The following is a 56,354-nucleotide window of genomic DNA, read 5'->3' as shown; positions in this document are numbered from 1 at the left end:
ATCAGCGTGTCGCGAATCGCACGGGCGTCGCCACGCTGCATCAACTGCTTCATCAGCGGCCGCGGCACCGCGCACCGGTACCACGCGGCGTTGACGAGCCCGGCCGCGTGCGCGCGCTCGCCCGCGCCGCCGATCATTCGGTATTCCTGACGGCGCGCCGCGTTGCGCTTGCGTGCCGGGTCGTCGGTAGGGGCCACGTCTGTCTCCTGGGGTTCTTGTGCGATGCAAGCGCGACACGCGCTGCCATGGAATCAAAATTAGGCGCCCGGCTTCCGCTGCTCAATCGAAACGTTGACGAAATTTCGCCATCGCTTTAGCGTTCGGCAACGCCACGCGATCGATGGCGCCTATCACGATGGAGACGACCATGGCAGGAGAATCCGGGCCGCGCTGGCGCAAGCGCACCGCGCGCTTCGACGAGATCGCGGCGCTCGCCGGCGTCAGCACGACGACCGTCGACCGCGTGCTGAACGAGCGCGGCAGCGTCTCCGCGCAGGCGCGCGAACGCGTGGTGGCGGCCGCGCGGGAGCTCGGCGTGCCGCGGCAGCTGCCCGACACGCGGCACGGGCTGATCCACGTCGACGTACTGCTGCCGGACACCGACGCGCCGTTCTTCCGGCGGTTGCAGCAAGCGCTGCAGCGCTCGCTGCAGATGCTCGACCGGCACGTGGTCGTGCACCGGACGATCGTGCCCGCCGCGGACGACGCGCGCGCCGCCGCGCTGATCGAACGGCCCGCGTACCGGCGCGCGGCGCTGATCGTCACCGCGCACGACACGGCCCGCATGCGCGGCGCGCTGGCCGCCGCGATCGCGCGGGGCGAGACCGTCGTCACGATGGTCACCGACATCGGCGGCATCGACCGCGCGCACTTCGCCGGCATCGACAACTATCGCGCCGGGCGCACGGCCGGCTACTACATCGGCCGTCTCGCGGCGCGCCCGGGCCGCGTGCTGCTGCTCGGCGGCCGCATGGGCTACCGTGCGCACGCCGACCGGATGGCCGGCTGCCGCGACCAGCTCGCCGACGCGTTCGCCGCCGTGCGCTGCGACGACGCGCCGGTCGAGACGCTCGACCAGGACGACCGCTGCTACCGCGCGGTGTCGAAGGCGCTGCAGGCGCACGACGACGTGGTCGCGATCTACAACAGCGGCGCCGGTTCGGCCGGCATCGAAGCGGCGCTGCGCAAGGCCGGCGCGATCGGGCGCGTCGTATGGATCGGCCACGAGATGATCGATCTGCACCGCACCTTCATCGAAGCCGGTGCGATGGATCTCGCGATCGACCAGGATCCGGACGGGCAGGCGATTTCCGCGCTGCAGCACGTGCTGCATGCATGCGGCATCGTCGAACAGCCGCCGCCGGACGACCCCGTCGAATTCCGTGTGTTCTGTCCGGCGAACGTGAGGACGAGCGCGTACCTGCAGCCGTGAACCCGCCGCACGGCATGCGGCATGCGGCGTGCGGCCCGGCGCGTGCATGCGTCGAAAAAATCGATCGCCGCATTGGCGATTTTTCGTCAACGTTTGTCATGCAGCCCGCGCCGCGCGTCCGTACATTGGCAGCCATCCACGAACAACGACGGACAGGAGACGATGGCTGAACCGATCCTCATCGGCGTGAATTTCGACGGCGTGCTCGAACACGACGGGCTGCCGCCGCCCACGCCCGCCGAGCGCTTCCGGATGGTCGCCGCCGCCGGCGTGTTCGACTACGTCGAAAAGAACCCGGTGCGCGGCGTGGACCTGTCGCCATATTTCGCGCTGGTCGAGCGCCACGCGCTGCCGATTCGCGTGATCGGCGGCATCTGGTGCGCGGGCCGCGACGAAGCGCATGTCGCCGAGATCGTCGCGGCGGGCGCGCGGTTCGGCAGCACGGTGCTCAACTGTCAGCTGTTCGCGCATCACGCGGACGGCCATCCGCTGTCGGATCGCGAAGTCGCCGATTTCTACCTGCGCGCCTATGCATGGGGCGAACCGTCCGGCTGCCTGCCGAGCCTCGAAGTGCACGTCGACATGTGGAGCGAGGATTTCGCGCGGGTTGCACGCGTCGCGCGGCATGTCGAGCAGGCCGGCGCGCCGTTCCGGATCACGCTCGATCATTCGCACCTGCTGTTCAAGATCGGCAATCGCGCCGAACTCGACGCATCGGGCCTGCACGAATCGGCCGACGGCGGCCGCGCGATGCTCGACCCCGCATCGCCCGCCGCGATCTACGCCGACTGGATCGCGCGCGGCTGGGTCCGGCATGCGCATGCGCGCAGCGTCGCGCCGAACAACCCGGACAATCGCTGGATGCGCCGCGCGGACGGCCGGCCCGGACGCGGCATCCAGTACCCGTTCGTCGCGCCGCCGCCGGGCGCGTACCACGGCGAATGGCGTGCCGAGTCGCTCGATCCATGGAAAGCCGCGCTGCGTCAGTTGCTGCAGGCGCGGGTGCAGGCCCATGCGCAAGCGACACCGCTCGAGCAGATCAGTTGCGAATTCATCCCGTTTCCCGACTACGGCGGCGGCGCGCGCTATTCGATCTTCGACAACAACGTCGCGTGCGCGCACTGGCTGCGCGACACGTGGCACGCACTCGCCGCGCGCGCCGGCGCCTGATCCGAACCCGCCCCACTCAAGCCCCAAGGACAGAACGATGACGCAAGCCTTGCACTTTTCGCTGAACCGGATGAGCGCGCCGCGCTTGCCGCTCGACCGCTACGTCGCGCTGTGCCGGCGCCTCGGCGTCGACACGATCGAGATCCGCAACGATCTCGACGGCGTCGAACTCGCCGACGGCACGCCGGCCGCCGCCGTCCGCGCGACGGTCGAAGCCGGCGGCGTAACGATCCTGACGATCAACGCACTGCAGCGCTTCGAGCAGTGGAATGCCGAGCGCGCCGACGAGGCGACCGTGCTGGCCGACTACGCGGCGCAATGCGGCGCGCAGGCGCTGGTGCTGTGCCCGACCAACAGCCGCACCGACACGCGCGACGGGCACGCCCGCCACGCGGATCTCGTCACGGCGCTGAAGGCATTGAAGCCGATCCTCGAAGCCCGCGGCCTGCTCGGCTTCATCGAGCCGCTCGGTTTCGAGGAATGCGCGCTGCGCCGCAAGTCGGACGCGGTGAAGGGCATCTACGCGGCGGCGGGCGAACCGGTGTTCCGGCTCGTGCACGACACGTTCCACCATCACCTCGCCGGCGAGGACGTCTTCTTCCCGAACCTCACGGGCCTCGTGCACCTCTCGGGCGTCGAGGAAGACGACCTGCCGGTCGAGCGGATGCGCGACGGCCACCGCGTGCTGGTCGGCCGCGCCGACCGGCTCGGCAACGTCCGCCAACTGCGCGAGCTGCTCGCGCGCGGCTACCGCGGTGCGTTGTCGTTCGAGCCGTTCGCGAACGAGATCGCCGAAGCCGACGACATCGAGGAGCGGCTGCGGGCAAGCCTCGACTACGTGCGCGGCGAGCTGGCGGATCGCTGAGCGAACCGTCGCGACGGCGTGCGGCCCACGCCGGTCGCGCATCGGCAAGACAAGAAAATCCACGGGAGAACGGAATGATCGAATTCGCCTTGTTCGGCGCGGGCAGGATCGGCAAGATCCACGCGGCGAATCTCGCGCGCCATCCCGGCGCGACACTGAAGTACGTGATCGACCGGCACGCGCCGTCGGCGGACGCACTCGCTCGCGCGCACGGCGCGCAGGCAACCGACGTCGAACGCGCGCTGGGCGACGCGTCGGTGCGGGCCGTCGTGATCGCATCGAGCACCGATACGCACGCGGACCTGATCGTCGCGGCCGCGAACGCGGGCAAGGCCGTGTTTTGCGAAAAGCCGGTCGACCTCGCCGTCGAACGCTCGCGTGCATGCGCGGACGTCGTGCGGCGCACCGGCGTGACCTGCATGATCGGCTTCCAGCGCCGCTTCGACCCGACCTTCGCGGCGCTGAAGGCGCGCGTCGAGCGCGGCGAGATCGGCGCGCCTGAAATGCTGGTCGTCACGAGCCGCGACCCGGGCGCGCCGCCGGCCGACTACCTCCGCAGCTCGGGCGGCATTTTCAAGGACATGCTGATCCACGACTTCGACGTGTTCCGCTGGATCCTCGGCGACGAAGCGCACACGCTGCATGCGACGGGCAGTTGCCTGACCGATCCGGCCGTGCGCGACGCCGGCGACATCGATTCGACCGCCGTGACGATCCGCACGCGGCGCGGGCTGCTGTGCCAGATCAACACGTCGCGCCGCGCGGCGTACGGCTACGACCAGCGCTTCGAACTGCTCGGCAGCCGCGGGATGCTGCAGGCCGGCAACGTGCGGCCGACCGAGGTGAGCGCGTGGCTTGCCGGCGGCATCGCGACGGACGTGCCGGAGCCGTTCTTCCTGGAACGCTACCGGCATGCGTACGCGGCCGAGATCGCGCACTTCGTCGACGCGTTGCGCGACGGCACGCCGGTCAGGACGACGATCGACGACGGGCTCGCCGCGCTCGAACTGGCCGAAGCCGCGATGACGTCGTGGAAAACGGGGCGGGTGATCGAGCTGTGACGCCGCGAACGGCGGCTGCGATCCGGGCAAGCGGACCGCGGCCGCCGCGCGAACGGCGGCCGTCCGGCACAACCTGCCGCACGGCACGGCCGCATCGGGCAAATTTGCCGCCACGTCGCGCGGCGTGCGCGTGAAAGCACGTATGATGGCGAATCGATCGGCTTCGCCGATATCCCGCGTTTTCATCACCATGCTCGATCACCTCATCTGCGACTGCGACGGCGTGCTCGTCGACAGCGAAGTCATCGCCGACCGCGTGCTGCTCGACACGCTGTCCGCCACGTTCCCGAACCTCGATTTCGAAGCCGCCGCGAAGTCGGCATTCGGCCAGCAGACGTCCCGCTTCCTCACCGGCATCGAAGCCCGCTTCGGGGTCGAGATGCCCGCCAACTTCATCGAGACCGTCGAGCACAACATCGAAGTCGCGCTCGCGCAATCGCTCGCGCCGATCAGCGGCGTGCGCGACGCACTGCTGAAGATCACGCTGCCGGCCGCCGTCGTGTCGAACAGCCGGCTCGCGCGCGTGCGCAGCTCGCTGAAGCGCGCCGCGCTCACCGAGATCTTCGGCGAACGCGTGTTCAGCGCCGAACAGGTCGCGCGGCCGAAGCCCTACCCCGACGTGTACCTGCACGCAGCGCACACGCTCGGCGTCGCGCCGGCGCGCTGCGTCGTCGTCGAGGACAGCATCTCGGGGCTGAATGCCGCGCGGGCGGCCGGGATGAAGACGATCGCGTTCGTCGGCGCGAGCCACATCCCCGACAACTACGCGGACGCGCTGCGCGCGATGGGCATCACGCGGATCATGCGCAGGATGGACGAACTGCCGGCGCTCGTCGAAGCCGGCATGCGCGGCGAATTCGGCGACGTGCAGTCCTGATCGTCATTCGGGCCGGTTCGGGTCGATCCGGCCGCGCCACGGGCGCGCGAACGCGCCCGCGTTTCCTTCCGCTCAGGCCGGCTCGCAGCAGCGTTCGCGCGCGGCGGCCAGCGCCTCGCGGAACGCGACGAGTTCCGCGATCGTCAGCATCGGCAGCCCGTGCCGTTGCGCGAAGCGCTCGACATCGTCGCCGCGCGTCATCGTGCCGTCCGGATTCATCAGCTCGCACAGCACGCCGGCCGGCTTCAGGCCCGCGAGGATCGACAGGTCGACCGTGCCTTCGGTGTGACCGCGGCGCGCGAGCACGCCGCCCGGTTGCGCACGCAACGGAAACACGTGGCCGGGGCGCACGATGTCGTGCGGCTTCGCGCCGTCGGCGATCGCCGCGCGGATCGTCGTCACGCGGTCGGCCGCCGACACGCCGGTGTGCACGCCTTCGCGCGCCTCGATCGACACGGTGAACGCGGTGCCGTTGCGGCTTTCGTTGGTCTGCACCATCGGCGGCAGCTCCAGCGCACGCACCGTGTCGTCGGTCAGGCACAGGCACACGATGCCGCTGCACTCGCGGATCAGCAGCGCCATCGTCTCGGGCGTGATGCGCTCGGCGGCGACGATCAGGTCAGCCTCGTTCTCGCGGTCGTGGTCGTCCTGCAGCACGACCGCGCGGCCCGCGCGCATCGCGTCGAGCGCGGCGGCGATACGCGGCGGCACCGGTTCGGAATCCAGCAACGGGAGATCGGCAAAGGCGTCGGCAGGCGCCGACGAAACGGACATCAAGGACATGTGAAACGCTCCTCGCAAAGACGATTTGGGCGAAAAACGTTTCAGGGCATTGCAAACAGACAGAACGACAACCCGCTTCGCACGCACGGCGAAGCGGCCCTGACGGACATGACTATCTGCACATCTTCTCTCATCCGGACTGTGACCGTCGGCTCTGGCATTCGACCAGATCTGCTGACCCCGCGCGAAATGCGCGGGCGCTCGCGGGCTCGCCGGCTTACGCCAGCCTACCGCCGGTGGGGAATTTCGCCCCGCCCTGAAGACGCACTGATTGCCGGACGGGAACGCCCCGTGACCGGCGGGCCAAGCATACAACAGCCGCACACGACGCGCAGCGAATGACCGGTAAAACCTTACTGACGACCCCGTCTAACGGCATCGTCCGAACGGCCGACGCGCGCACGCAACGCCTCCCGCGAAAACCGGGAACCGCAGCGCTCGCGCCGCGCGGCCCGCGCGATCAGTTGGCGGCCGCGTGCGCCGCGTCGGGCACGAGCCAGCGCGGCGGCACCTCCGGGCTCACCGTCACGCGGAACGCACGCGCTTCGCTGTCGCCCGGGTTGCGCAGGCTGTACGGCTGATCGGCGTCGAACACGATCGCGTCGCCGGTCGCGAGCAACTGGCGGCGATCATGCACGCTGACTTCGAGCGTGCCCTCGCTGACGACGAGATTGACCGTCGTGCCCGGTGCGCGGCGTGCGCCGGGCTCCGTATGCAGCGGCGCGATCCGCAGCTCGTGGAATTCGGCCGCGGCCGGCTCGCCTTCCGGATACAGCGCACGTGCCGAGAAGCGGCCGTTCGAGCTGACGACGCGCGACGCGCGCTCGGCCGCCAGGTGCTCGAAACCGTTCACCGCATGGCGCCGCAGGAACGCGGCGACCGACACTTTCAGCGCCGCGGCGATCTTGCAGAGCACCTTGATCGACGGCACGCTGCGCGCCGATTCGATCTGCGCGAGCATCGCCCGCGACACGCCGGACAGCCGCGCGAGCGCATCGAGCGACAGTTGCCGCTCGGCGCGCAAGCGCGCGAGGTTCACGCCGACGACCTGCTCGAGCGCGTCGAGCGATGCGGACGCGCGCAAGTCGGCGCCATTGCCGGACTCGAAGGAAGACACGTCGCGCACGAGCGCCAGGGATGAAGACATAGCATTGCCTCCGGGCCGCCGCGCGGCCCTGCGTAGGGGGTAAGCCGGAATCGGAATCGGGTTGCGCCGGTCGTGGCGCGTATCGAAACGCTATCACCCGGCCTTGCACGGGCAAACGAAGTTATCTTCACACCGTTATCAGCATCGCGGAGGAATGCGTTTCTCGCGAACCTTTTCCTGCCGCTATGGCGTCGCGCTCGGCGCGCCGTGGCGGCGTTCACTGCGCCGCCGGCGCCGCGCCGCGCGCCGGGCCGCGCGCGTCGAGCCGCATCGCGAGCCACGTGACGACCAGCGCCGCGAACGTCACCGCGACCGCGACCCACGGCAGCGCATCGAGCGCGAAGCCGTGCTCCAGCGCGAGGCCGCCGAGCCACGCGCCGCCCGCATTGCCGACGTTGAACGCGCCGATGTTCAGCGTCGACGCGAGATGCGGCGCGCTCGCGGCCTTTTCGACCACGCGCGCCTGCAGCGGCGGCACCGTCGCGAACGCGGCGATCCCCCAGACGAACACGGTGACGGCGGCCGCGACCGGCAGGTGGCTCGTCTTCGCGAATACGGCCATCACGGCCATCAGCGCGACGAGGATCGCGATCAGCGACGGCATCAGCGCGCGATCGGCCAGCTTGCCGCCGATCGTATTGCCGATCGTCAGCCCCGCGCCGAACAGCACGAGGATCAGCGCGACCGCGCGCGGCGAGTAGCCCGACACGGCCTCGAGGATCGGCGCGATGTACGTGAACACGACGAACACGCCGCCGAAGCCGAGCACGGTCATCAGCAGCGCGAGCCACACCTGCGGCTCCTTCAGCACGCGCACTTCATGGCCGAGGCCGACCGGCCCGCTGTCGTGACGGTTCGGCACCAGCGCGGCCACGCCGCCGAGCGCGAGCACGCCGAGCGCGGCGACGATCCAGAACGACGCGCGCCAGCCGAGCACCTGGCCGACGAACGTGCCGAACGGCACGCCGAGCACGTTCGACAGCGTGAGCCCGGTGAACATCAGCGCGATCGCGCTCGCGCGCTTGTCGGCCGGCACGAGCGACGCGGCGACCACCGCGCCGATCCCGAAGAACGACCCGTGCGCGAACGACGTGACGACGCGCGCGACCATCAGCATCGCGTAGCCGGACGCCGTCGCGCACAGCACGTTGCCGACGATGAAGATCGCCATCAGCAACTGCAGCGCGGCCTTGCGCGGCATGCGGCTCGTCAGCACCGCGAGCAGCGGCGCGCCGACCGCGACGCCGAGCGCGTAGCCGGTGACGAGCAGGCCGGCCGACGGCAGCGACACGGCGAGGTCGTGCGCGACTTCGGGTAGCAGGCCCATGATGATGAATTCGGTGGTGCCGATGGCGAAGGCGCTGATCGCGAGCGCCAGGAGCGGAATGGGCATGACGTTCTCCGGTAGGCGGCGGCCGCGGCGCCGGTTCGGTGCCGCACCGCACAAGAAAGCGGGATGTGCGCGCATTGTCCCGAAGACGCCTATATTTGATAATTGGCGTGGCATTTGAACCATTTTCAAATATTTCTGGAAAATCGCATGGACCGACTGGGCGACATCCGGCTGTTCGTCGAGGCGGCGGAGCTGGGCAGCCTGTCCGCCGCCGGGCGCAAGCTGAACCTCACGCCGGCCGCCGCGAGCGCGCGGCTCGCGAAGCTCGAGGCGAAGATCGCGACGCGGCTGTTCGAACGCTCGACGCGGCAATTGCGGCTCACCGACGAAGGCAAGCTGTATCTGAACTGCTGCCGCCAGGCGCTGCAGGCGCTCGACGACGCGGACGCGATGCTGCAGGAAGGCCGCAACGTCGTGAGCGGCAAGGTGCGGCTGTCGTCGACGTCCGATTTCGGCCGCAATCAGTTGCTCGACTGGCTCGACGAATTCACGACGCAACATCCCGACGTCACGTTCTCGCTGACGGCGTCCGATTCGTCGTCGAACCTGTGGCAGGACGAGATCGATCTCGCGATCCGCTTCGCCGCGCCGCCCGACGGCGCGCTGATCGCCCGCCGGCTCGCGACCAACCGGCGGGTGCTGTGCGCGGCGCCGTCGTTCATCGAACGCCACGGCGTCCCGGCCGATCCGCACGATCTGGCCCGCTTTCCGTGCAACGTGATCACGATCGCGTCGGGCCCGATGAACACCTGGCACTTCACGCGCGGCGACGAAGTGCAGGTTCACACGGTGCCCGTGTCGACCGCGTTCGAGACCAACGACGGCGGGCTCACGCGCGAATGGACGCTGCGCGGCCACGGCATCGCGCTGAAATCGCTGTGGGACATCGCCGACGACGTCCGCGCGGGCCGGCTGCGCGTGCTGCTCCCCGACTGGCGGCACCAGGACGCACCGCTGCACGCGATCTACCACAGCAAGCGCTACATGGCGCCGCGCGTGCGCGTGCTGCTCGACTTTCTCGCCGAACGCTTCGCGCGCGAGGAAGCCGCGCTCGACGACCTGCTGAACGCGTGCCGCTGACGGTCGGCTGACCGTCGTCGCCGTCATCGAGGGGTCGGAACCCGGAAGCCGACGTCGCCTGCCCGCAACCGGCGGCCCATCCGCCGCGGCATGAAAAGCTATAATGGAAGGCTTTCCCGACGGCCTTTCCTCCCGGCTACGCGCGATTCGCGTGCCGCGCACCGCCGTCCCGACTCACCCTTGACGACGCCCCCAGGTCAACCACTGCGAACGGCGAATCCCCATGACCAAGAAAGTTTACGTAAAGACCTTCGGCTGCCAGATGAACGAGTACGACTCGGACAAGATGGTGGACGTGCTCAACGCGGCCGAAGGCCTCGAAAAGACCGACACGCCGGAAGACGCGGACATCATCCTGTTCAACACGTGCTCGGTGCGCGAGAAGGCGCAGGAAAAAGTGTTCTCCGATCTCGGCCGCGTGCGCGAGCTGAAGGAAGCGAAGCCGGGCCTGCTGATCGGCGTCGGCGGCTGCGTCGCGAGCCAGGAAGGCGCGTCGATCGTGTCGCGCGCGCCGTACGTCGACCTCGTGTTCGGCCCGCAGACCCTGCACCGCCTGCCGCAGATGATCGACGCGCGCCGCGAGAGCGGCCGCGCGCAGGTCGACATCACGTTCCCCGAAATCGAGAAGTTCGACCACCTGCCGCCCGCGCGCGTCGAGGGGCCGAGCGCGTTCGTGTCGATCATGGAAGGCTGCTCGAAGTACTGCAGCTACTGCGTGGTGCCGTACACGCGCGGCGATGAAGTGTCGCGCCCGCTCGACGACGTGCTGACCGAAGTGGCCGGCCTCGCCGACCAGGGCGTGCGCGAAGTCACGCTGCTCGGCCAGAACGTGAACGCCTATCGCGGTGCACTGACGGCCGGCTCGTCGGAAATCGCCGATTTCGCGACGCTGATCGAATACGTCGCCGACATCCCCGGCATCGAGCGGATCCGCTACACGACGTCGCATCCGAAGGAATTCACGCAGCGCCTGATCGACACGTACGCGAAGGTGCCGAAGCTCGTGAGCCACCTGCACCTGCCGGTCCAGCACGGTTCCGACCGCATCCTGATGGCGATGAAGCGCGGCTACACGGTGCTCGAATACAAGTCGGTGATCCGCAAGCTGCGCGCGATCCGCCCCGACCTGTCGCTGTCGACCGACATGATCGTCGGCTTCCCCGGCGAGACCGAGGAGGATTTCGACAAGATGATGGCGCTCGTGCACGACATGCGCTACGACACGAGCTTCTCGTTCATCTACAGCCCGCGCCCCGGCACGCCGGCCGCGAACCTCGCCGACGACACGCCGCGCGAGGTCAAGCTCAAACGCCTGCAACACCTGCAGGCGACGATCGAGGAAAACGTCGCGCGCATCAGCCAGTCGATGGTCGGGAAGGTCGAGCGGATCCTCGTCGAGGGCCCGTCGCGCAAGGACCCGAACGAGCTCGCGGGCCGCACCGAGAACAATCGGGTCGTGAATTTCCCGGCGCCGCTCGCGTCGCACCCGCGCCTGATCGGCCAGATGATCGACGTAAAGATCAACCATGCGTACCCGCACTCGCTGCGCGGCGAGCTCGTGCTCGTCAGCGACGACGCGAGCACGGCCACCCACTGACCGACCGACGCCCGACAGGAGCCCGACGCTACTTTGAAGACCGTCCAAGCACTGGAATTCACCGCCCCGCGCGACGACAACGCGCGCCTCGCCAACCTCTGCGGCCCGCTCGACGAAAACCTGCGGCAGATCGAACAGGCGCTCGACGTGACGCTCGCGCGGCGCGGCCACCGGATCACGATTCGCGGGCGCGGCGCCAAGCTCGCGCTCGCCGCGCTCGAAAACTTCTACAACCGCGCGCGCGATCCGCTGTCGGTCGACGACATCCAGCTCGCGCTGGTCGAAGTGCGCCACACGGCCGGCAACGGCCGCCAGGACACGCTCGACGTGCGCTTTCGCGGCGATCCCGACCATCCGTTCGACGAACCGGTCGTGCAGCTCGACGCCAGCGAGCCGGACGAAGAGCCGGGGCCGAAGCTCTACACGCGGCGCGCCGACCTGCGCGGCCGCACGCCGGCCCAGCGCGAATACCTGAAGCAGATCCTGCAACACGACGTGACGTTCGGCATCGGGCCGGCCGGCACCGGCAAGACCTACCTCGCGGTCGCATGCGCGGTCGACGCGCTCGAGCGCGACCAGGTCAAGCGGATCGTGCTGACGCGCCCGGCCGTCGAGGCCGGCGAGCGGCTCGGCTTCCTGCCCGGCGATCTCGCGCAGAAGGTCGACCCGTACCTGCGGCCGCTGTACGACGCGCTGTACGACCTGCTCGGCTTCGACAAGACGGCCAAGATGTTCGAGCGCCAGATGATCGAGATCGCGCCGCTCGCGTACATGCGCGGCCGCACGCTGAACCACGCGTTCATCATCCTCGACGAGGCGCAGAACACGACGCCCGAGCAGATGAAGATGTTCCTCACGCGGATCGGCTTCGGCTCCAAGGCGGTCGTGACCGGCGACACGAGCCAGGTCGACCTGCCGCGCGGCCACAAGAGCGGCCTCGTCGAGGCGCAGCAGGTGCTCGGCGGCGTGCGCGGCATCGCGCTCACGCGCTTCACGAGCGCCGACGTGGTGCGCCACCCGCTCGTCGCGCGCATCGTCGAGGCGTACGACGAATTCCACGCGCAGCATCAGGACGGCTGAGCGGCGGCCGCCGCGTGCCGCCCCCGGCCTCCCGGCCCGGCCCGCCCGACGGCGCGCCGGGTTTTTTTGCCCGTGCGCGGCCCGGCCGAATTCGGGCGCGATCGGCCATTTGGTGTATCCTCGACGCGTCCCAATCGCCTCACGCGTCATGAAATCCTCCCGTTCCCGCAAGTCCGGCCGCGCCCAGTCCGTCGCGTCCGAATCCCCCCGCCTTTCGCTGTTCGACGCGAAGGGCAAGGCCCGGACCGTCAACGCGCAAGGGCTGCGGATCGACTTCCCGGACGGCCGCAGCCTGATGTTCGACCTGTCGGGCAGCTCGGGCGACGCGGCTGTCGCGATCGTCGCGCAGCACAACGACCCGGCGATGCGCGCGAAGCTCGCGCTGCAGCCCGAGCACTACGACAGCGTGACGCTGCACGTCGGCGCCGAATTCGCGCCGCGCGAGGACGACCCCGAAGACGAACCGCGCGCGCTGGAACTCGACTTGTCCGTCCAGTACGGCGACGAGATCACGAGCGACGTGCGCAAGGCGCTGCCCAAGCGCAAGCTGATCGCCGAATGGCTCGAGCCGGCGCTGTTCGCGAGCGCGCAGCTCACCGTGCGCTTCGTCGGCGAAAACGAAGGCCGTACGCTGAACGCCGGCTACCGCCACAAGGACTATCCGACCAACGTGCTGACCTTCGCGTACGACCCGGCGCCCGACGGCACCGTGATCGGCGACCTCGTGCTGTGCTGCCCGGTCGTCGAGAAGGAAGCGCACGATCAAGACAAGCCGCTCGCGGCCCATTACGCGCACCTGCTGGTGCACGGCGCGCTGCACGCGCAGGGCTACGACCACGAGACGAGCGACGAGGACGCGGCCGAAATGGAAGCGCTCGAAGTCGACATCCTCGCGAAACTGGGTTTCCCGAACCCGTACCGGTAAGCCGTCCGCACGATGCGTCACGCCGCGATGCTGCCGCCCGCCTACCCGCCGTCGATCGGCGAAGGCCGTCTGCTGACCGAAGACGAGCTCGCGGCATCGCTCGCACACACGATGCGCGACTGGGACGGCCGGCAGGATCTCTGGCTGTTCGGCTATGGCTCGCTGATCTGGAACCCCGGGCTGCCGACCGTCGCCGCCGTGCGCGGCAAGGTGCACGGCTACCATCGCGGGCTCTACCTGTGGTCGCGCGTGAACCGCGGCACGCCCGAACGGCCGGGCCTCGTGCTCGCGCTCGATCGCGGCGGCTCGTGCTCGGGCATCGCGTTCCGGCTTTCCGGCCCGACCGCGCAGCCGCATCTCGAGACATTGTGGAAACGCGAGATGCCGATGGGCTCGTACCGGCCCGCGTGGCTGCCGTGCTCGCTCGAGACCGGCGAACGCGTGAACGCGCTCGCGTTCGTGATGCGCCGCGACGCACCGACCTATACGGGCAAGCTGACCGACGCCGTCGTGAAGGAAGTGTTCGGCTGCGCGGCCGGCCGCTACGGCACGACGCTCGACTACGTGAGCCGCACGGTCGACGCGCTGCGCGCGAGCGGCATCCCCGACCGCGCGCTGGAAGGGTTGCTGGCGCGATGCCGGTGATCCGACACCGCGCCGCCCGCGCACCCGCACGAGGACACCGCCAATGAAACCGTCACACTGGTCGCGTTGCAGGATCGCCGTGCTGCTCGTCGCCGCGAGCGTCGCGCTGTCCGGCTGCGGGATACTCGGCTGCGGCGGCGCCGCGACCAACGGCGCGGCCGCCGGCGGCTGCTCGGCCGGCATGCGGTTCTGAGCGGCGCGCCGGCGGCGCCCGCCTGCGGCAGAATGCCGCCGTCCGGCCGCGCCGCCGGTCCCGCCACCGTTTTTTGGCCGCCGCGCCCCGCCGCTCCTTTCTGCGATAGGATGGACCCGACGACGACGTCGCGCCCGGCGCGGCCGTCCGCGAGCGGGGCCCGCGCGAGCCGCCCGCCCTGGCCGTGCGGCCGGGGTGACACGGTCGCGTCGTGCCCTTGGTGTATCCTTGCCTACTCCGTGACCGCGCGCCCCGGCATGACCCGGGCGCACCACCATGAACGATTCGTATCCCAGTCGTAAGCCAACCGACAAACCGCAAGAAAAGCGCTCGCTGCTCGAGCGCCTGACCGACTTCATCTCGCCCGAGCCCGAATCCCGCGGCGAGCTGCTGGAAATCCTCCAGGACGCCCACGAACGCAACCTGATCGACGCCGATTCGCTGTCGATGATCGAAGGCGTGTTCCAGGTGTCCGATCTGTGCGCGCGCGACATCATGGTGCCGCGCGCGCAGATGGACGCGATCAACATCGCCGACAAGCCCGAGGATTTCATCCCGTTCGTCCTGGAAAAGGCGCACTCGCGCTACCCCGTGTACGAGGAGAACCGCGACAACGTGATCGGCGTGCTGCTCGCGAAGGATCTGCTGCGCTTCTACGCCGAGGAGGAGTTCGACGTGCGCGGGATGCTGCGCCCGGCCGTGTTCATTCCGGAATCGAAGCGCCTGAACGTGCTGCTGCACGACTTCCGCGTGAACCGCAACCACCTGGCGATCGTCGTCGACGAATACGGCGGCGTCGCGGGCCTGATCACGATCGAGGACGTGCTCGAACAGATCGTCGGCGACATCGAGGACGAATACGACTTCGACGAGGAAGCCGGCAACATCATCGCGGGGCCGGACGGCCGCTACCGCGTGCGCGCGCTGACCGAGATCGAACAGTTCAACGAGACGTTCGGCACCGATTTTCCCGACGACGAGGTCGACACGATCGGCGGGCTGATCACCCATCATTTCGGACGCGTGCCGCACCGCGGCGAGAAGCTGCAGCTCGGCAACCTCGTGTTCGAGATCCAGCGCGGCGATGCGCGCCAGGTTCATGTGCTGCTGGTGCGCCGCAACCCGCTCGCCAGCCGTCGCGCCGAAACCTCGCACGAAGACTGACCGCTCCGCGCCAGCCGCGCTTCCTTCAACCGCTCGCCCACTTCCGCTTCACATGGACGATCCGATCCCGTCCCGCCCGGCTGGCGGCCTTCTCGCGCCGGCCCCCGGCCGCGCGCTGCCGCGCTGGCACTATCCGGCCGCGCTGCTCGCCGGCGCGGCCAATACGCTCACCTTCGCGCCCACGCCGCATGGCGGCTGGCTGCAGCTCGTCGTATTCGTCTGGTTTTTCGCGCAACTGACGCGCACGTCGAGCTGGCGCGGCGCCGCGCTCACCGGCGGCGCGTTCGGCTTCGGCAACTTCATCACCGGCGTCTGGTGGCTCTACATCAGCATGCACGTGTACGGCGAGATGGCCGCGCCGCTCGCCGGCGGCGCGCTCGTGCTGTTCTCGCTGTACCTGGCGCTGTATCCGGCGTTCTCGGCCGGGCTGTGGTCGTTCTGCGCGGGCCATGCGTGGCACCGCCGCGAGCCCGACCCGCGGCCGTTCTCGCCGACCTGGCACGGCGCGTTTGCGTTCGCCAGCGCGTGGGCGCTCGGCGAATGGCTGCGCGGCACCGTGTTCACCGGCTTTCCGTGGCTCGGCAGCGGCTATCCGCAGGTCGACGGCCCGTTCGCGGGCTTCGCGCCGGTGGTCGGCGTGTACGGGATCGCGTGGGTGCTCGCGCTGTTCGCCGCGCTGGTCGTGCAGGCGCTCGCCGCCGCGCGCCCGTCGCCGGTGCGTGACGGCGCAGCCAGCGCATCGGGCGGCAACGCCCGCGTGCGCATCGCCGCGCCGGCCGGCATCGCGCTCGCGCTCGTCGCGGCCGGCCTCGGGCTGTCGCAGGTCACGTGGACCGTGCCCGCGAACGCGCCGCTCACCGTGCGGCTGCTGCAGGGCAACGTGAAGCAGGACATCAAGTTCGAGCAGGAAGGCATCGACGCGGCGATCAAGATGTACCAGCAGATGATCGTCGAGAAGCCGGCCGACCTGATCGTCACGCCCGAGACCGCGATCGCGGTGATGATCCAGGAACTGCCCGAGCCGTTCGCCGCCGCGATCCGCAAGTTCAGCGACACGACCGGTTCGGCCGTGCTGTTCGGCGCGGTCGGCGCGTCGGTGACCGAGGACGGCCACTACGTCGACTACACGAACAGCCTGTACGGCGTGACGCCGAATTCGCGCGACATCTATCACTACGACAAGCATCACCTCGTGCCCTTCGGCGAGTTCATTCCGTGGGGCTTCCGGTGGTTCGTCAACCTGATGAAGATGCCGCTCGGCGACTTCGCGCGCGGTGCGCCGGTGCAGAAGCCGTTCCTCGTGCACAACCAGCCGGTGATGGCCGACATCTGCTACGAGGACTTGTTCGGCGAGGAAATCGCCGCGACGATCCGCGACAACCCGCAGCCGCCCGGCGTGCTCGTCAACGTGACGAACCTCGCGTGGTTCGGCGACACGATCGCGCTCGACCAGCATCTGCAGATCGCGCGGATGCGCTCGCTCGAAACGGGCCGGCCGATGCTGCGCTCGACCAACACCGGGATGACGGCCGCGATCGACGCGCACGGCCGCGTGCTCGGCCAGTTGAAGCCGTTCACGATCGGCTCGCTCGACGTGCGGATCGAAGGCACGAGCGGCTTCACGCCGTACGTGACGAGCGGCAACAACATCGTGCTCGCGGTGTCGTTCGTGCTGCTCGCGTTCGGCTTCACGTTCGGGCCTGGGCTGCGCCGCCGCAACGGCCGGCAGCAGCACGGCGGCGACGAAGCGGCATGACGCAACGGGCCGCCGCCGCGCACGGCGGCGGCCCGTGACCGCGAACCGGCCGGCCGTTCAGGCCTGCCGGGACGATCGATCCGATTGCGCCGGCTGCGCGGCGAGGCCCCGCAGGTCGCGGCTCACGTCCTCCATCACCGGCGCCCACGCGCCGAACGTCGGCTGCCGGTACAACGTCGCGGTCGGATACCACGGGCTGTCCCGGCGATCGAGCAGCCACGGCCAGTGCGGATTCACGTCGAGCAGCACCCAGGTGCGCGCGCCGAGCGCGCCGGCCAGGTGCGCGACCGACGTGCACACGGTGATCACGAGATCCAGCGCGCCGATGAATGCGGCCGTATCGTCGAAGCTCTTCAATTCGTCGGTGTAGTCTTCGATCGCGAAACCGGCCGCGCGCGCGGCGGCGACGTCCGCGTCCGCCCCCGGCTGCAGCGAATAAAACGTGACGCCGTCGATGCCGCGAAACGCGTCGGCGTAGCGTTCGAGCCCGACGCGCCGGAACGGATTGCGCTGGTGGCCCGCGCTGCCCGTCCACACGAGCCCGACCTTCAGCCGGCCGTCGCCCGCGAGCCGCGCGCGCCATGCGTCGCGGGCGCCCGGCTCGGCCCGCAGGTACGGCACCGACGCCGCGAGCGTCGACGCTTCCATGCCGAGCATCAGCGGCACGCCGATCAGCGGCACTTCGTAATCGAACGCCGGCAGCGCGTCGACGCCGCCGCCCGCGCCGAACACGTCCGCATGCGCACCGAGGCTGCGCTGCATCAGCGCGCCGAGCGCCGGAAACGTATTCCACGCGAGCCGGCCGCCCTCGCGATGCACGCGTTCGGCGAGCGGCACGACGAAGCGGCAGAACTGCAGCACGTCGCCGAGCCCCTGCTCGCCCCACACCAGCAGCGTCTTGCCGGCAAGCGGCTCGCCCTGCCAGCGCGGGCCCGGCAGCGCCGGCCGGCGGCCGCGCAACTCGCCCGCGCCGTCCCAGCGCGCCTCGTGGCCGCGCCAGCCGGCCGCGTAGTTGCCGCGCACGAGCTGGATGATCGCGAGATTGAAGCGGAACGACGCGTCGTCGGGCGCGAGCTCGCACGCGCGCGCCGCATGGCGCTCGGCGTCGTCCCAGCGCTGCGCCTCCTTCATCGCCATCGCGACGTTGTTCATCGCGAGCGCGTTGTCGGGTGCGAGATCGGCGAGCCGCGCGGCGCTCGCGAGCGCACCGTCCAGGTCGTGCATCGCGATCCGCGCGACGACGAGATTGATCCACGCCTGCACGTCCTGCGGATCGTGCTTCACGGCCGCGTCGAGCAGCGCGATCTCTTCCGCGCGGTCGCCGCCCGACAGCCGCAGCGCGATCGCGAGGTTGTTGCGCAGCGACGGCCAGCCGGCGTCGATGGCGAGCGCCGCGCGGTACGGCGCGACCGCCTGCGCGTGATGGCCGGCCATCTGCAGCACGTAGCCGTGGTTGAAGTGCGTGGCCGCGCCCGGCTGCACGCGCGCCGCGCATTCGGCGAGCGCGAGCGCGTCGGCCGGGCGCTGCCGGGCAACGAGCGCGGTCGTGAGCCGCACCAGCGAGTCGGCATCGACCGCATGCAGATGGGCGGCGGCGGCCAGCCAAAGATCGTGCGCGGGGCGCTCGCCGCGCGCCTGCGCGTCGGCGGCCTGCCCGAGCAGCGCGAGGAACGGCGGAAGCAACGGAATCAGAATGTCGGTCGGTTCGTTCATGCAATCGGCATCGGCAAGCGGGTGACGCGGCGCGCATCGCACGCGCCGCAATACGCGCATCTTAACGCCCGCGCGAGGCGCCGCGGCCCGCGCGCGTGCGCACCGGTGCGCGGGCCGCCGGAACGGTGCGGCGATGCCCGCATCCGGCTTCCGGCCGCATCCGCTCGCCGATCCGGTAAAATTACGCGTTTCTGCACACTAACAAGCCGCGCCGCCGCGCGAGCCGACCCTCCGGGCCCGCCCGGAGCGCCGTCCGCAACGGAGCGCCAGCGCCACGAAGGCTCTTCATGCTTACGTTTCAGCAAATCATCCTGACGCTGCAGTCCTACTGGGACAAGCAGGGTTGCGCCCTGCTCCAGCCCATCGACATGGAAGTCGGCGCGGGTACGTCGCACGTCCACACGTTCCTGCGCGCGGTCGGCCCCGAGCCGTGGCGCGCCGCGTACGTGCAGCCGTCGCGCCGCCCGAAGGACGGCCGCTACGGCGAAAACCCGAACCGCCTGCAGCACTACTACCAGTACCAGGTCGTGCTCAAGCCGGCGCCGGAAAACATCCTCGACCTGTACCTCGGCTCGCTCGAGGCGCTCGGCTTCGACCTGAAGCAGAACGACGTGCGCTTCGTCGAGGACGACTGGGAAAACCCGACGCTCGGCGCGTGGGGCCTCGGCTGGGAAGTGTGGCTGAACGGGATGGAAGTCACGCAGTTCACGTATTTCCAGGAAGTCGGCGGCCTCGAATGCAAGCCGGTGCTCGGCGAGATCACGTACGGCCTCGAGCGCCTGGCGATGTACCTGCAGAAGGTCGAGAACGTGTACGACCTCGTGTGGACCGAGTGGGAAGAGCAAGGCCCGAACGGCCCCGAGCTGCGCCGCCTGTCGTATGGCGACGTGTACCACCAGAACGAGGTCGAACAGTCGACCTACAACTTCGAGCATGCGAACGTCGACCTGCTGTTCACGTTCTTCAACAGCTACGAAGCGGAAGCGAAGAAGATGATCGACGCGCAGCTCGCGCTGCCCGCGTACGAGCTCGTGCTGAAAGCCGGCCACACGTTCAACCTGCTCGACGCGCGCGGCGCGATCTCGGTCACCGAGCGGGCAGCGTACATCGGCCGCATCCGCGCGCTGTCGCGTCTCGTCGCGCAGGCTTACTACGACTCGCGCGAGAAGCTCGGCTTCCCGATGCTCGGCAACCCGCCGGGCGTGCCGGGCCTCACCACCGACGCCCAGGATGCCGCGCAGCCGGCATGGGCGCCGCCGCTCAAGGTCGAACGCAAGATCGATCAGGACTGACGAGACGAGATTTATTCCAGACATGACGCACAATCATCCCGCCCCCCTGCTCGTCGAACTGCTGACCGAAGAGCTGCCGCCGAAGGCCCTCGCGCGCCTCGGCGACGCATTCGCCGAAGGTATCGCACAACGCCTCGCCGCGCGCGACCTCGTCGAAGGCGAACTCGTGTTCGAACGCTACGCGACGCCGCGCCGGCTCGCCGTCGTCGTGCAGAACGTACGCGCCGTCGCGCCCGACAGACAGGTCCGCGAAAAGGTCCTGCCCGTGTCGGTCGCGCTCGACGCGCAAGGCAAGCCGACGGCTCCGCTCGCGAAGAAGCTCGCGGCGCTCGGCCACCCGAATCTGTCGATCGCCGATCTCGAGCGCGCGCAGGACGGCAAGGCCGAAGCGTTCTTCATCAACTACTCGGCGGCCGGCGCCACGCTCGCCGACGGCCTGCAGGCCGCGCTCGACGAAGCGCTCGCGAAGCTGCCGATCCCGAAATTCATGACGTACCAGCGCCCGGACGGCACGGACGTGAAGTTCGTGCGCCCGGTGCATCGCCTGACGGTGCTGCACGACGACCGCGTGGTGCCCGTCACCGCGTTCGGCGTCGATGCCGGCGACACCACGCTCGGCCACCGCTTCCTGTCCGACGGCCTCGTCGCGATCCAGCATGCGCGCGCGTACGCCGACACGCTGCGCGACAAGGGCCGCGTGATCGCGCACTTCGCCGATCGTCGCGAAACGATCCGCACGCAACTGAACGAACATGCGAACGGCGACACGGTCGTGATGCCCGAGTCGCTGCTCGACGAAGTGACGTCGCTGGTCGAATGGCCGGTCGTCTACCCGTGCCGCTTCGAGGACGAATTCCTGCAGGTGCCGCAGGAATGCCTGATCCTCACGATGCAGACGAACCAGAAGTATTTCGCGCTGACCGACGTCGCCGGCAAGCTGCGCTCGCGCTTCCTGATCGTGTCGAACATCGAGACGAAGACGCCGGGCGAGATCGTCGAAGGCAACGAGCGCGTCGTGCGCCCGCGCCTGGCCGACGCGAAGTTCTTCTTCGAGCAGGACAAGAAGAAGCCGCTCGCCGATCGCGTGCCGCAGCTCGCCAACGTCGTCTATCACAACAAGCTCGGTTCGGCGCTCGCGCGCGTCGAGCGCCTCGAGGCGCTGGCGGGCGAGATCGCCCCGGCGATCGGCGCCGATCCCGCGCACGCGAAGCGCGCCGCGCGCCTCGCGAAGGCCGACCTGCTGACCGACATGGTCGGCGAGTTCCCGGAACTGCAGGGCACGATGGGCACGTACTACGCGCGCCACGACGGCGAAGCCGACGACGTCGCCCTCGCGTGCGCCGAGCACTACCAGCCGCGCTTTTCCGGCGACGCGCTGCCGACCACGCCGGTGTCGACCGCCGTCGCGCTCGCCGACAAGCTCGAAACGATCGTCGGCATCTGGGGCATCGGCCTCGCGCCGACGGGCGAGAAGGATCCGTTCGCGCTGCGCCGCCACGCGCTCGGCGTGCTGCGCCTGCTGCTCGAAAAGCAGTTGCCGCTCGATCTCGTGTCGCTGCTGCGCACGGCCCATGCACGCTTCGACGGCGTGCCGGGCGTCGCCGAATCGACCGACGCGATCTTCGCGTTCTTCATGGATCGCCTGCGCGGCCTGCTGCGCGAGCGCGGCTATTCGGCCGGCGAAATCGACGCGGTGCTGAGCCTGAACCCGACGCGCATCGACGATCTCGTCGCGCGCCTCGACGCGGTGCGCGAATTCACGCGCCTCGCGGAAGCCGAAGCGCTCGCGGCCGCGAACAAGCGGATCTCGAACATCCTGAAGAAGTCGGAAGGCGGCGCGAACGGCGCGGTGCAGCCGACGCTGCTCGTCGAGGCCGCGGAAAAGGCGCTGCACGAGCAGCTCGCGGCCGTCACGCCGCACGTGCAGTCGCAGCTCGAGGCGCGTGCGTACACGGGCGCGCTGTCGGCGCTCGCCGCGCTGCGCGCGCCGGTCGACACGTTCTTCAACGACGTGATGGTCAACGCGGAAGATCCTGCCCTGCGCGCGAACCGTCTCGCGCTGCTGTCCGCGCTGCACCAGCAGATGAACTGCGTCGCCGACATCTCGAAGCTCGCCGCATAAGGGCCGCACGATGCCGACCAGCCCCAACCGAAAGCTCGTCGTCCTCGACCGGGACGGTGTGATCAACGTCGATTCGGACGCGTTCATCAAGACGCCCGACGAATGGATCGCGCTGCCCGGCAGCTTCGAGGCGATCGCCCGGCTCAACCACGCGGGCTACCGCGTGGTCGTCGCGACCAACCAGTCCGGCATCGGTCGCGGGCTGTTCGACATGGCCGCGCTCAACGAGATGCACCTGAAGATGCATCGCGCGGCGGCTGCCGTCGGCGCGCGCATCGACGCGGTGTTCTTCTGCCCGCACACGGCCGAGGATCACTGCGACTGCCGCAAGCCGAAACCCGGCATGATGCAGATGATCGCCGAGCGCTTCGAGATCGATCCCGATCACACGCCGGTCGTCGGCGATTCGCTGCGCGACCTGCTCGCCGGCGTCGCGGTCGGCTTCCAGCCGCACCTCGTGCTGACCGGCAAGGGCAAGAAGACGCTCGCCGCGGGCAACCTGCCGCCCGGCACGAAGGTCCACGACGACCTGCGCGCGTTCGCGCTCGATTTTCTTTCACACGAACACGAGTGATGCGGCTGCCGCGCGCATCCTCCCCAACGCCAGACTCACGCCGATGCGCTTCGTTCGCTCCCTGCTGCTGCTGATCTACTTCATCCTGTACACGGTGCCGTACGCCACCGCGTGCTTCATCGCGTTCCCGTTCATGCGCCCCGACGCGCGCTACTGGATGGCGGCCGGCTGGTGCAAGTCGACGCTGTGGGTCGTGCGCTGGCTGAACGGCATCCGCTACCGGATCGAAGGGATGGAGAACCTGCCCGACGGCCCGGCCGTGCTGCTGTCGAAGCACCAATCCGCGTGGGAGACGCTCGCGTTTCCGGCGCTGATGCCCAAGCCGCTCTGCTACGTGTTCAAGCGCGAGCTGCTGTACGTGCCGTTCTTCGGCTGGGCGCTCGGGCTGCTGCACATGGTCAACATCAACCGCAAGGAAGGCAAGAACGCGTTCAATTCGGTGATCCGCCAGGGCAAGAAGCGCCTGTCGGAAGGCGCATGGATGATCATGTTCCCCGAAGGCACGCGCACGCCGGTCGGCAAGCAGGGCAAGTACAAGACGGGCGGCGCGCGCTTCGCGATCGAAACCGGCACGCCGGTCGTGCCGATCGCGCACAATGCAGGTCGTGTGTGGCCGCGCAACTCGTTCACGAAATTCCCGGGCGTCGTCACCGTGTCGATCGGCAAGCCGATTCCGGTCGAAGGCAAGACGCCCGACGTATTGAACTCGCAGGTCGAAGCCTGGATCGAAGCGGAAATGCGCCGCATCGATCCCGATGCGTATCGTCAGGCGGGCAACGCCGGCACACGCGATGCCGCGCGCGCCTGACGCCCCGGATTGCAGCCGTTGCGTACGACAAAAAGAAGCGAACTGATGAAACAGCGTCCGCGGCCACGGCCTGCCGTCGTGGCCCTCGATCATCGCCAGATGGACCTGCCGCTCTTCGACGGGCCGGCCGCGCCGCCGTCGGCGCCCGCCGCCCCGCCGGCGCCACCCGACATCGCCGCCCCTGCCGCGCCGCTCGATCCCGGTCCGGCGCCCGATCGCTCGCGCGTGCGCACGTTCGCGCTCGACAGCCGCGTGCTCGAATACCGGCTCAAGCGCTCGGCGCGCCGCACGATCGGCTTCACGATCGACGGCAGCGGGCTGTCGATCACCGCGCCGCGCTGGGTCACGCTCGCCGACATCGAGGCGGCGATCGCCGAGAAGCAGCGCTGGATCTTCGCGAAGCTCGCGGAATGGAAGACGCGCACCGAGCAACGCGCGCTGCCGCAGATAGACTGGCGTGACGGCGCGCAACTGCCGTATCTGGGCAAGACGGTGACGATCGCGCTCGGCGCGGGCGCCGTCGCGTTCGATGCCGACGCGCTGCGGCTGTCGCTGCCGCTGCCCGTGCAGGCCGACATGCAGCAGATCAAGGACCGCGTGCAGGGCTGGCTGCAGGGCGAAGCGAAACGCATCTTCGGCGAACGCCTCGCGGTCTATGCGGAAAAGCTCGGCGTCACGTATTCGATGTATGCGCTGTCGTCGGCCGCGACGCGTTGGGGCAGTTGCTCGAGCGACGGCAAGATCCGCCTGAACTGGCGGCTGATTCATTTCCCGATGTCGATCATCGACTACGTCGTCGCGCACGAGCTGTCGCACCTGCGCGAGATGAACCACAGCCCGGCCTTCTGGCAGACCGTCGAATCGATCTTCCCCGAGTTCCGCGAAGCGCGGCACACGCTCAAGCATCACCCGCCCGAGCTGCTGCCGTCGCTCTGACGCGCACGGCTTCGCCGCCAACGAAAAAGGGCGATGCGGATTACCCCGCATCGCCCTTTTTCGTTGGTGCGGCGCACATCGCACGCCGCGGCCCGGTTCATCCCGCGCTTACTTCTTCTGGATGAACTCGATCTTGTAGCCGTCCGGATCCTCGACGAACGCGATCACGGTCGTGCCGTGCTTCATCGGGCCCGCCTCGCGCGTGACCTTGCCGCCTTGCGCCTTGATCTTCTCGCAGGCCGCGTACGCATCGTCGACCGCCACCGCCAGATGGCCGAAGCCATTGCCGAGATCGTAGGACGGCGTGTCCCAGTTGTGGGTCAGCTCGATCACGGTGCCCGTGCGCTCGTCTTCGTAGCCGACGAACGCGAGCGTGAACTTGCCTTCCGGATAGTCCTCGCGACGCAGCAGCTTCATGCCGAGCAATTCGGTGTAGAACTTGATCGAGCGGTCGAGATCGCCGACTCGCAGCATCGTATGCAGCAAACGCATGTGTTGTACTCCTGTGGGGACTTTCCAGAACCGGAAATTCTACCGGAGTCGGGTGAATCGCGCCGGGGACGGCTGGCCGGCGCGCGCCCGGGCGGTGCAGCGGCTGAGCCGCACGAGCACGAGCGAGCGCCGCGGCGGGAAACAGCACGATCCGACTCACCCGGCCACCGCGTCGATCGGGTAACATCCTTCCACTTCGCACCAAAATCGGGCACGCGTGCCACCGCCCGACCGCGACCACCCACTCTTCCGTACCGCCACCCTGCCGTGCGAAACCGCCCATCCGAGCGCACCGGACGCGCCGCCCGCCTCACCTCGCCGCCACCGCACCGGACCCGCGAGGCACGTCGATGAGCCCGCTTGCCGCCGCCCCCGTGCGCCGCGCACTCGATACGCGCGCCGTCGGCCTGATGCTGCTGCTGTGCGCGATCTGGGGCTTCCAGCAGGTCGCGATCAAGAGCACGAACGCCGCGATCGCGCCGATGTTCCAGGCCGGGCTGCGCTCGGCGATCGCCACGCTGCTGCTGTGGGGCTGGGCCCGCACGCGCGGCACGCCGCTGTTCCAGGCGGACGGCACGTTCGGCGCGGGCCTCGCGGCCGGTGCGCTGTTCGCCGGCGAATTCGTCTGCGTGTTCTTCGGGCTGACGCTGACGAGCGCGTCGCACATGGCGATCTTCCTGTACACGGCGCCGTGCTTCACCGCGCTCGGCCTGCACCTGTTCGCACCGGGCGAGCGGCTGCAACGCACGCAATGGGCCGGCGTGGGCATCGCATTCGCCGGCATCGCGCTCGCGTTCGCGGACGGCTTCCTGAAGCCGCGCGCGCCCGGCGCGTCCGTGCTGGCCGGGCTCGCCGGCGACGCGCTCGGGATCCTCGGCGGCGCGATGTGGGCCGCGACGACGGTCGTCGTACGCTCGACGGCGCTCGCGCGGGCCAGCGCGAGCAAGACGCTGTTCTATCAGCTCGCGGTATCGGCGGTCGTGCTGGTCGCGCTCGCCGCGCTGTTCGGCCAGATGTCGTTCGCGCACGTGACGCCGATTGCGGTGGCGAGCCTCGCCTACCAGTCGGTGATCGTCGCGTTCGTCAGCTATCTGTCGTGGTTCTGGCTGCTGACGCGCTACAGCGCGTCCCGACTGCCCGTCTTCACGTTCCTGTCGCCGCTGTTCGGCGTCGCGTTCGGCGTGCTGCTGCTCGGTGAATCCGTCGGCTGGCGCTTCATGTCCGCGGCCGCGCTCGTGCTGACCGGCATCGCGCTCGTCAACGCGCCGCCGCGCCGGCGGGCGTGACGACCGGACCGGCGCAAGAAGACGCGCGGGCAATAAAAAAGCTGCCCGTCGGGCAGCCTCGTCGATACAGCCGATGAGCGGCTCGCGCCACGCGCATCATCCGGCCTTGCGCACCGCCGCCAGCGCCTGCGCGACGCCGACGTATTCGGCCACGCTCACGTCCTCCGCGCGGCGCGCGAGATCGAAGCCGAGCGCATCGAAATCGATCGTCTCGCGGTAGTCGCCGAGCGTATTGCGCAGCATCTTGCGGCGCTGCGAGAACGCGGCGGTGACGATTTCGCCGAGCAGCACGGGATCGACGTCCGGCAGTTCGTGCGGCTCGTACGGAATCATCCGCACGATCGCCGAATCGACCTTCGGCGGCGGCTGGAACGATTCCGGCGGCACGTCGAGCATCTTCTCCATCACGTAACGGTACTGCAGCATCACCGACAGCCGCGAAAACGCCTTCGTGCCCGGCTCCGCGACCATCCGCTCGACGACTTCGTTCTGCAGCATGAAATGCTGGTCGATGACCGCATCGGCGAACGTCATCAGGTGAAACAGCAGCGGGCTGGAAATGTTGTACGGCAGGTTGCCGACGATCCGCAGCGACGGCTTGTCGCCGGGCGCCGCGAGTGAGCGGAAGTCGAACGCGAGCGCGTCGCCCGCGTGCAGTTCCAGCAGCGCGCCGAAGCGTTGCTGCAGGCGCCCGATCAGATCGCGGTCGAGCTCGACCGCGTGCAGCGGCGACTCGGGCGTCGCGAGGCGCTCGATCAGCGGCTCGGTCAGCGCGCCGAGCCCGGGGCCGATCTCGACCATCCGCTGGCCGCGGGCGGGGCCGATCGTCGCGACGATCGAGTCGATCACGCCGTGATCGACGAGAAAGTTTTGCCCGAAGCGCTTGCGCGCGAAATGGCCTTGGTGCTGTCTGCTGTTCGACATCGACTCAGTAAAACGAAAAATACGACGAAAGGAGTAAGCCGGCGGCGTCAGGCTGCGCGGCGATGGCGCGCCATCGTGACGGCCGTATCGAGCGCGGCGATCATGCTGCCCGGATCCGCGCGGCCCGTGCCGGCCAGATCGAGCGCGGTGCCGTGATCGACCGACGTGCGGATGATCGGCAGCCCGAGCGTCACGTTGATGCCCTCGCCGAACGTCGCGTACTTCAGCACGGGCAGGCCCTGGTCGTGGAACATCGCCAGCACGCAATCGGCATCGGCCAGATGGCGCGGCTGGAACAGCGTGTCGGCCGGATACGGGCCGCGCGCGTCGATGCGTTGCGCGTTCGCGCGGGCCAGCGCCGGTTCGATCACGTCGATCTCCTCGCGGCCGAGATAACCGTTCTCGCCCGCGTGCGGGTTCAGGCCCGTCACGAGGATGCGTGGCGCGGCGAGACCGAAATCGCGCCGCAGGTCGCGATCGATGATCGCGAGCGTCTCGACGAGCCCGTCGATCGTCAGCGCGGCCGATACATCCTTCAGCGGCAGGTGCGTGGTCGCGAGCGCGACGCGCAGCGGCCGGTGGCCGGTGCCGGCCAGCATCATCACGACGCGCGGCGTATGCGTGCGTTCGGCCAGGTATTCGGTATGACCGGTGAACGGCACGCCCGCGTCGTTGATCGTGCTTTTCTGCAGCGGCGCGGTGACGATCGCGTCGTACCGGCCCGCCAGCGCGCCGTCGATCGCCGCGTCGAGCAACCCGAGCACGTACCGCCCGTTCGCCGCGTCCAGCTTGCCCGCCTGCGCGGGCGCGGCCAGCGCGTGATGCGCGACCGACACCTGCGTGCCGCCGGCCAGCGTGGCCGGGTCGGCCCCGACCGCCGCCGCCCGCGCATCGAGCAGCGCCGCATCGCCGAGCACGGTGAAATGCGCGTCGGGCCAGCGCTGCGCGGCGTCACGCAGCGCCTGCACGGTCAGCTCCGGGCCGACCCCCGCGGGTTCGCCGGTCGTGATCGCGATCTGCAGCGCGGGCATGGTCATCCGATGCTCGCTCAGTTCGCCGGGCCGACGCCGCCGATCTTGTACTGCACGTACGACGAATCGCGCAGCTCGCGCAGCCAGTCGGCATACGCCTGTTCGGCCTTGCGCTGGCCGATCGCCTGACGGGCGATGTCCATCTGCTGCTGCACCGACCCTTCCGCTTCACGGCGGCTCAGCACCTGGATCAGGTGGTAGCCGTACTCGGTGCGAATCGGCTGGCTGATCTGGCCGTCCTGCAGGCTGTTCATCGCGCGCTCGAATTCCGGCACGGTCTCGCCCGGGCTGATCCAGCCCAGATCGCCGCCCTGCGACGCCGAGCCGTCCTGCGAGTAGGTGCGCGCGAACTTCGCGAAATCGCCGCCGGCCTCGACCTGGTTGCGGATGTCGCTCAATTGCTGGCGCGCCTGGCCTTCCGACTTGCCTTCGCCGACGCGCAGCAGGATGTGGCGCACGTGCGTCTGCACGATCTTCGGCGCCGCGGCGCTCGCGCCCTGGCTCTGGCGGCGGTCGACGAGGCGCACGATCTCGAAGCCGTCCGGCACGCGGATCAGCGTCGGGTTGACCTGGCCCGGGCGCAGCTTCGACGCGGCGTCGACGACGTCGGCCGGCAGCGCGCTCGGCGACTTGAAGCCGAGATCGCCGCCCTTCTTCGCGTCGTTCGCTTCGGAGTTGTTCTTCGCGAGGCGCTCGAAATCGGCGCCCGACTTCGCCTGCTGCAGCAGCGCTTCGGCCTTCTTCTGCGCGGCTTCGATGTCGGCCTGCGGCGCGTTGGTGGGCGCCTTGATGAAGATGTGCTGGAAGCGCAGGTCCTGCTGCTGCGCCGCGTTCGGCCCGCGCTGGCTCGCGATGTAGTTCGCGACCTCGGCGTCCGACACCGTGATCTTGCCGTCGACTTCGCGCTCACGCAGCTTCGACAGCATCAGCTCGGTACGCGCATCGTTCGTGAAGATGCTCCACGGCACGCCTTGCGCCTCGAGACGCGCGCGATACTGGTCGAGCGTCATCCCGTTCGCCTGCGCGAGACGCTGCAGCGTGGCCTGCACGGTCGCGTCGTCGATGCGGATCCCGTCGTCCTTGGCCTTTTGCACCTGGATACGCTCGAGCACCATCTGGTTCAGCACCTGCGCGCGCAACTGGTCGGCCGGCGGCACCGGCGCGTTCTGCTGCTGCAGCCGGCGCGCGATCAGGCCGACGCGCTGGTCGAGTTCGCGGCCCGTGATCACGTCGTTGTTGACGACCGCGACGACTTCGTCGGCGAGCTGCGCACCTTGCGAACCGAGCGCCTGCGCCGCAGCGGGCGCGGCGGCGAGCAGCGCGGCGGACGCGGCGAGGCTGGACACGACTGCCGCGAAACGAAGGGTTTTCTTCATTGCCACTGAAACTCCATTGAAATCGTGCTGACCGGTGCAGACATTGCCGGCGTTACTCGTAGTTGCTGAAGCGGGACATCGGCGGCGGCGGCGGCGGCAACGGCGTGTAGCCCGGCACCCCGGCGCGGAATGCGGACACGAGGCCGTTGTCGACCGTCGACAAGCCCTTGAGCGTCAGCTGCATCATGAATCGCGTCGACGAGTTCTGCTGTCCCGACGAATTGATGCCGTTCGCGGCCCGCTGCACCCCGACGCCGAGCGCCCAGCAATCCGCGTCGTATTGTAAGCCGACCAGACCGTCGACCACGCGATCTCCGGCGAAGTCGTAGTTGAAGCGGCCGATCGCATACAGGCGGCGCGTGAGCGGCCACTGCGCGGACACCAGGAACTGGTTGATCGGCTGGTTGTCGAGCGTGGTGTTCGTGCGCGTATAGCGGTAGCCGACGTTGATCACGCGGCGCTCGCCCGGGCTGTAGCCGAAACCGATACTCGACTTCACGAGCTGGTTGTTGTTCTGGTTGTACTGGAACGCCGTTTCCGACATGAAGCCCGAGCCGAGCTTCAGCGCGGCGCCGACGATCAGGTCCGAGTGGCGCGCCAGCACGGCGCTCTGCCCGGGCGTCAGCGTGACGCGCTGATCCGCGAAGTAGTACTGCTGCGCGATCACGAAGCGCGCGCGCTCGTCGCCGGTGCGCGGATCGATGAAGCGCGACGTGAGGCCGGCCGTGATCCGGTTCGCGTCGGCGATCCGGTCGTTACCGACGAACGTGTTCGGCTGGTAGATCTCCGCGAGGCCGAAGTCCGATTCCGCGGTGTCGAACAGCGGCGCGTTCGACTGGTCGCGATACGGCGTGTACACGTAGTACAGGCGCGGCTCGAGGGTCTGGATGAAGTCCTGGCCGAACAGGCGCACCGAACGGTCGAAGATCAGGCCCGTGTCGAAGCTCACGGTCGGGATCGACTCGGTGAAGCGCTTCGGACTGTTCGGCGTGGTCGACGACAGGTAGTTCAGGTCGTACGACGCGAAGTGGTACTGGACCTTCGGCACGACGAAGTAGCCGGGCCCGTACACGCCGTACGAAATGTACGGATTGAAGACGATGCGGTCGCCTTCGGTCGCGTCGGCGGTCGTGATGCGGAACCGCGAATAATCGGCTTCCGCGCCGAAGTCGAAGCCGCCGACGTTGTACTTCGTGTACTTCACGTTCAACTGCGGCTCGCGGCTGTACGGCGCGATCGACGGCGGCAGCGTCTGCCAGTGCTGGTAGCGCGCGAGCACCGACCACGGGCCGTTGTTGTACGTAAGGCCGGCTTCCTGCTGGTACAGCGTCTGCGTCCCGTTGATGAACTGGTTCGCCGACCCGAGGTCTTCCGGATACGTGTTGTCCGAGACCTTGTTGTAATAGACGTAGCCGCCGAAACCGCCGCCGAAGTTCTGCTGGTGCTGCCAGTAGATCGCGTAGCGGTTGCGGTGCGCGAGCCGGTCGTCCGGCAGGTAATTGGCCGTGAACGTGCCCGAATACGACGGCGACAGATAGCGGAACGTCGCCTCGGCCATCACGCCGCGCCGCGAGATGATGCGCGGCGTGAGCGTCAGGTCGCGGTTCGGCGCGATGTTGAAGTAGTACGGCAGCGACAGCTCGAAGCCGTTGCTCGAGTTCACCGAGAACGTCGGCGGCAGCAGGCCGCTGCGCCGCTCGCCCGACAGCGGGAACGTCATCCACGGGCTCGCGAAGATCGGCACGCCCTGGAAGAACAGCACGCCGTTGCGCGCGGTGCCCTCATCGGCACCCGTATCGAAGTCGAAGCGGCTGCCCTTGATGTACCACGCGGGATTCGTCGCGCACTGGCATGCGGTGTACGTGCCGTTGACGAACACCGAGCGCTCGTTGTCGACCATGTCGACGCGCTCCGCGCTGCCCGACCCGCCCGTCACGTTGAAGTGATACTTCGGCGCGGTCATGAAGCCCTGGTTCGCCTCGACCTTCAGATGCGCCTCGGGGCCCGCGAACGACGTGCCGCCGTTGATCACCTTGACCTGGCCGTACGCATCGGCCATGTCGGTATCCTGATCGTAGTGGATCGCGTCGGCCTTCACGACGGCATCGCCGCGCCGCAGCTCGGCGGAGCCCTTCGCGGCGAGATCCTGCTCGGCGGTGCCGCTCGTGTGGTCGGCGATCACGAACGCGGCCGGCTTCGCGCCGTCCTTCAGCGGATGATCCTCGAGCTGGGGTGCGAGACGCAGATCCCACGGCGAGTCGAGCGGCTGCGGCTGCGCAGCGGCGCCCGACAGCTGCGCGTACGACACGGCCGGCACGAGGCCGGGCACGGCCAGGAGCGCGAGCGCGAGCCGCCGTTTGCGCGGCGCCCCGTCACCGGGGAAAACATTCGGGAATAGCGGTTTGGGCGGCATCTATCGTTTGGCGAATCGCCCCTTGTCAACCGCGCCTGCACGGCACCTTCGCGCGCGGCGGGCCGCGCCGTCGAGCCGCGACTGCGGCTCTTCGCAAACCGGGGAGGCGATCGGGCGGACGTCGCGACAGGCGCGGGCCTGCACGGCGGAAGCTGACGCGGGGCGCGTCAAAAAAGTCGTGGGGTATTATATGGCAAGACGTTCCCCCCTCCGCCGAGTTTCATGACGCCCCCATCCGCCGCATCCCAGCCCGACGCCCGCCTCGACGCGCTCACCGCGTGGCTGCGCCCGCTCGCCGGGCGCTACGCCCTCGATCTGTCGACCCTCGCGCCCGCGTCGTCGGACGCCAGTTTCCGCCGCTATTTCCGCGTCGCGTCCGCCGCGAGCCCCGGCGGCACGCTGATCGCCGTCGACGCGCCGCCGCCCGAGAAGTGCCGCGAGTTCGTCCAGGTCGCGCAGTTGCTCGCCGCGGCCGGCGACCACGTGCCGGACGTGCTCGCCCACGATTTCGACGCGGGCTTCATGCTCGTGACGGACCTCGGCCGCACGTCGTACATCTCGGTGCTCGATCCGGCCGACCCGGCCGCCGCAAAACCGCTGATGCGCGCGGCGCTCGACGCGCTGATCCGCTTCCAGCTCACGTCGAAGCCCGACGTGCTGCCGCCGTTCGACGAAGCGTTCCTGCGCCGCGAAATGGAGCTGATGCCCGAATGGTTCGTCGGCCGCCACCTCGGCAAGCCCGTCACCGACGCGATGCGCGGCACGCTCGACCGCACGTTCGCGCTGCTGGTCGCGAGCGCGCACGCGCAGCCGCAAGGCTTCATGCTGCGCGACTTCATGCCGCGCAACCTGATGGTCTGCGAACCGAACCCGGGTGTGCTCGACTTTCAGGACGCCGTGTACGGGCCGCTGACGTACGACGTCGTGTCGCTGCTGCGCGACGCGTTCATCAGCTGGGACGAGGAATTCGAGCTCGACTGCTTCGCGTACTACTGGGAAAAGGCGAAAAAGGCCGGCCTGCCGGTCGATCCCGACTTCGGCGAGTTCTACCGCCAGCTCGAATGGATGGGCCTGCAGCGCCACATCAAGATCCTCGGCCTGTTCGCGCGCATCAACTACCGCGACGGCAAGCCGCACTACCTGAACGACCTGCCGCGCTTCCTCGCGTATGCGCGCAAGGTCGCGCTGCGCTATCGTCCGCTCGTGCCGTTCGCGAAGCTGCTCGACGAGCTCGAGGGCAACGCGCCGGCCGACGTCGGCTATACGTTCTGAGCGCCCCCACACCCAGTCGAACATGAGCCCTACCCTGACCACGGCGATGATCTTCGCCGCCGGACGCGGCGAACGGATGCGTCCGCTGACCGACACCTGCCCGAAGCCGCTGCTCGAAGCCGGCGGCAAGCCGCTGATCGTGTGGCAGATCGAGGCGCTCGCGCGTGCGGGCATCGACACGATCGTGATCAACCATGCGTGGCTCGGCGAACGGATCGAGGCCGCGCTCGGCGACGGTTCGCGCTGGGGCGTGCGGCTCGCGTATTCGGCCGAAGGCGAAGCGCTGGAAACCGCCGGCGGCATCGCACAGGCGCTGCCGCTCATCGAGCGCGACGGCCAACCGACCGTGTTCGCGGCCGTCAGCGGCGACGTGTACTGCGCCTTCGACTACCGGACGCTCGCGCCGCGCGCCGCCCGGATGGCCGCACTCGACACGCCGGCGATGCACCTCGTGATGGTGCCGAACCCGCCGTTCCACCCGGCCGGCGACTTCGCGCTCGGCGACGACGGCCGTCTCGCGCTCGACGGCGCCGCGCGCTTCACGTTCGGCAACATCGGCCTGTACGACACACGGATGTTCCGCGATCTCGCGCCCGGCACGCGGCGCGCGCTGACGCCGTACTACCGCGCGGCGATCGAGGCCGGCCGCGCGACCGGCGAACTGTACGAAGGCATCTGGGAGAACGTCGGCACGCCCGCGCAGCTCGGCGAGCTGGACGCGCGGCTGCGCGCCGCGGGCTGAGCGGAGCCGACGGACGGCCGCGCACCGTCGTGCCGGCCGCCCGCTGCGCGCCACGGCACGCAGCACACCCGCAAGCCGTTACGCGGCCTCGGCCTCTTCCCCGCCGGCTGCCGCGCGCTGCTGCTGCAGCGCCCACATCTGCGCATACAGCCCGTCGGCGCGCACGAGTTCGTCGTGCGTGCCGCGCTCGACGATCCGCCCGTGATCCATCACGAGAATCTGCTGCGCGTGCACGACCGTCGACAGCCGGTGCGCGATCACGAGCGTCGTGCGATGCCGCGCGATCTGGTCGAGTTCGTGCTGGATCGCGCGTTCCGAGCGCGAATCGAGCGCCGACGTCGCTTCGTCGAACAGCAGCACCGGCGGATCCTTCAGCAGCGTGCGCGCGATCGCGACGCGCTGCTTCTCGCCGCCGGACAGCTTCAGCCCGCGCTCGCCGACCGGCGTGTCATAGCCCTTCGGCAAGCTCTCGATGAAATCGTGGATGTGCGCGGCGCGCGCGGCCGCGACCACCTCGTCGCGGCTCGCCGTCGGCCGGCCGTACGCGATGTTGTAGTAGATCGAGTCGTTGAACAGCACGGTGTCCTGCGGCACGATCCCGATCGACGCGCGCAGCGATTCCTGCGTGACGTCGCGAATGTCCTGCCCGTCGATCCGGATCGCGCCGCCCGTCTGCCGGTCGAGATCGTAGAAGCGGAACAGCAGCCGCGACAGCGTCGATTTCCCCGAACCGCTGTGGCCGACCACCGCGGTCGTCGTGCCGGCCTCGATCGTAAAGGTCACGTCGTGCAGGATCGGCCGCGACGGCTCGTACGCGAAGTTCACGTGCTCGAAGCGCACCTGCGCGCCGGCCACCGCGAGCGGCGGCGCATCAGGCCGGTCGGCCACTTCCTTCGGCGCCGACAGCAGCCCGAACATCCGATCCATGTCGGTGAGGCTCTGCTTCAGCTCGCGATAGACGACACCCAGGAAATTCAGCGGGATGTACAGCTGCAGCATGAACGTGTTGATCAGCACGAGATCGCCGAGCGTCAGCTTGCCCGCGAGCACGCCCTGCGTCGCGCGCCACAGGATGAACACGAGCCCCGTGCCGATGATCGCCTGCTGGCCGAAGTTCAGCACCGACAGCGAGTTCTGCGAGCGGATCGCGGCCTTCCGGTAGCGCTTCAGGTTCTCGTCGTAGCGCTGCGCCTCCCACTCCTCGTTGCCGAAGTACTTCACCGTCTCGTAGTTGATCAGCGAATCGATCGCCCGCGAGTTCGCGCGCGAATCGAGCTCGTTCATCGTGCGGCGGAAGTGCGTGCGCCAGTTGGTGACCTTCACGGTGAACACGATGTACGTGACGAGCGCGGCGAACGTCACGTACGCGTAGTAGGCCTCGTACTTGACCACGAAGAAGCCGAGCACGAGCCCGACCTCGACGAGCGTCGGCAGGATGCTGTACAGCGAATACGAAATCAGTTGCTGGATGCCGCGCGTGCCGCGCTCGATGTCGCGCGACATGCCGCCCGTCTGGCGTTCGAGATGAAACCGCAGCGACAGCCCGTGCAGGTGCCGGAACACCTGCAGCGCGAGCTGGCGCACCGCGCTCTCCGTGACCTTCGAGAACAGGATCTCGCGCAGCTCGGTAAAGAGCGACGTCGACAGCCGCACGAGCGCGTACGCGACGACCAGCAGCCCGACGCCGCCCGCGAGCACGATCCCGGCCGATTGCTCGGCACGGCCGAGCGCGGTGAGCTGCTGCACGGCGGACAGGTGGTCGACGATGCGCTTCATCACGACCGGCACGCCGAGGTTCGCGACCTTCGCGCCGATCAGGCAGCCGAGCGCGAGCGCGACGCGCCATTTGTAGGTGGTCAGGTACGGCAGCAGCGACCGGATCGTCTGCCAGTCGTTGCGGGGCCCGGTCGAAGCCGGCGCGGGCTCGCCGGAAGCGGGAAATCGGCGCATGGGGAAAAGGTCCTGCGGCGATGCCGGACGCGCGTATCGACGGCCGGCTCGCGCGCTTTCTCGTACAATTTGCGAACGTTGTATTGTCGCAGAAGCCGCTTCGCGCCGCTGCCGGCGGCCTTGCCGGCCGGCCTGCGCGCGGCGGCCCATTTATTACAGGATGAAAGCCCCCGCCATGACCGATTCGACCCTCGAACTCCCGCAGAAGCAGCCCGCGCTGCGCGTCGTCCCGCAACCGCACGACGCGAACGTTCACGGCGACGTGTTCGGTGGCTGGATCATGTCGCAGGTCGACATCGCCGGCTCGATTCCCGCGAGCCAGCGCGCGAACGGCCGCGTCGCGACGGTCGCGGTCAACTCGTTCGTGTTCAAGCAGCCGGTATTCGTCGGCGATCTGCTGAGCTTCTACGCCACGATCATGCGCACCGGCAACACGTCGATCACGGTCGACGTCGAGGTGTACGCGCAGCGCATGCGCCTGATGGGCGAAGTCGTGAAGGTCACCGAGGCGACGCTCACCTACGTCGCGACCGGCCCGGACCGCAAGCCGCGGCAACTGCCGCCGCTGTGACGCGGGCACGCGCCGCGGCGCGGCAGGCGGCCGTCAGTGCGTGGCCGTCAGCCCGAACTCCCGCATCGCGGGCAGGAAATCGTGATTCAGCTTCGGCTTGCGCGACAGCTTCACCAGCACGTAGCGCTGGAACGGCGCGAGCCGCTGCCACTGCGCGAGCGCGGGCGCCGGCAGCCCGGCCAGCGCGCTCTGCTGCACGAGCGACTCCGGCACCGTGTCGACGTCGCGCCAGGCCGGCTGCTCGTCCGGCTGAAACCATGACGGCTCCAGATCGGCGTGCGTGCGCAGCATTTCGAACAACGCATGATCGAAGTTGGGCTCGATCGCGGTGTCGTCGTCGGCCGGGAAGCGCGCAAGCAGCTTGCGGTCCTCGAGCGGCAGCAGTTGCCACTGTTCGAGCGAAATCCGCAGCCCGAAGCGGTCGAGATTGAAACGCACGATCATCGGGATGTACGTGAAGTTTTCCGACGAATCGTGTTCGAAGTTGAAGAGCAACGGAGCGTCGCTGAGTCCCATGGTCGTTACCTGACGTGGCGGATGCCGGCGCGGCCGGCTTGCCTGGGGTATTTTAGAACCTCTGCGCGCGGGCGGCGGCACGATCGTCGCCGGCCGTGCGTCGAATCAACGGGAGTGCTCGTGAATCCGACCCAATCAGACGATCCGCGCGACGCGTTGCGCGATGAGCCGCGCGGCGCGATCGAGCTGCCCGTGAGCCGCACGCGCGGCGGCGCGGTCGAAACCGCGCACGACTTCGTCGGCCAGGAATGGCCGGTCGCACTCGTCTTCAACGGCATCTCGCACGCGGTGATGATGTGTACGCCATGCGACCTCGAAGCGTTCGCGGTCGGCTTCGCGATCTCGGAGGGGATCGTCGTGCGCGGCAGCGACATCAAGGACATCGAGGTGATCCTGCATGCCGATGCGCCGTTGCCGCACGCGGAAGTCCACCTGGAAGTCGTCCAGCAGGCGTTCGCCGCGCTGAAGGACCGGCGCCGCGCGCTCGCCGGGCGCACGGGCTGCGGCGTGTGCGGCATCGAAAGCATCGACCTGCTCGATCTCGCGCCCGAACGCGTGCCCGATACCGGCTTTCTCGCGCGCCTCGCGCCCGATGCGCTGGCGCGCGCCGCGCATGCGCTGCCGGCGCATCAGGCGCTCACGAAACTGACCGGCGGCCTGCACGCGGCCGCGTGGTGCGACGCAACAGGCGCGATCCGTGCGGCATTCGAGGATGTCGGCCGCCACAATGCGCTCGACAAGCTGATCGGCTCGCTCGTGCTGTCGCGCGCCGATACCACCGACGGCTTCGTGTTCCTGTCGAGCCGCGCGAGCTACGAGCTGGTACGCAAGGCCGCGCGGGTCGGCATCCCGCTGGTCGCGACCATCTCCGCGCCGTCGTCGCTCGCGATCGAGGTCGCGAAGGCGGCCGGCTTGCGGCTCGTCAGCTTCTGCCGCGAAACGGGCCACGTCGACTACGGCACGGCCTGATCGCGATCGCGGCCGCGCACCGGCGATCCCCCGGCGGCGCGGCCTGCGCCGTCAGTCGAACTGACGGAAATCCGGCTTGCGCTTCTCGAAGAACGCCGTCATCGCCTCGCGCGCTTCCGGCGCGCGCAGCATCGCCGAGAAGTGGCGCGCTTCCTCGGCCATCCGCGCGGGCGTCGCCACGCCGCCCGTATCCTTGAGCAGCGCCTTGGTCACACGCAGCGATGCCGCCGGCAGCGCCGCCAGCTTCGCCGCCTGCTTCGCCGCGAATGCGTCGAGCTCCGCCGCCGGCAGCACGCGGTTGACGATGCCGATCCGGTGCGCTTCCAGCGCGTCGAACGCCTCGCCCAGCAGCAGCTTCTCGGCGGCGACCTGATGGCCGGCCAGGCGCGGCAGCAGCGCGCTCGACGCGGCTTCCGGGCACAGCCCGAGCTGCACGAAAGGCAGCGAGAACGTCGCGGTGTCGGCCGCGTAGACCAGATCGCAGTGCAGCAGCATCGTCACGCCGACGCCGACCGCAATGCCCGGCACCGCTGCCACGATCGGCTTGCTCGCGCTGCTGATCCGCGCCAGGAACTGGAACACCGAGGCGGTGTCGTCCTTCGGCGGCGACTTCAGGAAATCCTCGAGATCGTTGCCCGCGCTGAAATTGCCGTCGCTGCCGCGCAGCAGGATCACGCGCGTCGCCTTGTCTTCCTGCGCGTCGGCGAGCGCGTCGGCCATCGTCTGGTACATCGCCGCCGTCAGCGCATTCTTCTTCGCCGGGCGCGCGATCGTGATCGTCATCACGCCGTCGGCGCGTTCCACTTGAATGTCGGCCACAACCGTCTCCTTTGACTGTCTCTACCGGAATGAAAAAACGGTGCGCGAGCTCGTGGCCCGCGCACCGTCGTCGCTTTTATCCGCGCCTCGCTTACAGGCGCTCGATGATGCCCGCGGCGCCCATGCCGGTGCCGACGCACATCGTGACCATCCCGTACTTCAGGTTGCGGCGGCGCAGGCCGTGCACGACGGTCGCCGCGCGGATCGCGCCGGTCGCGCCGAGCGGGTGGCCCAGTGCGATCGCGCCGCCCATCGGGTTGACCTTCGACGGATCGAGGCCGAGGTCGCGCATCACCGCCAGCGATTGCGCGGCGAACGCTTCGTTCAGTTCGATCCAGTCGAGATCGTCCTGTTTCAGGCCGGCGGCCTTCAGCGCGGCCGGAATCGCTTCCTTCGGACCGATACCCATGATTTCCGGCGGCACGCCACGCACCGCGAAGCTCACGAAGCGCGCGAGCGGCGTCAGGTTGAATTGCTTGAGCACCTTCTCCGACACGACGAGCAGCGCGCCCGCGCCGTCCGACGTCTGCGAGCTGTTGCCGGCCGTGACCGAGCCCTTGTTCGCGAACACCGTGCGCAGCTTCGCGAGGCCTTCGAGCGACGTATCCGCGCGCGGACCTTCGTCGAGCTTGATCTCGCGCGTCTTCACGTCGACTTCGCCGGTCGCGAGGTTCGGGAAACGCTCGGTGATCGTGTACGCGGCGATTTCGTCGCCGAACTCGCCGGCCTGCTGCGCGGCGAGCGCCTTGCGGTGCGACTCGACCGAGAACGCGTCCTGGTCCTCGCGGCTCACCTTCCACTGCTCGGCGACGCGCTCGGCCGTCAGGCCCATCCCGTACGCGATGCCGAAGTCTTCGCTGCGATCGAAGATGTGCGGCGACATCGACGGCTTGTTGCCCATCATCGGCACCATGCTCATCGATTCGCAGCCGCCCGCGAAGATCGCGTCCGATTCGCCGACGCGGATGCGGTCGGCCGCCATCGCGAGCGCGGTGATGCCCGACGCGCAGAAGCGGTTGACCGTCACGCCGCCGACCGTCTGCGGCAGGCCCGCCAGCAGCGCGCCCATGCGCGCGACGTTCAGGCCCTGCTCGGCTTCGGGAATCGCGCAGCCGATGATCGCGTCCTCGATCACCTTCGTGTCGAGGCCGGGCACCTGAGCGACCGCCGACTTGATCGCGTGAACCAGCAGCTCGTCGGGGCGCGTGTTCTTGAAGACACCGCGCGGGGCCTTGCCGATCGGCGTGCGGCTGGCGGCGACGATGTATGCGTCTTGCAGTTGTTTGCTCATTTGAAACTCCTTGCCTTATCCGCTCGCTCAGTTACGCACCGGCTTGCCGGTCTGCAACATGCCCATGATCCGTTCCTGCGTCTTCTGCGTGCCGAGCAGCTCGACGAACGCGCGACGCTCCAGCGCGAGCAGCCATTCTTCGTCGACGAGGCTGCCGGCTTCGACGTCGCCGCCGCACACGGCTTCGGCGATGCGGCTCGCGATCAGGTAGTCGTGGTCGCTGATGAAGCGGCCGTCACGCATGTTGACGAGCGACGCCTTGATCGTCGCGATCGCCGAGCGGCCCGCGACCGGCACGTCCTTCGCGCGCAGCGGCGCGCGGTAGCCGGTGGCGGCCAGCGCACGCGCTTCCTTCTTCGCGGTGTCGAGCAGTTCGAACACGTTGAAGACGATCGTGTCGGACGGCTTCACGTAGCCCATCGCACGCGCGTCGTGCGCGGACGACGACACCTTCGCCATCGCCGCGTTCTCGAACGACTTCGTGACGAACTTCAGGATGTCGGTGGTCGCGTTCGCGGCCGTCGCGGCTTCCGCTGCGCGCAGCGCCGCTTCCTTCAGGCCGCCGCCGGCCGGCACGAGGCCGACGCCCACTTCGACGAGGCCGATGTAGCTCTCGACGTGCACGACGCGCTTCGCGCTGTGCAGCATCAGCTCGCACCCGCCGCCGAGCGCGATGCCCGACACGGCCGCGACGACCGGCACGTTCGCGTACTTCACGCGCAGCATGCCTTCCTGGAACTTCTTCACGAACGGCTCGATGCCCTTCGCGCCGCCCATCATGAACGCGGGCATCGCCTCCTCGAGGTTCGCGCCGGCCGAGAAGGGGCCGCCCGGCGTGCCGAGCTTCAGCGACGTCGGCTGCCAGATCACCACGCCCTTGTAGTCCTTCTCCGCGAGTTCGATCGCCTGCACGAGGCCGTCGATCACGCTCGGTCCGATCGTGTTCATCTTCGACTTGAACGACACGATCACGACGTCGTCCTCGCCGGCACGGTCGTCGACCCACGCGCGCACCGCGTCGGTTTCGAACAGCGTCTTGCCGTACGTCTTCGGGTCGGCGCCGGCTTCGCCGACGAGCGGCGCACGGAACACCTGCTTGTCGTACACGGCCAAGTCCGAACGCGGCACGAAACGCTTGGCGGCCGGCGCCCACGAGCCTTCGGCCGTGTGCACGCCGCCCTTCTCGGCGACCGGGCCTTCGAGTACCCACGACGGCAGCGGCACGTTCGCGAGCGCCTTGCCGGCCGCGATGTCTTCCTGCACCCATTCGGCGACCTGCTTCCAGCCGGCGGCCTGCCAGCCTTCGAACGGGCCTTCGTTCCAGCCGAAGCCCCAGCGGATCGCGAGATCGACGTCGCGCGCGTTGTCGGCGATCGATTCGAGATGCACGCCGATGTAATGGAACACGTCGCGGAAGATCGACCACAGGAACTGCGCGTGCGGATGGTTCGTCTCGCGCAGCAGCTTCAGGCGTTCCGCCGGCGGACGCTTCAGGATGCGGCCGACCGTTTCGTCCGCCTTCGCGCCCGAGTCGACGTAGGTGCCCGTCTTCGCGTCGAGCACCTTGATCGCCTTGCCTTCCTTCTTGTAGAAACCGCCGCCCGTCTTCTGGCCGAGCGCGCCCTGCTTCACCAGCTCGGCGAGCACGGCGGGCGTCTGGTAGACCGGGAAGAACGGATCGTCGGCGAGGTTGTCCTGCATCGTCTTGATCACGTGCGCCATCGTGTCGAGGCCGACCACGTCCGCGGTGCGGAACGTCGCCGACTTCGCGCGGCCGAGGCGGCTGCCCGTCAGGTCGTCGACTTCGTCGAAGCGCAGGCCGAACTTCGCGGCCTCGGTGATCACCGCGAGGATCGAGAAGATGCCGACGCGGTTCGCGATGAAGTTCGGCGTGTCCTTCGCGCGCACGACGCCCTTGCCGACGACGCTCGTCAGGAAGGTTTCGAGCTGGTCGAGGATTTCCGGGCGCGTATGCGCGGTCGGGATCAGCTCGACGAGGTGCATGTAGCGCGGCGGGTTGAAGAAATGCACGCCGCAGAAGCGCGCCTTCAGCTCGTCCGAGAAACCTTCGGACAGCTTCGTGATCGACAGGCCCGACGTGTTGGTCGCGAAGATCGCGTGCGAGGCGATGTGCGGTGCGACCTTCTTGTACAGGTCGTGCTTCCAGTCCATCCGCTCGGCGATCGCCTCGATCACGACGTCGCATTCGGCGAGCTTCGCGATGTCGTCCTCGTAATTCGCCGCTTCGAGGTACTTCGCGTCGTCCTTCACGCCGAACGGCGCGGGCGACAGCTTCTTCAGGTTCTCGATCGCCTTCAGCGCGATCGCGTTTTTCGGGCCTTCCTTGGCCGGCAGGTCGAACAGCAGCACCGGCACGCGCGCGTTGACGAGGTGCGCGGCGATCTGCGCGCCCATCACGCCGGCGCCCAGCACGGCGACCTTGCGAATCAGGAAATTGCTCACGGGATGTCTCCGGATAGTGTCGTGCAGCGCGGAATATGGGGGCTGCACGGCGAAGTGAGTACCAGAACCGTTGCGTTCGGGCGGCGCGCGGCGCGCACCGCCCGGACTTGGATCAGAACAGCGATTCGTCGACTTCCATCAGCGTCTTCGAACCGGCGCGCGCGGCGCGGATCGTCGATGCCGTTTCGGGCAGCAGGCGCGCGAAGTAGAAGCGGGCGGTGGCGAGCTTCGACTTGTAGAACGGATCGCCCGACGCTTCGTTGTCGAGGGCGATGCGCGCCATGCGCGCCCAGAAGTACGAGAACACCAGGTGGCCGACGGTGCGCAGGTACGGCACGGCCGCGGCGCCGACTTCGTCCGGGTTCTGCATCGCCTTCATGCCGATTTCCATCGTCAGCTTCTGCACCTTTTCACCGATGTCGGCGAGCGGGTTGATGAACTCGGCCATCTCGGGCTTCACGCCTTCGGCTTCCGCGAATTCGGTCACGAGCTTGCCGAACTTCTTCAGCTTCGCGCCCATGTCGCCGAGCACCTTGCGGCCCAGCAGGTCGAGCGACTGGATCGAGTTCGTGCCTTCGTAGATCATGTTGATCCGCGCGTCGCGCACGTACTGCTCCATGCCCCACTCGGAGATGAAGCCGTGGCCGCCGTAGATCTGCATCGCATGGTTCGTGCACTCGAACGCGTTGTCGGTCAGGAACGCCTTGATGATCGGCGTGAGCAGCGCGACGAGGTCGGCCGCTTCCTTGCGCACCGCTTCGTCGGCGTGCGACAGCTCCTTGTCGATCTGCAGCGCGGACCAGTACGTGAATGCGCGCGCGCCTTCCGCGTAGGCCTTCTGCGTGAGCAGCATGCGGCGCACGTCCGGGTGCACGATGATCGGATCGGCCGGCTTGTCCGGTGCCTTCGGGCCGGTCAGCGAACGCATCTGCAGGCGTTCCTTCGCGTACGTCAGCGAGTTCTGGTACGCGACTTCCGTGAGGCCGAGGCCCTGCATGCCGACACCCAGACGCGCGGCATTCATCATCACGAACATCGCGTTCAAGCCCTTGTTCGGCTCGCCGACCATCCAGCCCTTCGCACCGTCGAGGTTCATCACGCACGTCGAGTTGCCGTGGATGCCCATCTTGTGCTCGATCGAGCCGCACTTGATGCCGTTGCGCTCGCCCGGCTCGCCCGAAGCGTCCGGAATGAACTTCGGCACGATGAACAGCGAGATCCCCTTCGTGCCTTGCGGCGCGTCCGGCAGGCGCGCGAGCACGAGGTGGACGATGTTCTTCGACATGTCGTGCTCGCCGCTCGAGATGAAGATCTTCGTGCCGCTGATCGAGTACGAGCCGTCGCCGTTCGGTTCGGCCTTGGTGCGCAGGATGCCGAGATCGGTGCCGCAGTGCGGCTCGGTCAGGCACATCGTGCCGGTCCATTCGCCCGACACGAGCTTCGGCAGGTATTGCTGCTGCAGTTCCGGCGCGCCGTGCGCGTGCAGGCATTCGTACGCGCCGTGCGACAGGCCCGGATACATCGTCCAGGCCTGGTTCGCCGAGTTCAGCATTTCGTAGAGTGCGTTGTTCACGAACGCGGGCAGGCCCTGGCCGCCGTAGTCCGGATCGCAGCCGAGCGCCGGCCAGCCGGCCTCGACGTACTGCTGATACGCTTCCTTGAAGCCGGTCGGGGTCTTCACGACGCCGTCGCCTTCATACGTGCAGCCTTCGCGGTCGCCGACCTGGTTCAGCGGGAACAGTACCTCGGAGCAGAACTTGCCCGCTTCCTCGAGGACCTGGTTGATCGTGTCGGCGTCGAGGTCCGCATGCTTGGGCATTTGCTTGACTTCGGCTTCGACGTTCAGAAGCTCGTGCAACACGAATTGCATGTCGCGCAGCGGCGCGGCGTACTGTCCCATGACTCTCTCCAAAGGTGGGCAAACGGCTCGAGCTCCTGGCGGGCGGGTCACGCGCCGCTAACGGCTCTCGCTCTGATACGAAACAATCGTCTTTTCCAGCGCGGCCCACGTGAGGCGCACGGCGTCCGGCGAATGCAGGAAGCGTGCGTCGTGATGCAGGCCGAGCGTGAAGCTGTACAACTCGAAGAGCATCAATTCCGGATCCGTGTCCGCGCGCAGATGCCCTTCTTCCATCGCCTGCGAAATGGCGCGCAGCAACGCGGCACGCCAGGCGGTCACGCTCGCGATCAACTGTTCGCGCACGGGGCTGTCCGGCCGGTCGTCGTACTCCACCGCGCCGCTGATGTAGATGCACCCGGTCGTCACCTCCTGGATGCGCTTCTCCATCCAGCGCGCCAGCATCGCCCGAAGACGCGGCAGACCGCGCGCCTCGCGCAGGCTCGGAAAGAACACCTCGTTCTCGAAACGATGGTGGTACTCGCGCACGACCTCGACCTGCAGGTCCTCGCGCGATCCGAAGTGCGCGAACACGCCGCTCTTGCTCATCTGCATGCGCTCGGCCAGCAGGCCGATCGTCAGCCCCTCCAGCCCGTCACGGCTGGCGAGGTCCAAAGCAGCTTCGAGTATCGCGGCACGCGTCTGTTCGCCTTTTCGCATAGCTATTTCTGTAACCGTTCGGGGGTTCGAATAAAATCGAACGGCCGTACTATTATTGAGTGCGGCCGCTCGCGAAACAAGGAAATTATTAGAAACCGGTGTCTAACCGAGCCGCTATTTTGCGCGATTCCGGCGGGACCGGAGCGGCTTTTCCGCACGAACGTGCGGACGGATTTTTGAAGCGAATGCTTAGTCTGCGTCAGTCGTAACCGCCGACCGTCAGCGCCTTCATCAGGAGGCGGTACGTGTTGTACGCCAGCCAGTTCAGCAGCCGCTCGATGCGCGGGCGCGCGGCGTAGTGCGCGGCGTCGATCTCGCGCCCTTCGGCGAACGCGGTGGCGATCGCGTCGCGCAACTGGTTCGTGACTGCATCGTAGCGCACCAGCACGACGTTCGCTTCATTGTTCAGCATCAGGCTCAGCGCGTCCAGATTCGACGAGCCGACCGTCGCCCAGTTGTCGTCGATCACGGCGACCTTGCCGTGCAGGATCGTCTTGTCGTATTCGGCGACGCGCACGCCCGCGCGCAACAGCGAGTGATACAGGAACGGCACGGCCGTATCGAGCGCCGTGAACTCCTTGCGGCCGATCAGCACCTGCACGTCGACGCCGCGGCGGGCCGCGCCCGTCAGCGCGCGGCGCAGCTTACGGCCCGGCATGAAGTACGGATTCGCGAGCAGGATCCGCTGGCGCGCCTGGCCGATCGCCGCGAGATACGCCTTCTCGATCGCGCGGCGATTCACGACGTTGTCGCGCGCGACGAACGCCACGCTCGGCTCCGTCACGACCCGCAGCGCGCCGGCCTTGATCCACCGGTGGCTGCGCATCCAGCGCCGGAACATGTCCGGGAACGCTTCGCCGCCGTGCAGCCCGGCCGCGTACTGCGCGTACGGCTTGTGGCCGAACTGGATCCGGTGCCACTGCAGCTCGAACGCGGCGCGCACGTCGGACACCGCGGGCCCGGCCATCTCGACCGCGAAATCCCAGCGCGGGAACGGCAGCGTCGCGCTGCCCTGTGTGTAGTCGTCGACGATGTTGATGCCGCCGCAGAACGCGACCGCGTGATCGACCACCGCGAGCTTGCGGTGCGTGCGCGAGAAGCCGAAGCGGCCGAACAGGTAGCGGTTGTAGATGCAGTGCTCGACACCGGCCTCGGCCCACGTGTCGAACAGCGGCAGGCGGGCGGTGCCGATGCCGTCGGTGATCACGCGCACGCGCACGCCGCGCCGCGCCGCGCGGATCAGCGCGTCCGACACCGGCCGGCCGGCCGCGTCGTCGCAGAAGATGTAGGTTTCGAGCATCACCTGCTCGCGGGCGGCATCGATCCGATCGATCAGTGCCTGGAAGAATTCGCCGCCGGTTTCGCATAGCCGCACGGTGTTGCCGGCCGTAAACGCGAGCCGCGACGCGGAGCCGCGCTCCTGCAGGAACATCTGCCGCAATTGCGCGAAGCGCTTGCGGGTTTCCGCATTCATGCGGACGAGCCGTGCGGCGCGCGCGCGAGCGCCACGCGTACGGGCAATTGCAGGATCGCCTCGGCGTTCGACGGCGAGAAACAGCGCGCGGCCGCCTCGCGGAACGGCAGCCACGCGTGATCGACGTGCTCGCGCGGCGACAGCGTCACGTCGACGCGGTGCGGCACGCACAGCCCGAACCAGTGCTCGACGTTGCGCGTGACGCCCGGCGCATAGCGGTGCAGGTATTGCGGATAGATCGTGTATTCGATCCGGTGATGCCAGTCGACGAGCGCGCTGGCCGGCACGTCGGGCGTGCCGACCGCGATGCCGGTTTCCTCGGCTACTTCGCGCGCGGCGGTGAGCGCGAGCGGCTCGTCGAGCGCGTCCTTCGAGCCGGTGACCGATTGCCAGAAATCGGGCTGGTCGGCACGCTTGATCACGAGCACGTCGAGGTCGGGCGTGTAGATCACGACGAGAACGGATTGAGGGATTTTCGGCGGCTTCGTCATCTTGGTTTCATGCGGCACGGGGCCGTGCGTCGACCCTGTGCCCCGAACGTGCGGCAAGTGCTGCGACTGTACCGCAAAAAATGAAAAAGGCGCATCAGCGCCTTTTTCATGGGTGTCGTGTGGGCGTGACCGCACACACGACAAAGGGGGCGAAAGCGCGTTACGCCTTCGGCTGCTCCGGCTGACGCAGACGGATGTGCAGCTCGCGCAGCTGACGCTCGTCGACGGGGCTCGGTGCCTGCGTGAGCAGATCCTGCGCACGCTGGGTCTTCGGGAACGCGATCACGTCGCGGATCGAATCGGCGCCGGCCATCATCGTGACGATGCGGTCGAGACCGAACGCGATACCGCCGTGCGGCGGCGCGCCGTACTGCAGCGCGTCCAGCAGGAAGCCGAACTTCGCCTGCGCTTCTTCCGCGCCGATCTTCAGCGCGCGGAACACCTTGCTCTGCACTTCCTCGCGGTGGATACGCACCGAGCCGCCGCCGATTTCCCAGCCGTTCAGCACCATATCGTACGCCTTCGCGAGGCAGCGGCCCGGATCGGTCTCGAGGTACTCGAGGTGCTCGTCCTTCGGGCTCGTGAACGGATGGTGCGCGGCGACGTACCGCGCGTCTTCGTCGTCGTATTCGAACATCGGGAAGTCGACGACCCACAGCGGCTTCCAGCCTGCCTGGACGAGACCGTTCGCCTTGCCGAATTCCGAATGGCCGATCTTCAGGCGCAGCGCGCCCAGGCTGTCGTTGACGACCTTCGCGCGGTCGGCCGCGAAGAAGATGATGTCGCCGTCCTCAGCGCCGGTGCGCTCGAGGATCGCCGCGATCGATGCGTCGTGCAGGTTCTTGACGATCGGGCTTTGCAGGCCGTCGCGGCCCTTCGCCTTCTCGTTGACCTTGATCCAAGCGAGGCCCTTCGCGCCGTAGATGCGCACGAATTCCGTGTAGCCGTCGATGTCGCCGCGCGACAGCTCGCCGCCCTTCGGCACGCGCAGCGCCGCGACCCGGCCGTCCTTCGCGTTGGCCGGCGTGCTGAACACCTTGAAGTCGACGTCCTTCATCGCGTCGGTCAGCTCGGTGAATTCGAGCTGCACGCGCAGGTCCGGCTTGTCCGATCCGAAACGCGCCATCGCTTCCGAGTACGGCATCACCGGGAATTTCGCGTCGAGCTCGACGTCGATCGTCGTCTTGAAGATGTGACGGATCATGTCCTCGAACAGGTCGCGGATTTCCTGCTCGCCGAGGAACGACGTTTCACAGTCGATCTGCGTGAATTCCGGCTGGCGGTCGGCGCGCAGATCCTCGTCGCGGAAGCACTTGGTGATCTGGTAGTAACGGTCGAAGTTCGCAACCATCAGCAGCTGCTTGAACAGCTGCGGCGACTGCGGCAGCGCGAAGAACTGGCCCGCGTTCACGCGCGACGGCACGAGATAGTCGCGCGCGCCTTCCGGCGTGCTCTTCGTCAGCATCGGCGTTTCGATGTCGATGAAGCCCTGTTCGTCGAGGTACTTGCGTGCTTCGATCGCGACGCGGTAGCGCAGGCGCAGGTTGTGCTGCATCTGCGGGCGGCGCAGGTCGAGCACGCGGTGCGTGAGGCGCGTCGTTTCCGACAGGTTGTCGTCGTCGAGCTGGAACGGCGGCGTGACCGACGCGTTCAGCACGTTCAGCTCGTGGCACAGCACTTCGATCTTGCCGCTCTTCAGGCCGGCGTTGACCGTGCCTTCCGGACGGTTGCGCACGAGGCCCTTGATCTGCACGCAGAACTCGTTGCGCACGCCTTCGGCGGTCGCGAACATCTCGGCGCGATCCGGGTCGCACACCACCTGCACGAGGCCTTCACGATCGCGCAGGTCGATGAAGATCACACCGCCGTGATCGCGGCGGCGCTGCACCCAGCCGCACAGCGACACGGTTTGGCCCAGCAGGTGTTCGGTCACGAGACCGCAGTATTCAGTACGCATCGACATGATGTTTGCTTTCGTTCGGTTTGATCAACGGGCGCCGCAACGCGCGGCCCGGGCGATGATTCTTTACTTACAGCGGCGGCTCGACGGGACGGCGGGCGGGCGCCGGAACCGGCGCCGAAGGCGCCACGACGCCCATCGAGACGATGTACTTGAGCGCGGCATCGACCGACATGTCGAGTTCGATGACTTCGCTCTTCGGCAGCATCAGGAAGAAGCCGGATGTCGGGTTCGGCGTCGTGGGCACGTACACGCTCACGTACTCTTCCGTCAGATGGTTGACCACGTCGCCGCCGGGCACGCCGGTCAGAAACGCGATCGTATACGAGCCGCGGCGCGGGTATTCGATCAGCAGCGCCTTGCGGAACGCGTTGCCGCTGCTCGACAGCAGCGTGTCCGATACCTGCTTGACGCTCGTGTAGATCGGCCCGACGACCGGGATGTGGCGCACGACCGCGTTCCACCACGTGACGAGCTTCTGGCCGATGAAGTTCTGCGTGGCCAGCCCGACCACGAAGATGAACGCGAGCGTCAGCACCGCGCCGATCCCCGGCAGATGGAAGCCGAGCATCCGCTCGGGCTGCCACGATTCGGGCAGCAGGAGCAGCGTCTGATCCATCGTGCCGATGATGAGGCCGAGCACCCACAGCGTGATCGCGAGCGGGACGAGAACCAGCAAGCCGGTCAGGAACACCGTTTTCAGGGTCGTCTTTTTCATCATCTGCCGTCAATGAACCGCGCCGGCGGCGCGGGTTGGTCGCGACCCGGCCGGGCCGCGACGGTCAACTGCCGGCGGCGGGCGTCGCGGCCGGTGCCGGCGCGGCGCTCGTCGTCGTGGTGCTGCTTGAACTGCTCGCCGCGGCCGGCGCGGCCGCGGCGGGTGCGGCTTGCGCCCCGGAGGCTGCCGGCGCCGCGTCGCCCGACGTCGCCGCCGGTGCGCTGGTGCCGCCCGAGCCACCGCGGAAATCGGTGACATACCACCCCGAGCCCTTGAGCTGGAACCCGGCGGCAGTCACCTGTTTGCGAAAAGCATCCTTCCCGCATTCAGGGCATTGCGACAGCGGCGCGTCGCTCATCTTCTGGAGCACGTCCTTCGCGAAACCGCACGCTTCGCATCGATAGGCGTAGATCGGCATGATATTTTTCCCGCGGAAACTGGAAACGGCTTGCAAAACCTTGAATTATAGCCGAAACCCGGGCGCGCTCCGGCAATGGCCGAGACGCCGGCGCATCAGCGGCGACGCCACGTGAGCCAGCGCTCGTGCCCGTCGAACACGGCCAGCGAATCGGTCACCGGCAAATCCTCCACCCGTTCGAAGTGCGGCGCGAGCAGCGCGTCGAGCTCCGCACGCTCGATGCCAAACGGCGGCCCCTTCGGCTTCGCCACCAGGAAGAAATAGCCGGCCAGCAAACCGCCCGCGGGCAGCAGCTCGGCCATCCGCGCCGCATAGTCGGCACGCATGGCCGGCGGCAACGCGCACAGGAACGCTCGCTCGTACACCCACTGCACGTCGAACGGCGGCCGGTACTGGAAAAAATCCGCCTGCTCGACGACGTCCGCATGCGCGCCGAGCTGCGCCTTCGCGGCAGCGACCGCCTGCGCGGCGAAATCGATCGCACGCACCGGCCAGCCAGCCTGCGCGAGCCATCCGGCCTCTTGCGCGCTGCCGCAGCCGGGGATCAGCACCGCGCACGGCTCGAGCCGCCGCGCGAACACGCGAAAGCCGTCCGGCACGCCACCGAATTCCCACGGCGTCACGCCGCGCTCGAAGCGCTCATTCCAGAACGACGCGCTGCCCGGGTCGCGCGTCGCGAAATCGGCGGCCGACGGTGCGGCCGGTTGCTTCGGATCGGACATCGCCGCGCTCCTTTCGATCAGGCGCCGTACGCGAGCGCGAGCAGCACGCGCGCGACGAGCGCGCCGACGCCGACGGCCAGGCCGAAGATCAGCAACGCCTGCATCAGCCGGTTCGTCCGTTTCTGCTCGACGAGGATCTGGCGCATCAGCTCCTCGCTCGCGGCGCGCGGCGCGTCGTGGCGCGCGGCCATCGCATGGTGGATCAGGCGCGGCAGCTGCGGCAGCGTCTTGCTCCACTGCGGCGCCTCGACCTTGAACCGCTCGTACCAGCCGCGCAGGCCGATCTGCTCGGTCATCCAGCGCTCGAGATACGGCTTCGCGGTCTTCCACAGATCGAGTTCGGGGTCGAGCGAGCGGCCGAGCCCTTCCACGTTCAGCATCGTCTTCTGCAGCAGCACGAGCTGCGGCTGGATCTCGACGTTGAAGCGGCGCGACGTCGAGAACAGGCGCATCAGCACCTGGCCGAGCGAAATGTCCTTCAGCGCGCGGTCGAAATACGGCTCGCACACCGCGCGGATCGCGCTTTCGAGCTCCTCGACGCGCGTCTCGGGCGGCACCCAGCCCGATTCGAGGTGCAGCGTCGCGACGCGGTGGTAGTCGCGCTTGAAGAACGCGAGGAAGTTCTGCGCGAGGTAGTTCTTGTCGAAATCGGACAGCGCGCCGACGATCCCGAAATCGAGCGCGATATAGCGGCCGAACGTGTTCGGATCGAGGCTCACCTGGATGTTGCCGGGGTGCATGTCCGCATGGAAGAAGCCGTCGCGGAACACCTGCGTGAAGAAGATCTCGACGCCTTCGCGCGCGAGCTTCTTGATGTCGACGCCCGCCGAGCGCAGCGTCTCGACCTGGCTGATCGGCACGCCGGTCATGCGCTCCATCACGAGCACCTGCGACGTCGAGAAATCCCAGAACATCTCCGGCACGAGCAGCAGGTCGAGGCCCGCGAAGTTGCGGCGCAGCTGGCTGCCGTTCGCGGCCTCGCGCATCAGGTCGAGCTCGTCGTGCAGGTACTTGTCGAATTCGGCGACGACCTCGCGCGGCTTCAGGCGTCGGCCGTCGGCCCACATGCGCTCCGTCCACGTCGCGATGTCGCGCATCAGCGCGAGGTCGGAATCGATCACCGGCAGCATGTTCGGGCGCAGCACCTTGACGGCGACCGCCTTGCCCGCATGCGCGCCCTGCTTCAGCTTCGCGAAATGCACCTGCGCGATCGACGCGCTCGCGATCGGCTCGCGCTCGAATTCGTCGAACAGTTCGTCGACCGGCGCGCCGAGCGATTTCTCGATGATCGCGATCGCGACGGCCGAATCGAACGGCGGCACCTGGTCCTGCAGCTTCGCGAGTTCGTTCGCGAAATCGACCGACAGCAGGTCGCGGCGCGTCGACAGCACCTGGCCGAACTTCACGAAGATCGGACCGAGGCTTTCGAGCGCGTGACGCAGCCGTACGGCGGGCGGATCGGAATAGCGGCGGCCGATCGTCGTGATCCGCAGCAGCAGCTTCACGCGCCGGTCGTCGATCCGGGACAGCATCACTTCGTCGAGGCCAAAGCGGATGACGGTGTAGACAATCTTGATGAAACGGAAAATGCGCATGCCCTGCGGCCCTCAGTGCGCGCCGCGCGGGCCGGAACCCGTGCGCGCGCCGATTTTTTGTTCGAGTCGCTCGACCCGCTTTTCGACCCGCGCGAGCGCATCGCGCGCGCGCGCCAGTTCCGCGTCGAAACCGCCGAGCGACGCGCGCCGGACGACTTGCGGGTTCTCGTCGAGCCAGTATTCGGCGACGGAATCGAGCACGTTGCGGCCGGTGCGGCGCGCGCGCGCGCCGGCGTCGCGCACGAACGTCGCGATCCGGTACGCGGCCGCGTCGCCGACCAGCTTCGCGAGATCTTCCTCAGGTTCCCAGCGCAGATGCTCGGCCAGCTTCGCGATCTGCGTCGCGAATTCCGCGTCGCCCTCGATCTTCACGTGCTTCATCACGGCCGCCTGGCCGCCCTGCAGGAACGCGGCGACCGTGTCGCCGGCGAGCGCGATCGACACGTCGACCTGTTGCGCATCGTGCGCGTCGACGGCCGACAGATAACCGTCGGGCTGCACGAGCAGCGTGAGCGTGACGGGAGGCACGTCGATCCGGGCAGTCCTGCCCGCATAGGGAATCAGGCGGTCGCGCGCCCACGATTCGCGCGCGAGCAGGTGATTGACGGCAGCAGCAAAAGGCTTGGCGGCAAAGGTCATCGGGCTGGGAAAGAAAAAACCCGCGCAGGCCGGGCGCCCACGCGGGTTTCTATTGTAACGTCGGATCGGCGGCAGACCGTGCCCGACCGTACACCCGGGCGGCAAGCGGTCGCAGTGCGGCGGCCGTCGCCCGGATGCCCGGCGGCGCGGGCCGCCGGTCACGCTCAGTGCGTGTTGATCTGCTGGATACCCGCGAGCAGCCAGCCCTGACTGCCCGACTTCGACAGGTTCCACACCTCGTCGAACGGCGCGGCCGACGTATTCGCCGATTCGCGGATCAGGCCGTGGAAGCGTACGCTCGCCGACTGCTCGATGCCGCGATCCTCGATCGCGACCAGTTCCGCGTCGAGCTGCACGACGTCGGTCTGGTTCGCGTCGTTGCCGCGCGAATCGAGGTCGATCTTGATCTCGGCGAACATTTCGGGCGTCGTGAACTCGCGGATGTCGGTCAGGTTGCCCTGGTCCCACGCAGCCTGCAGGCGCACGAAGTACACCTTCGCGCTGCGCAGGAACGCTTCGGTATCGAAGCCGGCCGGCACCTGCAGCGGCGCAGCCGCCATCGCGCCTGCCGCACCGGCCGCCGCCGCACCGCCGCCGAACACGCCCTGCGCTTCGTTCGCATAGCTGCTGCCGCTACCTGCATAGTTGCTGCCGGTGTTGCCCTGCTGGAACGACGGGCTTTGCGCGTAGCCGCCCGACGACGACGACGCGCCGCCGACCGAATACGCCGGCTCCTGCGGGCGACGGCGGTTCATGAACTTGCGGATCAGCCAGATGCCGACCATCGCGAGCAACGCGATCACGATGACGTTCGCCATCATGCTCGCGAACGCGCCGCCGAGGCCGAAGTGCGACAGCAGCGCCGCGATGCCGAGACCGGCCGCGAGGCCGGCGATCGGCCCGAGCCAGCGCGAGCGGTTGGGTTGCGCGGCCGGCGTGGGCGCGGCCGGGTTCGTACGCTGCGCCTGCGACGGCGCCGCTTGCTGCATCGGCTGCTGCGCGGGCGGCGTGGCCTGACGCTGCGTGACGGTGGAACTCTGGCGGCCGATGCTGCGCCCGCCGCCCATGCGCTTGGCCTCAGCGTCGAGCGATGCGAACGTGCCGGCCGTGAGCAGGCCGACCATCAGCAGGGTGCCGACCCGTCGAGCCCACGGCTTCGACGGCTTGCCACGGTTGAACAACGAACGCGATTCGAACATCAGTTTCTCCAGATGTAAGACAAATGTATGGAAAGAGCCCCTTAGTACTTGGCTCCCATGTGTAAAGCTACCACGCCACCTGACAAATTGTAATATTTGACGGCATCGAGGCCCGCTTGTTCCATCATCGTCTTCAGCGTGTCCTGATCGGGGTGCATCCGGATAGATTCAGCAAGATACCGATAACTTTCGGCATCTTTCGCGAACTTGTCGCCAAGCCACGGTAATACTTTGAAAGAATACAGATCGTACGCTTTTTTCAGCGGATCCCAGACTTTCGAGAATTCCAGCACCATCACGCGGCCGCCGGGCTTCGTCACGCGGCGCATCTCGGCGAGCGCGGCGTCCTTGTGCGTCATGTTGCGCAGCCCGAACGCGACCGTCACCACATCGAAGTAGTTGTCCGGAAACGGAATTTTCTCGGCGTCGCACAACAGCGACGGCGTCACGATGCCCTTGTCGAGCAGCCGGTCGCGGCCGACGCGCAGCATCGATTCGTTGATGTCGGTATGCCAGACCTCGCCCGTCGGCCCGGCCGCCTTCGCGAACGACTTGGTCAGGTCGCCGGTGCCGGCCGCGATGTCGAGCACCTTGAAGCCGGGGCGCACGTTCGCCTGCGCGATCGTGAACGCCTTCCACGCGCGGTGCATGCCCGCCGACATCAGGTCGTTCATCAGATCGTAGTTGCTCGCGACCGAATGAAACACGCCCGCCACTTTCTTCGCTTTTTCGTTTTCCTCGACGCTTTCGAAGCCGAAGTGGGTTTTGCTCATCGCGTTGATCCTCAGTAAATGGCAAGACGGCGCCGAGCGGGCGCCGTCGATTTCAGTGGCAGTGGCCGTGCGGCGCGCCGGCCGCCTGCATCGGGGCGTCGCGCTCGACGCCCGCCGCCTTCAGTTTGTCGAAATAGTCGCGCCACAGCGCGTCCTGCTGCGTCGCCAGTTCGTACAGCAGATCCCACGAGTAGATGCCGGTCGAATGGCCGTCGGAGAACGTCGGCTGCAGCGCGTAGTTGCCGACGCCCTCGAGCGCGGTGATCGTCACTTCGCGCTTGCCGGTCTGCAACGTCTCCTGGCCGGGCCCGTGGCCGCGCACCTCGGCCGACGGCGAATACACGCGCATCAGCTCGAACGGAATCCGGTAACTCTCGCCGTTCGGATACTGCAATTCGAGCACGCGCGACACCGCGTGCACGACGACGCCGGACGGAATCGGCGTCGTGGAAGTCAAACCGCTCATGGCTGCCTCGAATCGGTCATGCGTTGAATTTCCTCGCGCACCGCATTGTGCAGCAGCGAGGCCTGCGCCGCGCGGGAGCGCAGCAGCGCCTCGGACACGCTGCGCTGGCGCGGCGCCCATACGGGCTGCGGAAAATGGGCGTCGTTGGAAAAACGCGGAATCACGTGCCAGTGCACGTGCGGCACCATGTTGCCGAGGCTCGCGAGATTCACCTTGTTCGGCTGCATCACGCGGCGCACGGCCCGCTCGACCGCGTAGACCACGCGCATCAAGTGTGCCCGCTCCGACTCGCCGAGATCGGAGAACTCGGCGACGTGCGCGCCCCAGATCACCCGGCAGAAGCCCGGGTAGTCGTGCTCGCCCGTCGCGAGCACGACGCGCAGCGCATCGTCCTGCCAGAGCACCTCGCCGCCGTCTTCACGGCAAAACACGCATTCCATCGTCGCTCCCATGTGGACGGGCGGTCGTCATGCCCGCATTAGACCAGCACGCGCTCGATCCCGCCATGGTTGGCCCGTGCGACATAATCGGCCATCCAGTTCTCGCCGAGCACCTGGCGCGCGATCTCGACCACGATGTAGTCCGCTTCGAGATTCGCGTCCTCGCCGTAGCGC

53 protein-coding genes and 1 riboswitch (1 of these 54 running past the window's edge) are annotated in these 56,354 nt (G+C 68.2%); of the genes, 23 read left to right on the top strand and 30 right to left on the bottom strand.

Annotated elements, in window-relative coordinates:
- Positions 1–197, bottom strand: the 5' end (the start) of a protein-coding gene (locus LGN10_RS24370) for a fatty acid desaturase family protein (protein ID WP_089465116.1). Its footprint begins 886 nt before the window's first position; the window shows 197 of its 1,083 coding nt (coding positions 1–197); its start codon is at positions 195–197; its stop codon lies off the left edge, out of view.
- 170 nt (positions 198–367) lie between these two features.
- Here LGN10_RS24370 and LGN10_RS24365 point away from each other — a divergent pair, with 170 nt between their 5' ends.
- From LGN10_RS24365 to LGN10_RS24345, 5 genes are all read left to right on the top strand, one after another.
- Entirely contained in the window at positions 368–1,432 is a 1,065-nt protein-coding gene (locus LGN10_RS24365) for a LacI family DNA-binding transcriptional regulator (RefSeq protein WP_226225260.1), read from the top strand.
- Positions 1,433–1,594: 162 nt separating this feature from the next.
- Positions 1,595–2,602 carry a xylose isomerase gene (locus LGN10_RS24360; protein ID WP_226225259.1) on the top strand — a complete coding sequence of 336 codons (1,008 nt, stop codon included), beginning with the start codon at positions 1,595–1,597 and terminating at the stop codon, positions 2,600–2,602.
- 37 nt (positions 2,603–2,639) lie between these two features.
- Positions 2,640–3,467 carry a TIM barrel protein gene (locus LGN10_RS24355; protein WP_226225258.1) on the top strand — a complete coding sequence of 276 codons (828 nt, stop codon included), beginning with the start codon at positions 2,640–2,642 and terminating at the stop codon, positions 3,465–3,467.
- Positions 3,468–3,541: 74 nt separating this feature from the next.
- On the top strand, positions 3,542–4,528 hold the full coding sequence (iolG, locus tag LGN10_RS24350; protein WP_124658664.1) for an inositol 2-dehydrogenase: 987 nt from the start codon (positions 3,542–3,544) through the stop codon (positions 4,526–4,528).
- A 190-nt stretch (positions 4,529–4,718) separates the two neighbouring features.
- Positions 4,719–5,405: an HAD family hydrolase gene (locus LGN10_RS24345; RefSeq protein WP_059578675.1), complete on the top strand. Its 687-nt coding sequence runs from the start codon at positions 4,719–4,721 to the stop codon at positions 5,403–5,405.
- Between the two features lie 72 nt (positions 5,406–5,477).
- On the opposite strand, the gene ribB is transcribed toward LGN10_RS24345, so the two are convergent.
- The 3 genes from ribB to LGN10_RS24330 all read right to left on the bottom strand — a co-directional run bounded on the left by ribB (position 5,478) and on the right by LGN10_RS24330 (position 8,728).
- Positions 5,478–6,188: a 3,4-dihydroxy-2-butanone-4-phosphate synthase gene (ribB, locus tag LGN10_RS24340; RefSeq protein WP_012329192.1), complete on the bottom strand. Its 711-nt coding sequence runs from the start codon at positions 6,186–6,188 to the stop codon at positions 5,478–5,480.
- A 118-nt stretch (positions 6,189–6,306) separates the two neighbouring features.
- Positions 6,307–6,456, bottom strand: a riboswitch (FMN riboswitch).
- 192 nt (positions 6,457–6,648) lie between these two features.
- Complete coding sequence (locus tag LGN10_RS24335; protein WP_059578678.1) at positions 6,649–7,335, bottom strand: helix-turn-helix domain-containing protein; 687 nt, start codon at positions 7,333–7,335, stop codon at positions 6,649–6,651.
- A 217-nt stretch (positions 7,336–7,552) separates the two neighbouring features.
- Positions 7,553–8,728, bottom strand: coding sequence for an MFS transporter (locus LGN10_RS24330; RefSeq protein WP_059578810.1), 1,176 nt, complete (start codon positions 8,726–8,728; stop codon positions 7,553–7,555).
- Between the two features lie 147 nt (positions 8,729–8,875).
- Here LGN10_RS24330 and LGN10_RS24325 point away from each other — a divergent pair, with 147 nt between their 5' ends.
- The 8 genes from LGN10_RS24325 to lnt all read left to right on the top strand — a co-directional run bounded on the left by LGN10_RS24325 (position 8,876) and on the right by lnt (position 17,168).
- Positions 8,876–9,808, top strand: a complete 933-nt coding sequence (locus LGN10_RS24325) for a LysR family transcriptional regulator (RefSeq protein ID WP_059578680.1) — start codon at positions 8,876–8,878, stop codon at positions 9,806–9,808.
- 223 nt (positions 9,809–10,031) lie between these two features.
- Positions 10,032–11,405, top strand: coding sequence for a tRNA (N6-isopentenyl adenosine(37)-C2)-methylthiotransferase MiaB (miaB, locus tag LGN10_RS24320; RefSeq protein ID WP_059578683.1), 1,374 nt, complete (start codon positions 10,032–10,034; stop codon positions 11,403–11,405).
- 33 nt (positions 11,406–11,438) lie between these two features.
- Positions 11,439–12,485: a PhoH family protein gene (locus tag LGN10_RS24315; RefSeq protein ID WP_059578685.1), complete on the top strand. Its 1,047-nt coding sequence runs from the start codon at positions 11,439–11,441 to the stop codon at positions 12,483–12,485.
- 148 nt (positions 12,486–12,633) lie between these two features.
- Complete coding sequence (gene ybeY / locus LGN10_RS24310; RefSeq protein WP_226225257.1) at positions 12,634–13,410, top strand: rRNA maturation RNase YbeY; 777 nt, start codon at positions 12,634–12,636, stop codon at positions 13,408–13,410.
- Between the two features lie 12 nt (positions 13,411–13,422).
- On the top strand, positions 13,423–14,055 hold the full coding sequence (locus LGN10_RS24305; protein WP_059578691.1) for a gamma-glutamylcyclotransferase: 633 nt from the start codon (positions 13,423–13,425) through the stop codon (positions 14,053–14,055).
- A gap of 43 nt (positions 14,056–14,098) precedes the next feature.
- Positions 14,099–14,248 carry a hypothetical protein gene (locus tag LGN10_RS24300; protein WP_167351617.1) on the top strand — a complete coding sequence of 50 codons (150 nt, stop codon included), beginning with the start codon at positions 14,099–14,101 and terminating at the stop codon, positions 14,246–14,248.
- Between the two features lie 276 nt (positions 14,249–14,524).
- Positions 14,525–15,412, top strand: a complete 888-nt coding sequence (locus tag LGN10_RS24295) for an HlyC/CorC family transporter (RefSeq protein WP_059578694.1) — start codon at positions 14,525–14,527, stop codon at positions 15,410–15,412.
- A 52-nt stretch (positions 15,413–15,464) separates the two neighbouring features.
- The gene (gene lnt / locus LGN10_RS24290) at positions 15,465–17,168 is read left to right on the top strand and encodes an apolipoprotein N-acyltransferase (protein ID WP_226225256.1); all 1,704 of its coding nucleotides are present in this window, start codon (positions 15,465–15,467) and stop codon (positions 17,166–17,168) included.
- Positions 17,169–17,225: 57 nt separating this feature from the next.
- Here lnt and LGN10_RS24285 read toward each other — a convergent pair whose 3' ends face one another.
- Positions 17,226–18,881 (bottom strand): hypothetical protein, encoded by a 1,656-nt coding sequence (locus tag LGN10_RS24285; protein ID WP_226225254.1) that lies wholly within the window; start codon positions 18,879–18,881, stop codon positions 17,226–17,228.
- A gap of 287 nt (positions 18,882–19,168) precedes the next feature.
- On the opposite strand from LGN10_RS24285, the gene glyQ reads away from it, so the two are divergent.
- From glyQ to LGN10_RS24260, 5 genes are read left to right on the top strand one after another with little or no spacing between them, the layout of a single operon-like run.
- Positions 19,169–20,173 (top strand): glycine--tRNA ligase subunit alpha, encoded by a 1,005-nt coding sequence (gene glyQ, locus LGN10_RS24280; protein ID WP_006477868.1) that lies wholly within the window; start codon positions 19,169–19,171, stop codon positions 20,171–20,173.
- Positions 20,174–20,195: 22 nt separating this feature from the next.
- On the top strand, positions 20,196–22,295 hold the full coding sequence (glyS, locus tag LGN10_RS24275) for a glycine--tRNA ligase subunit beta (protein ID WP_226225253.1): 2,100 nt from the start codon (positions 20,196–20,198) through the stop codon (positions 22,293–22,295).
- Between the two features lie 10 nt (positions 22,296–22,305).
- Entirely contained in the window at positions 22,306–22,869 is a 564-nt protein-coding gene (gmhB, locus tag LGN10_RS24270; RefSeq protein ID WP_059578701.1) for a D-glycero-beta-D-manno-heptose 1,7-bisphosphate 7-phosphatase, read from the top strand.
- A 43-nt stretch (positions 22,870–22,912) separates the two neighbouring features.
- The gene (locus LGN10_RS24265) at positions 22,913–23,677 is read left to right on the top strand and encodes a lysophospholipid acyltransferase family protein (protein ID WP_059578704.1); all 765 of its coding nucleotides are present in this window, start codon (positions 22,913–22,915) and stop codon (positions 23,675–23,677) included.
- Positions 23,678–23,722: 45 nt separating this feature from the next.
- Positions 23,723–24,613: a M48 family metallopeptidase gene (locus LGN10_RS24260; RefSeq protein WP_060314988.1), complete on the top strand. Its 891-nt coding sequence runs from the start codon at positions 23,723–23,725 to the stop codon at positions 24,611–24,613.
- 108 nt (positions 24,614–24,721) lie between these two features.
- Here the strand turns inward: LGN10_RS24260 and gloA are convergent, their stop codons facing one another.
- The gene (gloA, locus tag LGN10_RS24255; protein WP_059578709.1) at positions 24,722–25,105 is read right to left on the bottom strand and encodes a lactoylglutathione lyase; all 384 of its coding nucleotides are present in this window, start codon (positions 25,103–25,105) and stop codon (positions 24,722–24,724) included.
- A 350-nt stretch (positions 25,106–25,455) separates the two neighbouring features.
- Between gloA and LGN10_RS24250 the strand changes: the two genes are divergently transcribed.
- Complete coding sequence (locus tag LGN10_RS24250) at positions 25,456–26,391, top strand: DMT family transporter (protein ID WP_226225251.1); 936 nt, start codon at positions 25,456–25,458, stop codon at positions 26,389–26,391.
- A gap of 96 nt (positions 26,392–26,487) precedes the next feature.
- Here LGN10_RS24250 and rsmA read toward each other — a convergent pair whose 3' ends face one another.
- Genes rsmA through LGN10_RS24230 form a run of 4 tightly spaced genes read right to left on the bottom strand, consistent with a single transcriptional unit; the run spans position 26,488 to position 32,135 of the window.
- Entirely contained in the window at positions 26,488–27,315 is an 828-nt protein-coding gene (gene rsmA, locus LGN10_RS24245) for a 16S rRNA (adenine(1518)-N(6)/adenine(1519)-N(6))-dimethyltransferase RsmA (protein WP_034201387.1), read from the bottom strand.
- A 47-nt stretch (positions 27,316–27,362) separates the two neighbouring features.
- Complete coding sequence (pdxA, locus tag LGN10_RS24240; RefSeq protein WP_059642958.1) at positions 27,363–28,352, bottom strand: 4-hydroxythreonine-4-phosphate dehydrogenase PdxA; 990 nt, start codon at positions 28,350–28,352, stop codon at positions 27,363–27,365.
- An 11-nt stretch (positions 28,353–28,363) separates the two neighbouring features.
- A complete protein-coding gene (locus LGN10_RS24235) occupies positions 28,364–29,722 on the bottom strand; it encodes a peptidylprolyl isomerase (RefSeq protein ID WP_059642955.1) in 1,359 nt (452 codons plus the stop codon).
- 52 nt (positions 29,723–29,774) lie between these two features.
- Positions 29,775–32,135 carry an LPS-assembly protein LptD gene (locus tag LGN10_RS24230; RefSeq protein WP_226225250.1) on the bottom strand — a complete coding sequence of 787 codons (2,361 nt, stop codon included), beginning with the start codon at positions 32,133–32,135 and terminating at the stop codon, positions 29,775–29,777.
- Positions 32,136–32,357: 222 nt separating this feature from the next.
- Between LGN10_RS24230 and LGN10_RS24225 the strand changes: the two genes are divergently transcribed.
- Positions 32,358–33,407 (top strand): aminoglycoside phosphotransferase family protein, encoded by a 1,050-nt coding sequence (locus tag LGN10_RS24225; RefSeq protein WP_059642949.1) that lies wholly within the window; start codon positions 32,358–32,360, stop codon positions 33,405–33,407.
- A 22-nt stretch (positions 33,408–33,429) separates the two neighbouring features.
- Positions 33,430–34,149 (top strand): N-acetylmuramate alpha-1-phosphate uridylyltransferase MurU, encoded by a 720-nt coding sequence (murU, locus tag LGN10_RS24220; RefSeq protein ID WP_226225249.1) that lies wholly within the window; start codon positions 33,430–33,432, stop codon positions 34,147–34,149.
- 78 nt (positions 34,150–34,227) lie between these two features.
- Here murU and LGN10_RS24215 read toward each other — a convergent pair whose 3' ends face one another.
- Positions 34,228–36,099, bottom strand: a complete 1,872-nt coding sequence (locus tag LGN10_RS24215) for an ABCB family ABC transporter ATP-binding protein/permease (RefSeq protein ID WP_060314964.1) — start codon at positions 36,097–36,099, stop codon at positions 34,228–34,230.
- Between the two features lie 175 nt (positions 36,100–36,274).
- On the opposite strand from LGN10_RS24215, the gene LGN10_RS24210 reads away from it, so the two are divergent.
- Positions 36,275–36,670 (top strand): acyl-CoA thioesterase, encoded by a 396-nt coding sequence (locus LGN10_RS24210; protein WP_006485741.1) that lies wholly within the window; start codon positions 36,275–36,277, stop codon positions 36,668–36,670.
- 33 nt (positions 36,671–36,703) lie between these two features.
- On the opposite strand, the gene LGN10_RS24205 is transcribed toward LGN10_RS24210, so the two are convergent.
- The gene (locus LGN10_RS24205) at positions 36,704–37,186 is read right to left on the bottom strand and encodes a nitrate reductase associated protein (RefSeq protein WP_059642940.1); all 483 of its coding nucleotides are present in this window, start codon (positions 37,184–37,186) and stop codon (positions 36,704–36,706) included.
- 114 nt (positions 37,187–37,300) lie between these two features.
- Here LGN10_RS24205 and fdhD point away from each other — a divergent pair, with 114 nt between their 5' ends.
- Entirely contained in the window at positions 37,301–38,155 is an 855-nt protein-coding gene (gene fdhD / locus LGN10_RS24200) for a formate dehydrogenase accessory sulfurtransferase FdhD (RefSeq protein WP_226225248.1), read from the top strand.
- A gap of 51 nt (positions 38,156–38,206) precedes the next feature.
- Here the strand turns inward: fdhD and LGN10_RS24195 are convergent, their stop codons facing one another.
- The 18 genes from LGN10_RS24195 to LGN10_RS33835 all read right to left on the bottom strand — a co-directional run.
- Entirely contained in the window at positions 38,207–38,974 is a 768-nt protein-coding gene (locus LGN10_RS24195; RefSeq protein ID WP_226225247.1) for an enoyl-CoA hydratase, read from the bottom strand.
- Positions 38,975–39,065: 91 nt separating this feature from the next.
- Positions 39,066–40,265 carry an acetyl-CoA C-acyltransferase gene (locus LGN10_RS24190; RefSeq protein WP_059642934.1) on the bottom strand — a complete coding sequence of 400 codons (1,200 nt, stop codon included), beginning with the start codon at positions 40,263–40,265 and terminating at the stop codon, positions 39,066–39,068.
- A gap of 27 nt (positions 40,266–40,292) precedes the next feature.
- Entirely contained in the window at positions 40,293–42,728 is a 2,436-nt protein-coding gene (locus LGN10_RS24185) for a 3-hydroxyacyl-CoA dehydrogenase/enoyl-CoA hydratase family protein (RefSeq protein WP_059578752.1), read from the bottom strand.
- Positions 42,729–42,840: 112 nt separating this feature from the next.
- Complete coding sequence (locus LGN10_RS24180) at positions 42,841–44,628, bottom strand: acyl-CoA dehydrogenase C-terminal domain-containing protein (RefSeq protein ID WP_104011909.1); 1,788 nt, start codon at positions 44,626–44,628, stop codon at positions 42,841–42,843.
- 57 nt (positions 44,629–44,685) lie between these two features.
- Positions 44,686–45,285, bottom strand: coding sequence for a TetR/AcrR family transcriptional regulator (locus LGN10_RS24175; RefSeq protein WP_059578757.1), 600 nt, complete (start codon positions 45,283–45,285; stop codon positions 44,686–44,688).
- Between the two features lie 199 nt (positions 45,286–45,484).
- Positions 45,485–46,759 (bottom strand): cardiolipin synthase ClsB, encoded by a 1,275-nt coding sequence (gene clsB / locus LGN10_RS24170; protein ID WP_059578760.1) that lies wholly within the window; start codon positions 46,757–46,759, stop codon positions 45,485–45,487.
- Positions 46,756–47,250, bottom strand: coding sequence for a dihydroneopterin triphosphate diphosphatase (nudB, locus tag LGN10_RS24165; protein ID WP_226225246.1), 495 nt, complete (start codon positions 47,248–47,250; stop codon positions 46,756–46,758). Before nudB ends, clsB begins: the two co-directional genes overlap by 4 nt.
- 160 nt (positions 47,251–47,410) lie before the next feature.
- Positions 47,411–49,213: an aspartate--tRNA ligase gene (aspS, locus tag LGN10_RS24160; RefSeq protein ID WP_006485737.1), complete on the bottom strand. Its 1,803-nt coding sequence runs from the start codon at positions 49,211–49,213 to the stop codon at positions 47,411–47,413.
- A 67-nt stretch (positions 49,214–49,280) separates the two neighbouring features.
- A complete protein-coding gene (locus tag LGN10_RS24155) occupies positions 49,281–49,931 on the bottom strand; it encodes a DUF502 domain-containing protein (protein ID WP_059578762.1) in 651 nt (216 codons plus the stop codon).
- Positions 49,932–49,992: 61 nt separating this feature from the next.
- Entirely contained in the window at positions 49,993–50,346 is a 354-nt protein-coding gene (locus LGN10_RS24150) for an FmdB family zinc ribbon protein (RefSeq protein WP_099316806.1), read from the bottom strand.
- Positions 50,347–50,441: 95 nt separating this feature from the next.
- Positions 50,442–51,068 (bottom strand): methyltransferase domain-containing protein, encoded by a 627-nt coding sequence (locus LGN10_RS24145; protein ID WP_059578768.1) that lies wholly within the window; start codon positions 51,066–51,068, stop codon positions 50,442–50,444.
- A 17-nt stretch (positions 51,069–51,085) separates the two neighbouring features.
- Positions 51,086–52,663, bottom strand: a complete 1,578-nt coding sequence (ubiB, locus tag LGN10_RS24140) for a ubiquinone biosynthesis regulatory protein kinase UbiB (RefSeq protein WP_059578770.1) — start codon at positions 52,661–52,663, stop codon at positions 51,086–51,088.
- A gap of 12 nt (positions 52,664–52,675) precedes the next feature.
- Positions 52,676–53,302: an SCP2 domain-containing protein gene (locus LGN10_RS24135; protein WP_226225245.1), complete on the bottom strand. Its 627-nt coding sequence runs from the start codon at positions 53,300–53,302 to the stop codon at positions 52,676–52,678.
- Positions 53,303–53,466: 164 nt separating this feature from the next.
- Positions 53,467–54,501, bottom strand: a complete 1,035-nt coding sequence (locus tag LGN10_RS24130; protein WP_226225244.1) for a Tim44 domain-containing protein — start codon at positions 54,499–54,501, stop codon at positions 53,467–53,469.
- Between the two features lie 41 nt (positions 54,502–54,542).
- Positions 54,543–55,274 carry a bifunctional demethylmenaquinone methyltransferase/2-methoxy-6-polyprenyl-1,4-benzoquinol methylase UbiE gene (gene ubiE, locus LGN10_RS24125; protein WP_059578778.1) on the bottom strand — a complete coding sequence of 244 codons (732 nt, stop codon included), beginning with the start codon at positions 55,272–55,274 and terminating at the stop codon, positions 54,543–54,545.
- A 52-nt stretch (positions 55,275–55,326) separates the two neighbouring features.
- On the bottom strand, positions 55,327–55,740 hold the full coding sequence (locus tag LGN10_RS24120) for a gamma-butyrobetaine hydroxylase-like domain-containing protein (protein WP_006487879.1): 414 nt from the start codon (positions 55,738–55,740) through the stop codon (positions 55,327–55,329).
- Positions 55,737–56,180 carry an HIT family protein gene (locus tag LGN10_RS24115; protein ID WP_059642921.1) on the bottom strand — a complete coding sequence of 148 codons (444 nt, stop codon included), beginning with the start codon at positions 56,178–56,180 and terminating at the stop codon, positions 55,737–55,739. The genes LGN10_RS24120 and LGN10_RS24115 overlap by 4 nt, the downstream gene beginning before the upstream one ends.
- A 38-nt stretch (positions 56,181–56,218) precedes the next feature.
- On the bottom strand, positions 56,219–56,354 hold a 136-nt coding region (locus LGN10_RS33835; protein ID WP_155753854.1), incomplete at its 5' end, for a DUF3400 domain-containing protein.

This window comes from Burkholderia sp. AU32262 (genome assembly GCF_020419985.1).
In the GTDB taxonomy this organism is placed as follows: domain Bacteria; phylum Pseudomonadota; class Gammaproteobacteria; order Burkholderiales; family Burkholderiaceae; genus Burkholderia; species Burkholderia semiarida.
This window is presented reverse-complemented; position numbering and strand designations above follow the sequence as displayed.

Excerpts from the sequence above, each read along its gene's own strand:
- LGN10_RS24365 (WP_226225260.1), top strand. The coding sequence starts at position 368 with ATGGCAGGAGAATCCGGGCCGCGCTGGCGCAAGCGCACCGCGCGCTTC.
- LGN10_RS24360 (WP_226225259.1), top strand. The coding sequence starts at position 1,595 with ATGGCTGAACCGATCCTCATCGGCGTGAATTTCGACGGCGTGCTCGAA.
- LGN10_RS24355 (WP_226225258.1), top strand. The coding sequence starts at position 2,640 with ATGACGCAAGCCTTGCACTTTTCGCTGAACCGGATGAGCGCGCCGCGC.
- iolG (WP_124658664.1), top strand. The coding sequence starts at position 3,542 with ATGATCGAATTCGCCTTGTTCGGCGCGGGCAGGATCGGCAAGATCCAC.
- LGN10_RS24345 (WP_059578675.1), top strand. The coding sequence starts at position 4,719 with ATGCTCGATCACCTCATCTGCGACTGCGACGGCGTGCTCGTCGACAGC.
- ribB (WP_012329192.1), bottom strand. The coding sequence starts at position 6,188 with ATGTCCTTGATGTCCGTTTCGTCGGCGCCTGCCGACGCCTTTGCCGAT.
- LGN10_RS24335 (WP_059578678.1), bottom strand. The coding sequence starts at position 7,335 with ATGTCTTCATCCCTGGCGCTCGTGCGCGACGTGTCTTCCTTCGAGTCC.
- LGN10_RS24330 (WP_059578810.1), bottom strand. The coding sequence starts at position 8,728 with ATGCCCATTCCGCTCCTGGCGCTCGCGATCAGCGCCTTCGCCATCGGC.
- LGN10_RS24325 (WP_059578680.1), top strand. The coding sequence starts at position 8,876 with ATGGACCGACTGGGCGACATCCGGCTGTTCGTCGAGGCGGCGGAGCTG.
- miaB (WP_059578683.1), top strand. The coding sequence starts at position 10,032 with ATGACCAAGAAAGTTTACGTAAAGACCTTCGGCTGCCAGATGAACGAG.
- ybeY (WP_226225257.1), top strand. The coding sequence starts at position 12,634 with ATGAAATCCTCCCGTTCCCGCAAGTCCGGCCGCGCCCAGTCCGTCGCG.
- LGN10_RS24305 (WP_059578691.1), top strand. The coding sequence starts at position 13,423 with ATGCGTCACGCCGCGATGCTGCCGCCCGCCTACCCGCCGTCGATCGGC.
- LGN10_RS24300 (WP_167351617.1), top strand. The coding sequence starts at position 14,099 with ATGAAACCGTCACACTGGTCGCGTTGCAGGATCGCCGTGCTGCTCGTC.
- LGN10_RS24295 (WP_059578694.1), top strand. The coding sequence starts at position 14,525 with ATGAACGATTCGTATCCCAGTCGTAAGCCAACCGACAAACCGCAAGAA.
- lnt (WP_226225256.1), top strand. The coding sequence starts at position 15,465 with ATGGACGATCCGATCCCGTCCCGCCCGGCTGGCGGCCTTCTCGCGCCG.
- LGN10_RS24285 (WP_226225254.1), bottom strand. The coding sequence starts at position 18,881 with ATGAACGAACCGACCGACATTCTGATTCCGTTGCTTCCGCCGTTCCTC.
- glyQ (WP_006477868.1), top strand. The coding sequence starts at position 19,169 with ATGCTTACGTTTCAGCAAATCATCCTGACGCTGCAGTCCTACTGGGAC.
- glyS (WP_226225253.1), top strand. The coding sequence starts at position 20,196 with ATGACGCACAATCATCCCGCCCCCCTGCTCGTCGAACTGCTGACCGAA.
- gmhB (WP_059578701.1), top strand. The coding sequence starts at position 22,306 with ATGCCGACCAGCCCCAACCGAAAGCTCGTCGTCCTCGACCGGGACGGT.
- LGN10_RS24265 (WP_059578704.1), top strand. The coding sequence starts at position 22,913 with ATGCGCTTCGTTCGCTCCCTGCTGCTGCTGATCTACTTCATCCTGTAC.
- LGN10_RS24260 (WP_060314988.1), top strand. The coding sequence starts at position 23,723 with ATGAAACAGCGTCCGCGGCCACGGCCTGCCGTCGTGGCCCTCGATCAT.
- gloA (WP_059578709.1), bottom strand. The coding sequence starts at position 25,105 with ATGCGTTTGCTGCATACGATGCTGCGAGTCGGCGATCTCGACCGCTCG.
- LGN10_RS24250 (WP_226225251.1), top strand. The coding sequence starts at position 25,456 with ATGAGCCCGCTTGCCGCCGCCCCCGTGCGCCGCGCACTCGATACGCGC.
- rsmA (WP_034201387.1), bottom strand. The coding sequence starts at position 27,315 with ATGTCGAACAGCAGACAGCACCAAGGCCATTTCGCGCGCAAGCGCTTC.
- pdxA (WP_059642958.1), bottom strand. The coding sequence starts at position 28,352 with ATGACCATGCCCGCGCTGCAGATCGCGATCACGACCGGCGAACCCGCG.
- LGN10_RS24235 (WP_059642955.1), bottom strand. The coding sequence starts at position 29,722 with ATGAAGAAAACCCTTCGTTTCGCGGCAGTCGTGTCCAGCCTCGCCGCG.
- LGN10_RS24230 (WP_226225250.1), bottom strand. The coding sequence starts at position 32,135 with ATGCCGCCCAAACCGCTATTCCCGAATGTTTTCCCCGGTGACGGGGCG.
- LGN10_RS24225 (WP_059642949.1), top strand. The coding sequence starts at position 32,358 with ATGACGCCCCCATCCGCCGCATCCCAGCCCGACGCCCGCCTCGACGCG.
- murU (WP_226225249.1), top strand. The coding sequence starts at position 33,430 with ATGAGCCCTACCCTGACCACGGCGATGATCTTCGCCGCCGGACGCGGC.
- LGN10_RS24215 (WP_060314964.1), bottom strand. The coding sequence starts at position 36,099 with ATGCGCCGATTTCCCGCTTCCGGCGAGCCCGCGCCGGCTTCGACCGGG.
- LGN10_RS24210 (WP_006485741.1), top strand. The coding sequence starts at position 36,275 with ATGACCGATTCGACCCTCGAACTCCCGCAGAAGCAGCCCGCGCTGCGC.
- LGN10_RS24205 (WP_059642940.1), bottom strand. The coding sequence starts at position 37,186 with ATGGGACTCAGCGACGCTCCGTTGCTCTTCAACTTCGAACACGATTCG.
- LGN10_RS24190 (WP_059642934.1), bottom strand. The coding sequence starts at position 40,265 with ATGAGCAAACAACTGCAAGACGCATACATCGTCGCCGCCAGCCGCACG.
- LGN10_RS24180 (WP_104011909.1), bottom strand. The coding sequence starts at position 44,628 with ATGGGACAGTACGCCGCGCCGCTGCGCGACATGCAATTCGTGTTGCAC.
- LGN10_RS24175 (WP_059578757.1), bottom strand. The coding sequence starts at position 45,285 with ATGCGAAAAGGCGAACAGACGCGTGCCGCGATACTCGAAGCTGCTTTG.
- clsB (WP_059578760.1), bottom strand. The coding sequence starts at position 46,759 with ATGAATGCGGAAACCCGCAAGCGCTTCGCGCAATTGCGGCAGATGTTC.
- nudB (WP_226225246.1), bottom strand. The coding sequence starts at position 47,250 with ATGACGAAGCCGCCGAAAATCCCTCAATCCGTTCTCGTCGTGATCTAC.
- aspS (WP_006485737.1), bottom strand. The coding sequence starts at position 49,213 with ATGTCGATGCGTACTGAATACTGCGGTCTCGTGACCGAACACCTGCTG.
- LGN10_RS24155 (WP_059578762.1), bottom strand. The coding sequence starts at position 49,931 with ATGATGAAAAAGACGACCCTGAAAACGGTGTTCCTGACCGGCTTGCTG.
- LGN10_RS24150 (WP_099316806.1), bottom strand. The coding sequence starts at position 50,346 with ATGCCGATCTACGCCTATCGATGCGAAGCGTGCGGTTTCGCGAAGGAC.
- LGN10_RS24145 (WP_059578768.1), bottom strand. The coding sequence starts at position 51,068 with ATGTCCGATCCGAAGCAACCGGCCGCACCGTCGGCCGCCGATTTCGCG.
- ubiB (WP_059578770.1), bottom strand. The coding sequence starts at position 52,663 with ATGCGCATTTTCCGTTTCATCAAGATTGTCTACACCGTCATCCGCTTT.
- LGN10_RS24135 (WP_226225245.1), bottom strand. The coding sequence starts at position 53,302 with ATGACCTTTGCCGCCAAGCCTTTTGCTGCTGCCGTCAATCACCTGCTC.
- LGN10_RS24130 (WP_226225244.1), bottom strand. The coding sequence starts at position 54,501 with ATGTTCGAATCGCGTTCGTTGTTCAACCGTGGCAAGCCGTCGAAGCCG.
- ubiE (WP_059578778.1), bottom strand. The coding sequence starts at position 55,274 with ATGAGCAAAACCCACTTCGGCTTCGAAAGCGTCGAGGAAAACGAAAAA.
- LGN10_RS24120 (WP_006487879.1), bottom strand. The coding sequence starts at position 55,740 with ATGAGCGGTTTGACTTCCACGACGCCGATTCCGTCCGGCGTCGTCGTG.
- LGN10_RS24115 (WP_059642921.1), bottom strand. The coding sequence starts at position 56,180 with ATGGAATGCGTGTTTTGCCGTGAAGACGGCGGCGAGGTGCTCTGGCAG.